Here is a 57,671-nt window from a genome sequence, read left to right on the forward strand (position 1 = left end):
GGTTCGCGACCTCGCCCCGCACGCAGTCACCCGAAATTTCTTCCGAGTACCCCAGCGGGAGCTTTCGCGGTTGGGTTGGCCGGGGGGCGGGTGGTATTCCGGCCCCACCCCTTCTCGTTTGAATCAGCGTGCCGCGGTGAAGAACTTGTCCATGCACCGCTCGGCGAACGCCGCCACGGTCAGTGACGGATTGACCAGCGCGGCGGACCCCGGCAGCAGCGACCCGTCCACGACGAACAGATTGTCGTACCCGTGCACCGCGCCATCGGTGGTGCAGGCCTTGCCCATCACCATGCCGCCCAGACCGTGGTAGCTGGAGTAGCTGCCCATCCCGATCTGCCGCGGCCACACCGGAACACCGTTGGCGGCGAACCCGTTTCGATCATCGGCCAACTGCTTGAACTTCCCCGCCATCCACTGCGAACGCAGATCCGCCTCGTTGCCCTCGGGGAAGGGGTAGTTCAGTTCGGCGCGACCCAGCGCGGCGTTGTAATCGATGGAACCGCGGTGCTGCGGGTCGGTGATGATCAGGTGGGTGGTGAGACTGTTCAAGTCGACCCCGCCGATCGGCGGCACGGCCTGCCACGCCATCGAGATCGAGCCGCGCTCATGGGTGTCGTCGTAGACCAACGCGACACCGGGACCGCCGTGGGTCGAGCCGTACGGGCGACGGTTGTTGAGACGGTTGAACAGGAAGTCACCGTTGGTGCCGTAACCCTGGCCCACATGCTGGTTGAGATTGCGCAGGTGTCCCTTCGCCTTCGCCGACACCAGCAAGGCGGGGGTGTAGTACGAGCCCGCCGCCATGAACAGGTAATCGGCCACGACCTGCGTGGTGCTCAGCGTGGTGCCGAACTCGTCGAGCTGGCGCACCGAGACCGTGAATTGCTTTCCGGATTCCCGGATTTCGGTGACCTCGTGCAACGGCTTGACCGTGACCTTGCCGGTCTGTTCGGCCCAGGCCAGGTAGTTGCGGTCGACGCTGTTCTTGGCGCCGGAGTTGGTTCCGTTGTTCATCTCGGCGATCGAAATGGAGCGCACCCGTTCGCCGGCCAGTTCGGCCCGCACGATGTCCCAGTCGATACCGAAGTCGAAGAAATGCGGTTCCAGGCCCGCGTCGGCGATGTCACGCAGCCACGACTGCGCACCGAGGTAGCTCGGGTGCGCGAGGATGTCGGCTGGCAGGGGACCACCGCCCAGGTTCTTGCGGGCGCGCGCGTAGTAGACGTCGGCCATCTCGGTGTAGCTGAGCTCGCGGGGAAAGCTGGCTTCGAAGTCGCGGCGGCGCGGCTGGGCGAGGAACCCGCCGAAAACCAGGGAACCGCCACCGACACCGGCACCGTAGAGCGACACCAGCCCGTTGCCGCGCACGGCATCCAAAACCCCGGCATAACGGTCGATCTTCTGCACCTGCTGCATCGGCGACAACACCGGCGAATCGCTGAACCAGGCGGCGCGACGATCGGGCGCGGAACTGGAACAGAACGTGTCACCCGCCGCAGTGATCGGCCACCGACGACCCCGCTCGAGCACGATTGTCTTGATACCCGCCGTACCCAGCCGGTACGCGGCAACCGCCCCACCGAACCCACTGCCGATCACGACCGCGGTCTTCCCCTGATCCGCCTTCGCGGACCCGACCCCCAACGCGCCTGCCGCGATCCCTACTCCGGCTGCACGCAGCGCCGTCCTACGTGTGAAACGAACGTCCCTCATGGCGCGGACTGTACCAATCGGTCTCCTACCGAGCACCGTGAGTTCCACTGTGCGGGTAGACAACCACTGTCGCACCGACTTCACCAACGGTTTCCTGCCGAGCGCCGCGAGTTCCGGTGTGCGGGTGGACAACTGCTGCCGCACGGACTTCGCCAACCGGTTTCCTGCGAGCACCGCGAGTTCCGTTGTGCGGGTGGACAACCGGTGCCGCCCGGACTTCGTCGGCTGGAGGGTCTGGTCGATCGTGCGTGCCCGGCGTGAGGTGCCGGGCCCCGAACATTAGGAACAAAGAAGGTGTGACCCCCCCGGGGGGGCGCCCCGCGCCAGGGAGCATATGGCCCCGCCCCAACAACACGGGGGGGGGCGGACGAGGGGGCCCCCCGGCAATGCGTGGGGTGGCGGGTGTGTGCTTCGGGGCGCCGCCGGGGGGGGGCGCGGCCCCCCCACGAGTCGATCAGAGCAGGATCGGACCGCCCGGGGTGGCCTCGCGGGCGATGGCCGAGTAGGCCGCGGCCAGCAGTGACGGGTCGGGGCCTTCGAGGCGGCCGGGCTTGGCCAGGCCGTCCAGGACCACGAAACGCAGCACGCCGGAACGGGTTTTCTTGTCGGTCTGCATCGCGTCCATCAGGTGGGGGAGGGCGTCGCCGTCGTAGGTGACGGGCAGGCCGACGCTTTCCAGGATGGTGCGGTGGCGGTCGGCGGTGGCGTCGTCCAGGCGACCGGCAAGGCGGCCGAGTTCGGCGGCGAAGACCAGGCCGACCGAGACCGCGGCGCCGTGACGCCAGCGGTAGCGCTCGCGACGTTCCACGGCGTGACCGAGCGTGTGGCCGTAGTTGAGGATTTCGCGCAGGTCCGATTCTTTGAGGTCGGCGGCGACCACGTCGGCCTTGACCTGGATCGCGCGACGGATCAGCTCGGGCAGCACCTCACCGGTGGGGTCAAGGGCTGCCTCGGGATCGGCCTCGATGAGGTCCAGGATCACCGGGTCGGCGATGAAACCGGCCTTGATGATCTCGGCCATGCCCGCGATGATCTCGTTGCGCGGCACCGTTTCCAGGGTCGCCAGGTCGACCAGCACGGCGCTGGGCTCGTGGAAACTGCCCACGAGGTTCTTGCCCGCTTCGGTGTTGATGCCGGTCTTGCCGCCAACGGCCGCGTCGACCATGGCCAGCAGCGTGGTCGGCACGTGCACGATCCGCACGCCGCGCATCCAGGTGGCGGCCACGAAACCGGCCAGGTCGGTGGCCGCGCCGCCGCCCAGACTCACGATGGCGTCGTTGCGGGTCAGGCCGATCCGGCCCAACACCTCCCAGCAGTAACCGGCCACGGCCAGTTCCTTGCCGTCCTCCGCGTCGGGGATCTCGATGCGGTGCGCGTCGATCCCGGTGTCGGCCAGTGCTTTACGCACCGCCTCCGCGGTCTCGGCCAGCGGCGGCTGATGGAAGATCGCCACCGTCCGCACGGCATTACCCGCGTTGACTGCCTCGACGAGATCGCCGAGCAGCCCGCGGCCGATGATCACCGGGTAGGGGTCGGCGGTACGAACCTCAATGATGGACGGCTCCGTCACGTGCGCTGCTCCGATTCTTTCTGGTCGTTGCTATTACGTCGTCCGCTACGCCGCCGCGGCTGCCCGCGTCTTCGACGTTCGTTGGTGATGCCCCCACGCTCCGCATCGCCGGCCTGCCCGCCCCGCTGACCCGATTCCTGCGCCCCGGCCGCGTTGCCCGCCGGTCGATCCGACGCCGGACGCGTGCCAGTCGTATTGCCCGCCGCTTGATCCGACGTCGCACCGGAAGTCGCGGGCTGCTCGCCACCGGCCCCGCGTGCACGGCCCTCGGCGCCGGAGTTGCGGCCCTCGGCACCGGAATTGCGGCCCTCGGCACCGGAATTCCGGTTGGCTTCGCGGCCTCCAGCACTCGACCTGCGGTTGCGCGTGCGACCTTCAGAGCTGGTGCGCCGGTTGCCCGCCCCACCTCCGCCGTCGGCGACAGGGGCTCCAGCGTTCTTATCGCGGTTGCCCGCGGTGTCCGCGCCGCGACTTCCCACATCGGCGGTGCGATTGCTCTGATGGTTTCTCGCGCCGGAGCCTTGGTCGGTCGCCCGATCCTGGCCGTTGGACTCGCGTGCGTCAGCCTGCTGTGTGTCGCGCGCGGTTCCGTTGCCTGCGGTTCGGGTGCGTGCGCCTCCGCGGCGCGACCTCGGGCGCCGGGATCGCCGACTGCCCGCCGCGCGAGGCTCACCCTGGGCCGGCCCGTTGGCGGGTACCTCCGGGATGGCGTCGGATTGTGGTGTGGCCGTGCGGTTTTGTTCGTTGCGAGTGGCCCGGTTCTCGGACACGGTCGCTTCCTGCGGGGCACCCGCGCGGCGGGTCGCAGCGGCACGCGTGCGCGCACGGCGCCGGGTCTTGGATCGATTGCTACCGGTGCCGGGCTTGCTGTTCGCCGAACCCGAAGGGGCAGCAGCGTTTCCGGTGTTCGCGCGCACAGGTTCGAGGTCGGTGCGCACCGATTCCAGGCCGAGCTTGGTCAGAATCATCCGCACCACCCGACCGGGACTGCGCCCATCGGTGCGCACCCGCACGGTCGCGATCTCGCGGTAGAGCGGGCGACGCTCACGCATCAGATTCCGGTACTTCGCGGCCGGGTCGCCACTGTTGAGCAACGGACGCGTGCTGCTACCGCCGGTGCGCCGAACCCCTTCGGACACACTGATTTCCAGGTAGACAACCGTCACGTCACGCAACAGTTCTCGGGTCCGCGCCGACAGCACCGAACCGCCACCGAGCGAGACCACCCCGTCGTGCGAGAGCACAGCGTGGCGAACCACCTGCTCTTCGATCCGCCGGAACTCCGCCTCACCGTCGGTGGCGAAGATGTCGGGAATCGTGCGCCCGGTGTCGTCTTCGATACCCGCGTCGGTATCGAACAGCGCCACCCCGAGTTCGCGGGCCAGCTTGCGCCCGATCGTGGATTTCCCCGAGCCGGGCAGCCCGACCAGCACCACGCGCGCCGCCGGTGCGACGCGGTCAGCAGCTTCGGACTCGACAGCCGACATCACGTCGAGCTCGACGGTTGTCCCAGCGTCAGGGTTGTCGGTCGCCGACGCCGCGGGCCCCGCGGTAGTCGGAGCGCCCGGCTCGACCATCGCCGGTGAGGGGCTCGCACCGCCCTCCGGCGCGGACCCCTGCTGCCCCTGCTCGGTCACGGGATACGGCTGTCCGCGGGCACGTGTGGGCGGCTGCCGATCCGCTTGACGTAACTGGTGATGTTGTCGACGGTCTCGGCCAGCGAATCGCCACCGAACTTCTCCAGCGCGGCCTGCGCCAGCACCAACGCCACCATCGACTCCGCCACGACAGCGGCGGCGGGAACCGCACACACGTCGGACCGCTGATGAATGGCGACGGCTTCCTCGCCGGTGGACATGTCGACCGTGGACAGCGCACGCGGCACCGTCGAGATCGGCTTCATCGCCGCCCGCACGCGCAGCGCCTCACCGTTGGTCATGCCGCCTTCGAGACCACCCGCACGGTTGGTCGAGCGCAGCACCCCGTCGGGGCCGGGACGCATTTCGTCGTGCGCCAGGCTGCCGCGTCGGCGCGCGGTCTCGAACCCGTCGCCCACCTCGACACCCTTGATCGCCTGAATGCCCATGAGCGCGGCGGCCAGTCGCGAATCCAGCCGTTGCTCACCGCTGACGAACGAGCCGAGCCCGATCGGCAGACCGTCCACGATCACCTCGACGACACCACCGAGGGTGTCACCGTCCTTCTTGGCCGCCTCGATCTCCGCGATCATGGCCGCTTCGGCGTCGGCGTCGAACGCGCGCACCGGGCTGGCATCGATGGCATCGAGATCGGTCGCGCCGGGAGTTACACCGGTGGTGTTGGCCGCGGCACCGATCGACACCACATGCGAGATCACCTCGACACCGAAAGCCTGCCGCAGGAAGTTGCGCGCGAAGGTTCCGGCGGCAACGCGTGCCGCGGTCTCGCGGGCACTGGCCCGCTCGAGCACCGGGCGGGCGTCGTCGAAGCCGTACTTGAGCATCCCGGAGTAGTCGGCGTGCCCGGGGCGCGGACGGGTCAGCGGCGCATTGCGCGCCATCCCGGCCAGAGCTGTCTCGTCGATCGGATCGGCCGACATCACTTCGGTCCACTTCGGCCACTCGGAGTTGGCGATCTCGATCGCGACCGGTCCACCCATGGTGCGGCCGTGGCGAACCCCGCCGACCAGGGTGACCTTGTCGGCCTCGAACTTCATCCGGGCGCCGCGCCCGTAACCGAGCCGGCGGCGGGCGAGCTGTGCGGAGACATCGTCCGATGTCACCTCGACTCCGGCGACCATCCCTTCCAGGAGGGCGACGAGAGCGGGACCATGGGATTCTCCGGCAGTTATCCAGCGCAACACGCCGACCATCTTCCCATGTCGGCGACCATGGTCGGGAATGCGGGCCGACGTGACGAGCGGCACGTGGGCGGCGCGCGCGCCCGCGCGATGGCGGCCACCGCCCTGATCCCGCCGAACCGACCCCATCCGGGCCACCGACAAAACATGGTCGCCGGCCTCACCCCGGCGCGTCGCACCGGCATTCATGCCAGCGCCATCGCGGTCACCGTGGCCAGGCACATGGCCGGACCATGCGGCACCAACCGTCGAGTAGGCGCCGCCCGAACTCGAGCCGCACGCAGCCGATCACTACCCAACAGCAGCACAGCCACGCCCGCCGTCAGCACCGGCGCGGCAAGAGCGGCCCACACCCACGCAGGCGGCCCGGCGATCGCAGCGGCCGCCCCCAATGCCACCGCCAGCTTCACATCACCGGCCCCCAGTGCGGCAGGCGACAGCAGATGCGTCACCAGATACGGCATCGTCAACAACGCGGCCCCGATCACCGCGGTCGCCAACTCCCCGGTCCATAAGGCGAACAGGAACACCGCCACCGCACCCACCCCGGTCAGGGCGTTGGGCAGGCGACGGGCATGAATATCGATGACGCCCAACAACAAACACCAGGCGATGAGGCAACAGAACGCGGCAGTGGTCATGGCATCGATCGTGCTGCCTGGCAAACACCGAAAACCGCCCTCAGCACAGAATGTGGATAACTTCCGCACATGTGAACAAACCCGTATCCAGTTGCCCGCCGACACGAATGACCGACCTAACGGTGCCGACGTGTCGCGAGTTCAGCGGTAGCGTTGACCCATGTGTGCTGATTACCCGGCTCCCGATTACGCGGCCCGACGCGGTGCCCTGCGGAGCCTGCTCGTGGAAAACGGCGTGGACGCGCTGCTGGTCACCGACCTGGTCAACATCCGCTACCTCACCGGCTTCACCGGATCCAACGCCGTAGTGCTGGTGCACTCGTGGGACATGCGCGATGCCGAGGACCGCACCGTGATCGGCACCGACGGCCGCTACTCCGCCCAGGTCGCCGAACAAGTCCCCGACCTGCAGGCCGAGATCTGCCGCGCCACCGCCCGCCGCATCCTGGAGCTGGCCGGCGAATGGCAACTGGGTCGCGTGGGCTTCGAAAGCCACGTGGTGACCGTCGACCAGCACTCGCAGTTCCAGGACCTGCGCACCGGCTTGCAACTTGTCCCCACCTCAGGCTTGGTCGAGCAGCTGCGCATGGTCAAGGACCCCTACGAAGTCGCCCAGCTCGACGCCGCCTGCACCGCCGCCGACCAGGCCCTGGCCACCCTGCTCGAACGCGGCCTGCTGCGCCCCGGCCGCACCGAACGCCAGATCGCCCGCGACCTGGAATGGGCCATGTTCGAACACGGCGCCGAGGCGATCTCCTTCGAAACCATCGTGGCCACCGGCGCCAATTCCGCCATTCCGCATCACCGCCCGACCGGCGCGATCGTGACCTCCGGCGACTTCGTGAAGTTCGATTTCGGCGCCGTGGTCAACGGCTATCACTCCGACATGACTCGCACCCTGGTCATCGGTTCCCCCGCGGACTGGCAGCGCGAGATCTACGAACTGGTCGCGGCCTCGCAACGCGCGGGAACACAGGCGCTGAAACCGGGCGCGCAGACCAGCGCGGTCGACGCCGCGGCCCGGATGATCATCGAAGACGCCGGGTACGGCCCGCAGTTCGTGCACGGTCTCGGCCACGGCGTCGGGTTGCAGATCCATGAAGCACCCGGAGTGGCCAAAACCAGTACCGGTACACTTCTGGCTGGTGTGGCGGTGACCGTCGAACCTGGTGTTTACCTTCCCGGCCGCGGCGGGGTCCGGATCGAGGACACCCTCGTGGTGCGCGAAGCGGGCCCGGAACTGCTCACCCGCACCAGCAAGGATTTGATCGTCGTGCAGTGACATCGGCGCCGAATAACGCAGTAAACCCCCAGTACGCAGTAACGAACGAGGAGATCCGAGGACAGTGGCGGACACCAGCGACTTCAAGAACGGCCTTGTGCTGAAAATCGAAGGTCAGCTCCAGCAGATCATCGAGTTCCAGCACGTGAAGCCGGGCAAAGGCCCCGCCTTCGTGCGGACCAAGCTGAAGAACGTCGTGTCCGGCAAGGTCGTCGACAAGACCTTCAACGCGGGCGTCAAGGTCGAGACCGCGACTGTCGACCGTCGCGACATGACCTACCTGTACCACGATGGCACCGACTACATCTTCATGGACGGTGACACCTACGACCAGATCTCCATTCCGGAGGCCACGCTGGGCAACGGCGCGCGTTTCCTGCTGGAGAACATGGGCGTGCAGGTCGCCGTGCACGAGGACGCACCGCTGTTCATCGAGCTGCCGGTCACCATCGAGCTGCTGGTGCAGCACACCGACATCGGCCTGCAGGGCGACCGCTCCTCCGGCGGCACCAAGCCCGCGACCCTGGAAACCGGCGCCGAGGTGCAGGTCCCGTTGTTCATCAACACCGGTGACAAACTGAAAATCGACTCGCGCGACGGCAGCTACCTCGGCCGCGTCAACGGCTGATCGTGACGGACTCCTCGGCAGACAAGAAGGGCTCGTTCAAGAAGCTCGGCGCGCGCCACAAGGCGCGCCGCCGGGCCGTGGACCTGCTGTTCGAAGCGGAAGCGCGCGATGTCGACGTCTCCGTGCTGCTCACCGACCGCGCCGACCTGGCCCTGCGTGACCAGAGCGTGGCCCCCGTGCACGCCTACACCAACACCCTGGTCGAAGGCGTGGCCAACGACCTGGACCGCGTGGACGGCACCATCGAGGGCTACCTGCAGGACTGGACCCTGCAGCGCCTGCCCGCGGTGGACCGCGCCATCCTGCGGATCGCGGTGTGGGAACTGTTCCACGCCACCGACGTCCCCCCGGTCGTCGCGGTCGACGAGGCCGTGGAACTGGCCAAGGAACTGTCCACCGACGACTCCCCGTCGTTCGTGAACGGTGTGCTGGGCCAGGTCGTGCAGGTGGCACCCCAGGTCCGCGCCGCCGCGGCCGCCACGGCCGCGGTCAAGTCCGCGCGCGACGAGGACCAGTCCTGACCATGGCCCGCAAGTACCTGGTGATGGCGCACCGCACCCCGCAGTTCGACGCCTCGGTGATCGAACCGCACCGCACCTTCCTGCAGGACCTGCTGGCCAAGGGCCGACTCCAGGAAAGCGGCGGCTTCACCAACAGCCCCGGCGGCGCCTACGTCATCCTGGCCGAATCCCTGCCCACCGCAACAACAATCGCCCACTCCGACCCCCTCCACACCACCGGAGCCTCGGAACTGACGATCTACGAATGGGAAATCACCGTCTCGGCATGAATCCCGTTGCCCGACAGCCGCACATCCTGCCTGGATGCGCGGCTGTCGTCGTTTGTGAGCCCGGTTCAGCGTGCCCGTTCGCCATGGGCGGCACGGTGATTCGGTGCCGAGGGTAGTCCTGTCACCACCACATCGTCGACCGACTTCACCACCTGGGCGAGTTCGTCGATGACGTCGAGCTCGCCGGCGAGGAAGCTGACCTCACCGTTCAAGTCGTCCATCGATTCGGGCAGGGGTTTTCGATCGAAATCGGTGATCTCGATGCCGCATTCACGCGCGAACAGACTGCCCGCGGGGAAGTCGATCAGCCCGGCACGGTAGCCGACGAAGCCGTGAATCAGGCCGCGGCCCACCATGATCCAGCACAGTTGCGGTGACCAGAGTTGGATCAGTCGTCGCGAGTTGGCTTCCAAAGTGAGACGCAATGCCTGGGCGGTCGCATCCGCCCGACCGACGGGGTAGCCCTGTAGCCAGGCCAGCACGGGTGCGCCGCCGGGACGTGGTGCGGTGGTGTGACGCACCGGGCCGTCGGGTCCGGTCGCACCGTGCCCGACCACCGCCGACCAGGTGTGACCGGTCATGGGTTCGTGGACGACACCGAGAACGGGAGTTCCGTAGTGGCACAGGGCTATACCGATGCTGAAGACCTGCAGGCCGACAGCGAGATTGTTGGTGCCGTCGAGCGGATCCACGAACCAGCACCACTCCGGTTCGTCCCCGTCGACCTCGCCTGATTCCTCGGCGAGGACGCGATGGCGGGGAAACGCTCGGCGCAGATCGCGCAGGATCATCTTCTCGGCGCGGATATCCAGATCACTGACCAGGTCGCCGCTGGCGTCCTTGACCCGCATTCCCAGCGGTTGTGTCAGCCGGGAACGAATCAGACTCCCGGCGCGAACCGCGGTGTCACGCGCCGCCGCGGCGGCTTGCTCGAGGGTGAAGTCTATGAGCTCGCTGTGTCGCATCGTTCCTCCAAGTTGCTGGGCGGGCAATCAGTTCGGAGGCGCGCCAACACAGCCGTGGCCAGTTCGCGCGTCTGGCTGGAACTGTAGGGAGTGCGTTCGACACGATGATCAGGGGTTGCGGGCTCACCCAGGGACAGGTCGAGCGCGCCCGGAGTGTGTTCGCCCAACGCGATAGTCGCCGCGGCACCGTCCACGGCGGTGACGTGGAAGATGCCGTGCGGCAGGGTGTATGTCTCGCCGCCGCGAAATCCTTCGCGCGATCGGCTGCGGAAGTGGACCGAATACGGTGTCGCGCACACGGTGTCGCCCTCGGCATCGCTGCGGACTTCGAAGACCCGATGAGTGCCCGTGCCCGAATCGTCTGTTATCTCGATGATCTCGTTGACCACGGTGCCGTACAGAATGTGACTGATCAGGTTCCAGCTGTGGGCGTGTACCAGCGAGGTGGTCGGCGGGGCGGGTCGATCGCTGGTCCACACGTGCAGGCAGATGCCGAAGGACTCGTGCCGCCACACGGGAAAACAACTGAACCCCAACGGGTGTCGCACCGCGGTCACGTCGGTTTGCCCGCTGGTCACGCCGACCAGGTAGTCGTGCACCCACTCACGCACCTGGGCGGCGGCGGCCGAGGTGAGCAGCGAGCGAAGCCGGGTGTAGGTGTCCATCAGTACGGGTTTCGGGGTTGCAGCGCGCGGCGGACGATGTCGGCGACGTCGCGATCGGTGTAGGTGGCAGGCAATCCCAGCCCTACCGCGTCGAACAGTCGGCGGGTCTGATCCACGGTCGGTTCGTCCGCCAGTGGCAGATCCTCGGAGCGGCTCAGTGGCACCTGTTTGGCCTGTTTGAAACTGGCGACCAGTTCGCGGCTGAAGTCGCGATAGTAGGGCCGGTCTCGTTCGAACATCAGCGCGGGCGTGTTCGGATTGTCTTGCGTGACAATGACGCAGCTGGTCGACAGGTCCCAGCGAAATGTCGTCATGACATGGGACAAGCCCACGTCGATGGTGAGGAACGTGAATCGTTGCCGATACCAGCAGGCCGCGAGCACCGTCGCGTAGGCCTCCTTGCGGGTGCGTTCGGTGGTCCACTGCTCGCCGGTGCGATCCGCCGCGGGAGTGAGCGAGGACCGGAACTGCGCATAGGTTTTGCACAGTGCTTCGTTGGACGGGTCGAGGATCTCGATCTGCATCCGCAGCGGTCGTTGCTCGCGTCGCGCGTTCTCCACGCACGCGCGCAGCGTGACGGCGCGCAGGTAGGTTCCGGTGCCGCCCTTGAAATTCCACTGCCCGGTGTCGCGGCGGGCGACGGTGTGCGCGTGGCCGATCTCGGGTCCGTAGAGCAGATGGACTGCGGTTGCGTCGTTCACCGCCTTGGTCGCAATGCGACGATCGCGCAACAGCGTGGCTGCCAGCAAGGCGAGGACCAGCAATATCGCACCGTTGATGACGCCTGAATCCAGGAAGCCATCTTGGTTTGAATCCATGAAGCCGTTCTGGTTCGACATCGAGTCGATCACAGCGATCACGCCGATCACCATCGCAATGGTCAGCGCCAGTACGCCATCAAAGTTGGTGCGTAACCAATTCAGCAGCCGCGACATCCCGCCCCCTCGCATCTGTTATTCCAGAATAGGCCGTCGGTCCCGGTCTGTGGGCGGAGAAATCAAGATGTCACGCAGTGAGTAGCAGCGCGGCGACCGCGGCCGTGGTTGCCAGCAGGGCCAGCGCGAACCCGGTGCACACGAATCGGAGCATCGGAACGCGAACCTCGTGGGTGCGACAGAATTCGAGTCCGATCAGCGTCGCGAGTGAGGCCCACGGGGTAACGATGGGCCCGACATTCGTTCCGATGAGCAAGGCCAGCAGTTGTGTCCCGTTCTCGGCGGGAATGACGGATTCGCCTGCGGTATAGGCCGGTAGATTATTGGCGACATTGGACAGTCCGGCACCTGCGGCCGCGGCCCGAAACGCTCCGGCGGTTCCGTCGTCGGTGCCGATCAGACCGTGCATGATGTCGCTGAGTCCCCACCGGCTCAACGTCGGTACGACCAGGAACAATCCGACCACGAAGATCAGCAACTGGATCGGGATCAGCGACCACCGCAGCGCCGACGGCCGCAAGATCGCGAACGCGGCGACCGCGATGCAGGCCGCGACCACCGCCGCGATCCCGATCTGATCCCCGACGATCGGGATCGCGGCGATGAACAGCAGGCACGCCCCCGCGGTCGCGTACTGCAGTGCCCGCGCGCGCGGACCGTCGATGTGCACGGGCTGCGGCGGCAGATACCGGTCGCTGTCGCGGTGTCCGCGACGCCAGTACCACAGCCACAGGCACGCCGTGGTCACCACGATCGACGCGAGCTGGGGTGCCCACATTCTGGCCGCGAATTCGGTGGAGCCCATGGCTATTCGGTCGGCGGCCAGCAGATTCGTCAGGTTGGACACCGGCAGCAACAAGCTCGCGGTATTGGCCAGCCACAGGGTCGTCATAGCCAATGGCAGCGGCGGAATGCCGGTCGGCTTGGCCAGCGCGAGGACCACCGGGGTCAGCAGCACCGCGGTGGTGTCGAGGTTGAGCAGAACTGTCGTGGTCGAGGCGAAAACCACGCACAGGGCGAACAGCGCCACATAGTTGCCTCGCCCCACGATGGCCAGGCGGTGGGCGATGACATCGAAAACCTTTGCTTCCCTGGTCAGTTCGGCGAGCACGATCACGCTGCCGAGAAACAGCAACAGCGGCCCGACCCGGCGCAGGTTCTCCGCGGCCTCGGCTCGCGGCAGCAGGCCGGTCAGCACGAATCCGACTCCTGCCACCAGCAGGCTGATCCGGATCCAGTCGAGCACCGTCAGGTGCGGTCGTCGACGCCGCGCCAACCACTCCCGTGGAGTGAGCGCGCGTGGCGGGTCGACCTGTTCGGGCACGGACCCATGATCGCATCACGGGTTCTCCGTCGTTGACGCGGAAGATAACGACTTCGCTCGAGATGGTCTGGGGGCGCGCATACTTGGGGTGTGACGGACCTGGGGCGGGCGCGCGAGTTCTTCTTCATCAGCTATTCACCGGCCGACGAGCGGTGGGCCACGTGGGTGGCGTGGCAATTGGAGACAGCGGGTTTCCGCACGCTGATCCAAGCGTGGGATTTCGTGCCGGGGACCAACTTCATCGATTTCATGGATCGTGGCGTGCGCGATTCGGCCATTGTGATCGCGGTGCTGTCGGATAGCTACCTGACCTCGCATTACGGAACGATGGAGTGGCAGGCCGCACTTCGCACCGACGAGCAGAAACTACTGCCGGTGCGGGTCGCGGACTGTGCTCTTGAAGGGCTGCTCGCGACCCGCACGTACCTGGATCTCGTCGGAGTCGCCGGTGCCGAAACCGCCCGAAATATCTTGTTGGACAAGGTCGGCCACATGCGCGACGGCCGCGCGAAGCCACTGCACGCACCCGAGTATCCGTCGGAGGGTTTCGCGGCGATCCGTGACCGGGTCGGGTCGAACAGTGGGGGTCCCGCACAGCCCGTCGAGCATCGGCGGACCCCGGTGGTGGCACCGACATTTCCGGGTGCGGGCGGGACCCGCGAATCCAGAAACGGGATCTCGGTGCTGCACGTGGCAGGCCCACGATTCGGGCGCGGTCTGTTCGGACGCGACGAGCCCGCCGACCCGGCCGAGTTGCAATCGCGGATCTGGGCCGACGTGATCCACCTGTCCGATCACGGTGTGCCGCCGCCGGACCTGATCGTGGTATCGGGCGATCTCACCGAATCCGGGCACCCACGCGAGGTCGACGCCGCGCTGACCTTCCTGACCGGTTTGCGCATCCTGCTGGGGCTCGAGCCCGATCGGTTGATCGTGGTGCCCGGCAACCACGACGTCAACAAGAAGGCGTGCGAAAGCTACTTCCTGCGCTGCGAGTCCCGCGATCGGCTGCCGCAGCCGCCGTACTTCGAGAAACTCGAGCAATTCGCGCGGCTGTTCGGCGAGCTGTATCAGGGGCTGGACCACCTGGTCTTCGACGCCGGTCAGCCATGGACCCTGTTTCCCATCCCGGACCTACGGGTGGTTGTCGCCGGGCTGAACTCCACGATCGCCACGACGCATCGCCCGGAGGACGATTACGGCAGCGTGGGGCAAACCCAGGTCGCCTGGTTCTCCGAACAATTGCGCAGTTTCGAGGCGCGGGGTTGGCTGCGGATCGGCGTCATGCGCCACGACCCGTTGCCGGGGACGAGCGACTCCCGGACCGACCCGGCATTGTTGCGCGACGCGTCCACGGTGACACGGCTGCTCGGCAATCGCTTGAATCTTCTGGTGCACGGTCCTGGCCCTGGTGGCTTCCACTGGGCTTGGCTCGGCGAGGTACTTCCCGTCCTGCCCGCTGCGGCGCCCGGCAGCGCGGAGATCATTCATATCACCGCAGAAGGACTGTCGCGCTTCAACTTCCAGCGGGACGTGCCCTCCGTCGCTGATGGTGAGCTGCCGATGGTCTGGTCGAATGTCACCGCGGCACTGGCCTCGAAATCCGACGCCAAGGTGATCGAGGCGACTGCCGCCGAAGGCCCGTATCCCGACGACCCGGTGACCGATCCGGCACCGGTGGTCGACCCACACGGGCGGCTGCTGGCGCGGATCATCGAAGTGTGCGAGGCGCGCTATCCCGGTGCGCGCATCCGGCGCGTCGAGTCGGACCCGCCGCACCTGTTCGTCACCCATCAACGTGACGAGGTGGCCGTGCAGTGGCGGATCGGCGCGCATCCGGAGGAACTGAACAGGCAGGCGATCGAGGACTTCCTGGCCCACGATCCCGAATTCGGGTCCGAACTCGTCTACAGCGGAACAGCGCCGTCCCGAGCGTTGCGTGAGGAGGCTTCCGGCCAGGGCCTGCGGCTGCGCAGTTTTCTCGAGTTCCAGGGGATGCTGGATCTCACCGACTACTTGGCGCACCAGCTCGCGGCCCTGCGTTCGGACCGCCGCTATCCCCCCGATCTGTATGTGCCGCAACGATTCCGACTGCTCGAACAGAGCGAACACGCGATTCAGGACGACCTGGTCGCCGAGCTGACCACCATCGTGAAGGCCGATCACGGCTGGTTCGTGCTGCTGCTGGGCGACTTCGGCCGCGGCAAAACCTTCGCGTTGCGTGAACTGGCCCGCCGGATCAGCGAATCCAGTTCCTCGCTGATCCCGATCCTGATCGACCTTCGGGCACTGGACAAGACGCACTCGGTCGACGGACTGGTCGCGGCGCATCTGGCCAATCACGGTGAAGACCGCATCGACCTGAAAGCGTTGCGCTACATGCTCGGTGAGGGCCGGGTCGTGCTGCTGTTCGACGGCTTCGACGAGTTGGTGACCAGGATCAGCTATGAATTCGCGGCCGAACACCTGGAAACCTTGCTGCAGGCCGCCGTCGGCAAGGCGAAGATCATCGTCGCCAGTCGCACCCAACATTTCGAGTCCAGAGCACAGGTGTTGACCGCGTTGGGCGAACGCGTCGGACTTCTCGACGACCGGCGCATCATCAGCATCGAGGAGTTCGGGCCGACCCAGATCCACGCGTTTCTCACCAACCGCTACGGCGGCGACACGCACCGCGCCGATGCCCGAATGCAGCTGATCAAGGGAATCCAGGATCTGCTCAGCCTGGCCAAGAACCCGCGAATGCTGAGCTTCATCGCCGATCTGGATGAACGCAGACTGCGCGCGGCGGTCGGCACGACCAACACCATCGGCCCGGCGGCGCTGTATCGAGAGATCCTCGATTCGTGGTTGCGCTACGAAGTGGACCGCACCGCCACCGTCGCCGGTTCGCTGCCGGGGTTGAATCTGGCCGAATTATGGGCGGGAGTCACGGCTTTCGCGCTGCGGGTCTGGGAGACCGGCAGGCCGTATCTGCGCGCGGCCGAACTGTCCGAAGTCGCGCGCGATCTCGTCGAGATGGCCGGCCGCGAGCGAATGTCGGTCCAGCAGTCGGCGCACGCGATCGGATCGGGCAGTCTGCTGGTGCGCACCGACGACGACCTGTTCGGGTTCATCCACTCATCGGTCACCGAGTGGCTGGTCGCCGACTACATCGCGCGGCGGATCAGCGCCGGGGAGCCCGCACCACACCTGGCACAGGCGCCGCTGTCGCTGCTGGTCATCGACTTCCTGTGCGATCTGGCCGAACCTCGAGCCTTGCGTACGTGGGCCGAGTCGATCCTGGCCGACGCGTCCGCCGATACCAACTCCCGGACCAACGCGCTGCGGGTGACCACCCGGTTGCGCACCGCGCCGAGCTCGGATCTGCGTGGGGCGATGTTGGCAGGCGAGGACCTGTCCTATCGCGACCTGCAAGGTGTCGACCTCAGCGGTGCCGACCTGACCGGCGCACGGTTGATCGGCGCGAACCTCACCCACGCGGTGTTGCGCGGTGCGCGGCTGGTGGGCGCGCGACTGGACGACGCGCGCCTGGTCGGTGCCGATCTCACCGATGCCGACCTGTCCAAAGCTCGGCTGGTCCGCACGGATCTGACCGGGACTCGCGGCGGAGGCAGCCGCTGGCAGCGCGCGGCCCTGCTCGACGTGATCGGCAGTCCTGGCGGCACGGATCTGCGTGGCGCGGCTCGCGTGCCAGGTTCGCCGGTTCATACCGAATTCGCTCCTGCCGCACTGGGAGTGCGCCACGGATTCCACGCCAGTCGCGGCAGACTTCCGCAGCCGATCGCCTACAGCCCCGACGGTGCCTCGGTCGCGGTGGGCAGCGATGACGGCGGTGTGCTGATCTGCGACGCCGACACCGGTCGGCCGCTGCGCATGTTGCAGACACACCGCGCCCGCACGTTCGCCGTCGCCTATACCGAGCAGGTGCTGGTCACCGGTTCCGCCGATGGCACGGTCGGGATCTGGGACGCGGCGAGTGGCGAACTGCGCCGGATCTTGCGGGGCCACGAAAAGTGGTCGTGGCCAGTGCATGTGGACCCTACCGGTGAACTACTGGCCACCGGCGACGCGCACGGAGTACTTCGACTGTGGTCGTTGCCGACCGGCGAACTCCGTCACGAATGCCGACCGCCCGACAGTGCCAAGTGGGTGATCTACAGCCTTTCGCTGCACGAGCACACACTCGCGGCGGCCTACGGCAACGGCATGATCCGACTGTGGGACATCGAAACCGGTAGGCAGAAAGGTGAATTCACAGCCGACGGTGCGGTGTACCGGATCGCGTTCGATGCGACGGGCTCGCTGCTGGTGGTGGGCGGCATCGACGGCATGTTGACGCTGTGGGATCCATCGACCTGTGCGGCGATCGGGAAACTGACCGGCCATACCGGCCGCGTCTACACCCTGGCCTTCCATCCTTCGCGCAACGTGCTCGCCTCCGGGGACACCGACGGCATGTTGCGGGTGTGGGATATGGACACCGGTGAGCTGCTCTACGCGCCGACGGAGCACAGCGCGGCGATCTACTGGCTGTCGTTCGACCCGTCGGGTGAGCTGCTCGCCTCCGGTGACAGTGCCGGACTGGTCTGCCTGCGCAGCAGCGAAACCGGCGATCTGCGTCATCGACTCACCGCGCACACCGGCTCGATCTGGCCGTTCGTGTTCCGGCCCGACGGCACCCAGCTCGCTGTCACCGACGATCAGTTCACCACTCGCTTCTGGGACCCGGCCACCGGCGCGTGCAAGAACCTGCTCGCAGGTCACGGCCGCCGAACCTCCGCCGTCGGATTCAGTGCCGACGCGACGTTGCTGTCCACCCGCGGCAACGACGGCGTGGTCCGGCTGTGGGACACGGTCACCGGCCGACTGGTGCGCACCGTGCAGGGCAGCGAGGATCACCTGCTCACCTTCGAATCCGCGCTGTTCAGCACGGTGCGTCCGCGTCAGCTGGCCACGGTCGGCAACGACGGCAGACTGAGCCTGTTCAACATCGACACCGATTCCTATGAGCGCCATATCAGTATCGAGTCCGCCCCGATCTGGGCCATCGCCTTCGCTCCGTCGGGCGAATTGATCGCGACCGCGAACGACGACGACACCGTCACCATCTGGAACCGGGCCACCGGTGCCCAGTACGGGCACTACCGCGAGCACCGCGGCCGGGTGCGGTCCATCGCGTTCAGCGCCGACGGTGTGCTCATGGCCTCGGGCTGTGACGACTCGGCGGTGCGGATCTGGAACGTGGAATCCGGGCAGTGCCTGCAGACCCTGCGCGGTCACCGAGACCGGGTGTACTCGGTGGCCATTCACGAGAACCGAGTGGCCAGCGTTTCATGGGACGGCAGCGCGCGGATCTGGGATGTCACCACCGGCCAGCCGCTGCACGAGATGAGTCGGCACACCGGAAAACTGTGGGCGGCGGCCATCGAACCTCGACGGGGGATCCTCGCCACCGCGGGCGACGACCTGGTGATCCGGTTGTGGGACATGGCAACCGGTCGACACCTGCACACCCTAGAAGGTCATCGGCGACGCGTGTCGACCCTGGGATTCGATCCGACCGGGGAACTGTTGGCCAGCGGCAGCGAGGACGGCAACGTTGTGCTGTGGTCCGGTGTAGCGAGCCCGACCGCGCCACCCACGATCCGCGCTGTGTTGCTCGGACTCCCGGAGGGGTGGGCGGCGTTGACCCCCGACGGGCGCTACAAATACGAGGGCAATGTGTCGGGGCAGTTCTGGCACGTCATCGGCACCACGCGCTTCGAACCCGGTGAACTGGACCAGCATCTCGCGCAGGTCGTGCGCGTTGCGGTGGACGCGCCGCTGTGAACCCGACGGCCTCCGCCGGTGGGTGTACGAGGAAACCGGCGGAGGCGCTACCGGCGCTGGGTGGGCGCGGTGTCGGGTGTGCTCGGGGCACGTTGACGAATACTGCTGCCTCGAGTGGGGTTGAGGTCAAGGGGTTCAGCGGGCGGCGTGGACCAGGGGGGCCAGGAAGCCGGTGAGTTGGGTCTTGGAGGGTTGGCCGAGGCGGCGGCCCAGGTAGTCGTCGGCGTTGGCGGCCGCTCGGCAGCGGTCCTGGTCGGTGTTGGCGGGGTCGGCGGAATAGCGTTCGCCGAGCATGGTCGCCTTGGCTACTTCGCGGCCGGTGTGCAGTTCGTAGACCGCGACCTCGTAGGTCGCGCGGAACAGGTTGACGGTGCGTCCTATCGGCAGGCCGGGGGTGGGGCCGTACTGGCAGGTTTGGACCAGGTCGCGCAGTTCCAGCTGTTTCATGCAGGCGATGAGCTGCGCTGTCGACGGGTCGCTGGGGTTCCATGCGGTGGGGTCGTCGGGGTGGACCATGGTGGTGAGTTGGCCGGACAGGTAGATCGGGCGGGCGCCGCCGCCGCGTTCGTAGGGTGCGGCGTTGGGGAACGGTTTCTTGTCCGGGCCGCACATTCGGTCGTAGTCCGACATCTGGAACTGGGCGGCCTGCACCGCCTTGATCGCGAAGAACCCGGCTCCGAACAGTGCGATGAACAGTATCAACGCGACACCGGGTCCGATCCGCAGTCCGCGTCTGGGTGTGGTTCGCTGCCGGACGGGGCGGTTGTGCCACTTCTCGATCAGCGACGGACCGTTTCGGTGGCGCAGTGCCTGCCATCGTTGCGTCAGGGTCGGTCGAGGCTCGCGGTCGCGCTCGGCCCATTCGGTCCAATGCCCTGGGTTCTGGTGCGGCGCTTCGGGTTCGGGGGCGGGGGGTGCGATGGTGGCAGTGCCGCTGGGAGTTGATGCGGCGGTTCGGGATTCGGTGTCGGCGGAAGACCGGGTGGAGGCAACGCCGAGTGCGGCACCTGTCGCGAGCGCGGCAGCTGCGCCGAGTGTTGAGCTTCTGCTGTCCGCGGGGCGAGGGTCTGGTGCGGGGCCAGGGTCTGGTGCGGGGCCCGGCGTGGGATTCGCGGTAGGTGAGGGGCCCGGGACGAGAGATGGGCTCGCGACGGCGGATGGGCTCGCGACGGGGGAGTCGGTCGCGACGGGTGCGGGGGTCGCGGCAGATGGAGAATCCGGGCCGTCCGAAGGGCCCTCACCAGCTTCGCGGCTCGTGTCAGTCGGGGCACCGGCGAAAGACTTCGCGACCTCGGGCTCAGGGTTCTCGTTCCCGTGCTCCACATCGGCTGTGCGCGTTGTGGATTCGCCGTCGAAGTCACCGTCTCTGACACCAGCGCTCGCGCCTGATCCATCCCCAACAGTCGATTTGCTCAGTGAGACAGAATCTTCGGAGGTGTCCTCATGCGGTGGATCGCCCTCTTCGACAGGGTCGGGTGCGCCAGCTGGGGCGAGAGTTTCGTCGGCAGCAGAAGATTCGGCCGACACCTCTTCGACAGTCGACACTTCCTCGACAGCCGATTCACCACTCGACGCTCCCACGGTCCCCGCCCCGTCATCTGCGGGTTCGGCGAGCGGAGCGATCTCCGAGGTCTCCGGTCCGGCCTGCGGATTGTCGAGCGGATCCCCACTCGACCCGACCGCTCCGAGAGATGCCGCCGAAATATCTGATTCATCAGCAGAATCGCTACTGCCAGCAGGTGTTTCAGCGTCCTCTTCGTAAGAGCTGGACGGCGTCGAACTCACAGTGCGAACAGGTGCGGGCGATCGATTCGCGAGCCTATCGATCGCAGCAAGGAATGCCGGGGTAGCAGCCTGGGCAACCGGCAACGAACCAGACTGCCCCGCAACAGGACTCGCCGGAACAGCCGATTCATCAGAACCAGATCCCGCCCCACTCCCGAGTTCGAAGGCAGGCGGCGAAGCCGGTCGCGAGGTAGCAGCCGGATCAAGCGTGGCCGGAAACCCCTGCGCCATCAGCTCATCCGATGCCGGCAACAGATGCCCCAGGTTCAGGGCGGCAAAAACCCGCGTGACATCTTCGATACTGAGCCGAACGGTACGCCCGCTCTCGGCCTGAAAATAGTCGTGCAGCGCCGACGCATCATCGCGGTCCACCAATACCGCCCGATACCCGTCAGCGATCCGAGTCTCCTCGATGGTGATCTCGGCACCCGGCTGCGGAACCAGCGCGATCACCGCGTTCACCCAGCCGAAGATCCCGGCCTGCTGCAGCAGACTCTTCGCCGCGAACACCTGCCGACGCACCTGGACGAACGGGTTCGGCACCCGCACAGCGTGATAGAGCGCGGCCGGTTCACCGTCGATGGTCCACGGCCCGTTCGGCGGCGTGGCCAACGTGCCCTCTTGGCGGGCGGTGAACCCCTTCACCTCCACGATGGTCACGCTCTGCGGCGTGCACACCAGCGCGTCGACCTCGACCGACCCGCCCCGACTCTCCGGCACATGGCAGCGGAACACCGCCACGCCACCCGCTTTGAACGCCTGGTCACGCACGGCAGTGCCGACGATCTGTTCTGCGCCTTCGAGTTCGCTCTCGTCCGCGACAACGACGATCACCACGACCCCCTGTGCACCCGACTGCGGACTTCTACCAGGATACGGCCTCCACTAGCCGTACCGAAACCGAATCCTGTTGCTGAGCAACATCTTCGGCAATCCGAATTACCGATCTCACCACGGCGCCCCCGGATTTCGTTCCACCGCCGGTTGTTCGCCGACCGGCCGATCCCAGGTCACCGGCGGTGCGGTGACCTGACCTGCGACAAGGACCAGGCCGGACCGGCGGTCCACGGCCATGAATCCGAACGGTCGGTCGATAGTGACCGTGGTGAGCGTCGCCCATTCCATCACCGGCACAGACCCGGCCACCATCGACACAGCGCTGACGGCGGCGGCCTCGAAGCCCAACGCGTCGAACCGAGCGACAATATTCTGGCCTGCTGCCGAGATCGCCAGGGGGAATGGGGACAGTCCGGGAAAGTGTCCCTCGCTAGCCTTCAGCGCGGCGGTGAGGCCGAACAGATCCGCGTGGTCGGTGAGGTCGTGGCCGCTTTCGACCTCGAACGGCGGCAGCGTCAAGGACACGTAGTTGCCGTTGGAGGTCTGTACTCGAGTCACTTCCACGCAGGGCGCGGTCACGCCGAAGGGCAGGTGGCTGTATGCGGGAATTGTGCCGTCCAGCGCCGCGATACCGGCTTCCAGCGCATCGATCGGACCGTGATCGCTGATCAACAAATGGACGTCGAGTTGGCCTGTCCCGGTCACGATCACGCGGGTGACCGCATCGTCGAGATACGCCACACTGCCGTCCGCGTATTCGGTCCGGGTCAGGCCAGGACCTCGGTGCCCCCGCCACGGTCCGGATTGTGGAGCGAATATCGTCTCCCTGAACGCCTCCGACCACCGGGTGCGAACCAGCAGCGCGGTCGCCAGCGCGCATAAGGTATCCGGATCGATGGGCACCGGAAATTTCTCGATCAACCCATCGGTGCGTTCTCGTGCCCACGCGTCCAGCATCGCCGAATCACCGAGCTCACCAACGGTTCCGGTGGGCATGGTGTCGACCCACTCTCGGCGCAACGGCACCCCCGCCCGAACCCACACCCCGAGCGCCGTGGACACCTCTGTCGAAGCATCCAGCGAACGCAACATTTCGAGCCCGAACAGCTGCGCCAACTCGGCCGGAACGTCCACCGCGGCAGCGAGTTCGTCGCGTGCCCGTCCGGCGGCGGCGCTGGCGAGTATCGCCAGCAACGGCCACAACCCCGCCCCCGAGACCACCGCATCCCCGCCCTCGAACGTCGCGCACCACCGCCCCGTCAACGCATTCGACGACCGCACGTGCGGCATAAGTGAACTCCCCATCCCCGAATCCTACGACCACCCACCGACAATCCGCCATGTCGGTGAATCCGCCGATCCACTCAACGGCCTGTCGCCCCCGGCTCGCCGATTCGGACCAACAAACTGATTGCGCGACACCGACATCCGCCACCCTCAGTGCTGTCAGTTCACCGCACACCACGCGGACGGAACTGCACACTGATGCGAGGGCCCACCGGCCGAGCAGTTTTGGGAACCGCGTGCTCCCAGCTGCGCTGACACGCCCCACCCATCACCAACAGATCCCCGTGCCCCGCCGTGAACCGCACACTCGCACCCCCGCCCCGCGGCCGCAACATCAACGACCGCGGCGCCCCCACCGACACGATCGCAACCATCGTGTCGTGTGTCGCTCCACGCCCGATCGTGTCACCGTGCCAGGCGACACTGTCGCGCCCATCGCGATAAAAACACAGCCCCGCCGTCCGAAAAGGTTCCCCGAGCTCGCTCTCGTAATACCCCGTCAAAGCAGCCCGCGCCTCGACCAGAATCCGATCAGGCAACGGGTCGTTCTCCCCGAAAAACGACACCAACCGCGGCACATCGACCACCCGGTCATACATCGGCCGCCGCTCCGCATGCCACGGCACCCGCTCCGCCAACCGATCGAACACCTCACTGGCCCCGCTCAACCAGCCCGGCAGCACATCGACCCACGAGGTCGCATCGAGTTGTGTACGCCGAACCGCCCCGATCGACCCAAGGGCAATCGCCTCACCATCGAACAGTGAACCTTGCAGGGGCAGCGACATGCGAGCCATTCTAGCGCACGTTCGAATGTATGTTCGATGCCGACCTGTGGGTGGCGGGCCATTCCGGCGGTGACGCCAGGACTTGCCTGCCATCGCCGCGGCTGTAGCCCGCCGCCAACAGCAAGTCTCGTCAGTGCGTGGTCTCCGTTCGACATGGTGAAGTAGCGAGGTGGAGAAATCGTTAGACCTCGATGGACACTTCGCCAAGTGGGGTCGTACCAAGACGTGGGCGCCGTTGGACCCGGAGAACCTGACCGAACGCGAGTACCTGCTGCAGTTCGCGGCGCGCCCGGGCATGTTCATCGGTTTCGCCACCGTCCGTGGGGTGACGTGCTTCCTGAACGGGTATGACTACGCGGCACGGCGGTCTGGAGGTCGAGGACTGGATGGCTTTCGCGAGTGGCTTCTCACCAACCACCTTCGTCGCGAGAGCAACCTTGTTTGGTGGGCTGTGATCACGCAGATTGCACTGCCCGAGCGAGACGCCGACACAGGCCTCGATCCCGAACAGGAAATCAGGGTCCTCGAGGTGATGTTCGACCTGCTCGATCGATTCCTTGCGGAACGGGAAAGTGCCGCGTGAATATTCACGCGTAGCGTCCTGTTCGCGGTGGGGGATTGAAGCCTGTGTGGCACAGCCGTTTTCGTGGTCGGTGTCAGTACACCCGGAAGCTTGTGACGCTCGGGGAGTGGGGGAGGTCGGAGGTGAGGGTGAATTCGACCTGGCCGGGGCCGGTGACTAGGCGGAGGTTGCCTACTACCGGGGCCGACCAGAAGAAGGGTTGCCAGGCGCCGAGGGTGGTGGTGGCTTGGCCGGTGGCGCCGGTTTCGAGGTTGCGCCAGTGGACCGTGGGGGACAGGGTGCACCAGGGGGCGGGGATGTTGAAGACCTTCAGCCAGCCTTTGAGCTGGAGGTCTACCGTGCCGGGGACGTCGCCGTCGGGGTAGACGTTGCCTACGCCCCAGACGTCGCCGGCGCAGCCGGGGCCGTGGGCGCCGGTGGTGGTCATGGGGAGTTCGACGGGGAGGTAGTTCGAGGCCGCGGCGGGGGCGCTGGTGGCGATGAGAGCGGCTACTACCGCGCCGGCGGTGAGGGAAATCTTGGCAAGTTTCCGGGGGGACATTTTCAGCCTTTCAACGGCGATTGCTGCGAGGGCGATGGCGTGAGATGGCTTTCGTATTCATTGTTCCATCGGCTAACGGGTTGCCGTCGTTACCGTGCTGCCTGGCGCGGCGAGGCGGGCGTTTAGAATCGGTCATGACGCCCTGGCAGCTGTTCTCCCAGTTGGGATTTGAAGGTCGACGGCAGGTTCACCTTTCGCTGTGTGAGGATGCCCTGCTGACCTGGACCGATTACGTCAAGGGCAAACCCCGCGCGCTTCGCTACCGCGACTCGGTCGTCGGGATCCGGCACCGCGTCGATGTCGAGCTTCCCGCCGATGCCCTCGGCGCAGCTCGGGTCGGCGTGGATCTCGCGGACGTCGGCACCCGTTATCTCGAGCCCATGACCGCCATGCAGGATGACGATCTGGCCTTCCCGGACTCGGTCGCGTTCGCCTATTACGCGATCTACAACTGCTTCCGCAAGTACGTCCGCGGCGACGATATTCCAGATCAACTGATCGTCAACCAGGCACTGTCGGCGCACGATGACAGTGAGGTAGTGGCACGCCTGATGCGCGCGATCGACGAAATCTAGCAACGCTAGACAGCGTGATGAGCGAGTGTTACCGTTGCTCAAGGTTCTAGCGCCGCTAGAATTTGGGAAGGGAAGCTCGAAATGCTCATCATGACCGGCCAGATCATCGCCGTCGCAGCAGTTCTCGCCAATGCCGTGGTCTATGGCACCGACGTCTGCGCGGCGGTGATCATGCGATCCGTCTACCGCAAACTCGACGACGCGACCGTGACCGTCAGTGCGGGATGGGGTCACTACTACGGCGACAAACGCATGCCGATCGTCGGCGCGGGCGGGGTGGTCGCCGCGGTGCTCACCCTGGTGATCGCACTGGCCGCAGGGCAACTCGGTGCCGCTGTCGCCACGGGAATCGCGGTGGCGGCGTTGTTCACCTGGCTCGCGCTCTACGTCCGCATCGCCAAGCCGATCAACACCCAGCAGACCGCCGCCGCACTCAGCGGCATCATTCCCGCCGATGCCCGTGCGCTGCAAGACAAGTGGGACAGCATCCTGAAATACCGGGTCACCCTGCAGCTCATCGCCATCGCCGGCCTGTGCGTCGCGCTGATCCTGTTCTGAATCCACTTAGGAGACGTCGACATGACCTTCACCAGCAACGAACAGCAATTCCTCGCCGAAGCCGGAATCGGCCGTCTGGCAACGGTATCGCCCGACGGCGTCGTGCAGAACAACCCGACCAACTACCGGGTCAACGCCGACGGCACGATCGACATCGGTGGCATGCGCATGCGAGCCAGCCGCAAGTTCCGCAATGTCGAGGCAGGCGGCCGAGTGTCGTTCGTCATCGACCAGCAGATTTCGTTGGAGCCGTACGTGATTCGCGGCATCGAGGTACGTGGCACGGCCGTCGCGCTCGACGACGAACAGCCACCGTTCCCACACCAGGAACGCGCGATCATCCGCATCCACCCCGAACGGATCATCTCCTGGGGCATCGACGGCGAATCCTTCGACTTCACCAGTCGCGGCGTCGAGTAGTCAGTACAGCTCGGTGAGATGTTCGCGGCCGTGGGGCGGTTCGTAGTTTTCCGGCCAGAAATCGGTCACGCGGGTGATCCGACCGGCGTCGTCGACATCGAGCCAGACGATCGCGTCCTGATGTTCGTCTCCGGCCCGGGCATCGATCCAAGCGGCGGCGCAATTGTCCTGGGCCACAATGCGACGCACCGCCAGATGCCAGTCGCCGGGATACTCCTGGTTGAACCGCAGATACCGGTCGCGGCCGATGATTCGCTCACGCGACTGCGGCATCTCATACACCACGTCATCAGTGAGAAGTTCGGCGAGCGCCGTCCAGTCACGCGCTTCGAGGGCGCGAAAGTAGGTCTGTGCGATGCCCTTGGTGTCGGTCACCGCTCGACCATAACCGCCCGCGCCTTCGCACCGCTTGCGGCGGTCTGTCGCACGTGCACCGTAATCGTTTGCACCGGAGCAGGACTCGTTCCCCTTCCAACTTATAACGCACCCAGGGGCTTGCGGCAAGGCCCCGGTGGTCCTGCAGAATCGCTGGGCAACGCAGGGACCGGCCACCTTTGGGAGTGACAGATGCAAGAGATGAACGCCGACGTGATCGTTGTCGGGGCTGGGCCTGCCGGGTTGATGCTGGCGGGGGAGTTGGGGCGGGGCGGGGTGCGGGCGGTGGTGCTCGAGCGGCGGGAGAAGCCGGGAACCGCACAGAAGGCCAGCGGGTTGGGTGGGCGGATTTTGGATGTGTTGCGGTATCGGGGACTGCTCGATCGGATGACCGAAGCCAGTGGTGATCCGAGTCCGAAACCGATTTTCCCGTTCGGCGGGGTGTATCTGGACTTCACCGGTCTGGACGAAAATCCGTTGCACGCCATGGCGATTCCGCAGGCGCGCGTCGAAGAACTGCTCGCAGAGGATGCCGTCGAACTCGGGGCGCAGATCTTTCGCGGGCACGAGGTGGTCGCGGTGACCCAGGATGACGAGGCGGTGGTCGCGGAGGTGAACGGGCCGGACGGGACCTATCGTGTGCGAGCCCGCTACCTGGTCGGTTGCGACGGTGGGCGCAGTCGGATTCGTGAGCTGGCGGGGATCGGATTCCCTGGCAGCACCTATCCGGAGGTGAACCGGCTGGCCGCGGTCGCGGTGCACGAGTCGGTGACCGTGCTCGACGACGGCGGAATCGACGTGCCGGGGTTCGGGCGGATCGCGCCGGGCTTCACGCACACCGACAACGGCATATTCGCGCTGGGCGCGGTCAGCCCCGAAACACGGGTGATGTTCTTCCAGACCACCGAGGAAGAAGACGCCGAATACGACAGCGACGAGCCGCTGACCATGGCCGAACTGGGTGACAGCGTGCGGCGCGTGCTCGGTTCCGAGGTGCCGCTCGGCGAACCAACTCGGCTGTCGCGCTACCAGTTTCAGGACCGCCAGGCCGAAAACTACCGCTGCGGAAGGGTTTTCCTAGCAGGCGACGCGGCTCACCTGCTGCCAGCGACAGGTGCCGCGATGAACCTCGGCATGACCGACTCGGTGAACCTGGCTTGGAAATTGGCCGCCGACATCCGCGGTGGGGCACCAGCGAACCTGCTGGACACCTATCACGACGAACGCCATTTCGCCGGCGGTCGCGCACTGCTGCAAACCCGCGCCCAAGCGGCACTTCGCCAGGGCCAGGACCCCGCGGCACAGGCTTTGCGCGCGGTATTTCAAGAACTGCTCACCGACGAGCCCGCACTTCGCCGCATGGGAGCCCTCGTCGCGGGAACGGACCTGCGCTACCCGATGCCCGGAACCCATTCGCTCACCGGCACTTTCGCGCCGGACATGCCCCTGCACACCGACCAAGGCGCCACCAGCGTCGCCGAACTCATGCACGCCGCGCGCCCCATCTTCCTCGATCTGGCAGACCGCCCCGACCTGCGCGAGATCGTCGAACAGTGGGCACCGCGCGTCGAAATCCACACGGCCAAGACCGGTGACCGCCCGGCCGACGCCATGCTGATCCGCCCCGATGGCCACATCGCTTGGGCCGCAACGCTGGACGAGCAGACCGACACCTCGACCGAGTTGCGCGCAGCGCTGACCCAATGGTTCGGCGCGTAGCGATAGGGCGCACAAACGAGCGGTGGGTCTCCGACGTCCGGCGCACAGATGACCTGAAACGCGAATCCGCCCAGCATGATTCGGACAGCGAATCCGCGTTGAAATCGTCACGGCCCTGTGGATTAATCGTGGGATGAATGCGATCTCGACAACCGACCAGCCGACGAAGCGCACGCTGCCCGGCTGGTCGGTGCCGATGGTCTTCATCGTCGCCGCGACCTCGCAATATGTGGGCGCGGCACTGGGCGTGTTCCTGTTCGACACCACCGAACCCTCCACCGTCGCCTGGTTGCGAGCCGCCGCGGCGGGCGTGGCGCTGCTGGCATGGCGGCGCCCATGGCGAACCCGCTGGACGCGACGGGGGATCGTGACGGCAGCCGGTTTCGGCATCGTCACCGTCGGGATGAACATCGTGTTCTACGAGGCGATCGCCCGCATCCCCCTGGGCACCGCCGTCGCGATCGAATTCCTCGGCCCGGTCGCCGTCGCGACGCTGGGATCACGTCAGGCCAGGGATTTGCTCGCGGTCGCGTTGGTGGCGATCGGCGTGGTGATGCTCGCGGGCGTGCAACTGGACGCCGAGCCGGTCGGCGTAGCTTTCGCCCTCGCCGCAGCCGTGCTGTGGGCGGCCTACATCCTGGTCGGCAAACGAGTAGCCGACACCGGCGACGGCCAGGACTCCCTCGCCGTCGGCATGGCCGCCGCAGCCGCCCTGCTCGCCCCCTTCGTCCTGATCCCACAACTGGCCATCGACGCAGCAGTGTTCGCCGACCCCCGCACCTGGCTGTTCGGCCTCGGCGTCGGCATCCTGTCCAGCGCCGTCCCCTACGCCCTGGACCAGGTCGTACTCACCGCGGTAGGCCGAGCCCGCTTCGCCCTCCTACTCGCCCTGCTCCCCGCAACCGCCACCATCGTCGGCGCCATAGCCCTCGCGCAACGCCCCACAACCCTGGAACTCGCAGGCATCGCCCTGGTCATGCTGGCCCTGACCATCAGCGCGATCCCCACCCGCCAGTCCGCACCGGAACCACCCGTGCCGCTGTAAACGGCCAGCGATCAGACCACGACGAAAAGCCCCGCCGCCACGGCCAAAGCTGCCAGCGCGGCCACGTCGACCTGCGCCACCCGCCGGGTTCTGGAATTCAGATTCCCCCACCCGACCGCGACCGACAACGCGACAAACGAACCCGTGCTGAGCACCCCGGCCGTCATCGTCACCGCCCTCGTCGACGACACGAACGCCCCGACGATCAACCCGACGCCGACCAGCGTCAACAGCACCGCACGATGGCGCAACAGAAGTTCCAGGTCACGGTCGCGCACCTTCGTCCCGTAGACGACCGCCGCCCGACGAGGTGCCAGCGCGACCACACCGGGCACCAGATGCACCAGACCGACCGCGACGACCAGCATCGTGGCAACGACTTCTCCGAACATGGCACTCCTCCGTTCCCCCGATGCGGTCAGCAGGGGTCGTGCAAGCATGGTGGGTATGGGTGCGCCGCCACTTCCGAAAACGTGCCGTATCTCGGCCACGGTGTGGTTGTGGGCCGGTCACGCCGTCTATTGCGGCCCGTCGCTGCGCCTGGACCGCCACTGCGGCTCCGTGCTGTGCCTGGCAGTCGGCCTCGACGCCCCGTTCACTGTGCGCGCCGACGCGATCGGAGCTCGCACAGTCCGCAGCGCCCTCATCCCAGCCCGTACCCCGCACCAGATCGTGGCGGACACGCGAATGCTGTTCTGCTATATCGATCCTGGCTCGCCCAAATCCGCTGCCTGCCTGCCTCGAATGACCGAAACGTCCGAAGGGTTCGGTTTCGCCCACGCGGAGGAACCCGCGCTGATCCGCGCAGCCGACAACAACGACCCCGCCGAAATCCTGCACCTCGCGTGCGGTCCCTCCCCCCGACCCGTCGACCCCCGAGTAGCCGCCGCGACAGCGATCCTGTGCGCCGACCCGGCCCGCCCGGTCACCGCGGATCAACTGGCCGCAGCAGTCCACCTGTCGAAATCCCGTCTGCTGCACCTGTTCTCCACCCACGCGGGCACCACCTTCCGCCGCTACCGAGTCTGGGCCCGCATGCTCGCCGTAGGCCGAGCGATCTCCGAAGGCGCCGACCTGACCACCGCCGCCACCCGAGCCGGCTTTGCCAGCCCCTCCCACTTCAGCGACACCTTCCACGCCATGTTCGGCCTCACCGCCACCGCCCTGCTCAACGCGGGCACCCACATCGTGATCGCGGAAGGCGACGTCATGCGGTGAAGCCCCCGCAGTGAATGCCGTCACGCACCCGAGGGGTCGAACACACCCCACCGACGACGAAATACCGGCCCTCACAGCACTTTCGGCGCACAAGTGATCGCCGACGCATCGCCAACCCCACCGCCAAGCCCGTGGCCGCGCTCACAGGCACCCCTACCTGGTCAAAGGCGTCGCGTGGCGCTGATAAGCTGACGGGCGAGTTAGACATCCTTTAACGGACCGTCCGGTGAGGCGGGGAAGGAGGTCGGCATGGCTGTGCCCGAACGGGCGGCCAAAACCGGCGCGAGTGAAACATCGCAACGGCACACCCCGGAGTGGGTGGACGCCGGACGCGAGCTGTTGTCCCCGTCGGACGTGCAACGCACGGTAGCGCGGATGGCGCATCAGATCATCGAGAAGACCGCCCTGGATTCCGGCGACGCCGACGCACCGCGGGTGGTTCTGATGGGAATCCCGACGCGCGGCACCACCCTGGCGAACCGGCTGGCGGACAAGATCGAGGAATTCTCCGGCGTGCGGCCCGCGCTGGGCTCGCTCGACATCACCCTGTACCGCGATGACCTGCGCAGTCGCCCGCATCGCCCGCTCGAGCGCACCTCGGTGCCCGACGGTGGCATCGAGAACTCGCTGGTCGTGCTCGTGGACGACGTGCTGTTCTCCGGTCGCACCGTGCGCAGCGCCCTCGACGGGCTGCGCGACCTCGGCCGCCCCCGCGCCGTGCAGTTGGCGGTGCTGATCGACCGCGGCCACCGCGAACTGCCGATCCGCGCCGACTACGTGGGCAAGAACGTGCCGACGTCGCGCGCCGAGGACATTTCCGTGTTGATGACCGAGCACGACGGTCGCGATGGGGTCTACCTGCATCAGGAGGGTCAAGAGCTGTGAGGGAGCGAAGCGACCGAACCAAGAACACAGCCATCCAATGGTTCATGCCGGAGCCGAGCGTCAGCGAGGTGGAGGCATGAAGCATTTGTTGACCGTCGATGACCTGGATCGCGGGACCGCCACCGAACTGCTCGACGAAGCCGAACGCTTCGAACAGGCCCTGCTGGGCCGCGAGGTCAAAAAGCTGCCGACCCTGCGCGGCCGCACCGTGATGACCATGTTCTACGAGAACTCCACCCGCACCCGCGTGTCCTTCGAGACCGCGGGCAAGTGGATGAGCGCCGACGTGATCAACGTCAGCGCGTCGAGTTCGTCTGTGTCCAAAGGGGAATCGCTGCGCGACACCGCGCTGACCCTCCACGCCGCGGGTGCCGACGCGTTGATCGTGCGCCACCCGGCCTCGGGTGCGGCGCATCAGATCGCGCGCTGGATGGAGCAGTGGGCTCGCGAGCAGAACCGCACCGCCCCCTCGATCATCAACGCGGGCGACGGCACCCACCAGCACCCCACCCAGGCCCTGCTCGACGCGCTCACCTTGCGTCAGCGTCTCGGCGATGTCGAGGGCAAGCGGGTGGTGCTGGTCGGCGACATCCTGCACAGCCGGGTCGCTCGCTCCAATGTCTCCCTGCTCAATACCCTTGGCGCGGAAGTGGTTCTGGTCGCGCCGCGCACGTTGCTGCCGGTCGGCGTGGAGACCTGGCCCGCGCGGGTGTCGACCTCGCTGGACGCGGAACTGCCCGGTGCCGACGCGGTGATGATGCTGCGCGTGCAGGCGGAGCGGATGAACGGCGGGTTCTTCCCGTCTGCGCGTGAGTATTCGATCAACTACGGACTGTCCGAGCGCAGGCTCGGACTGCTCGACGACGACGCGGTCGTGTTGCACCCCGGCCCGATGCTGCGCGGCATGGAAATCGCCCCGGCGGTCGCGGATTCGCCGCAATCGGCTGTGCTGCAGCAGGTTTCGAACGGTGTGCACATGCGGATGGCCGTGTTGTTCCGGCTGCTCGTCGGTCAGGAGGAAACGGTATGAGTGAGCTGCTGATCAAGAACGTCAAGCCGTATGGCGAAGGCGAACCCGTCGACGTCCTGGTGCGCGACACGATCATCGCCGAAATCGGTACCGGGATCACGGTTTCCGATGACGCCGAGGTGATCGAGGGCAACGGCCAGATCCTGCTGCCCGGCTTCGTAGACCTGCACACGCACCTGCGCGAACCCGGCCGCGAAGACACCGAGACCATCGAAACCGGTTCCGCCGCAGCGGCACTGGGTGGTTACACCGCGGTGTTCGCGATGGCCAACACCAGCCCGGTCGCCGACTCGGTCGTCATCACCGACCACGTGTGGCGTCGCGGCCAGGAAGTTGGCCTCGTCGACGTGTTCCCGGTTGGTGCTGTCACCGTCGGTCTGCAGGGCAAGCAGCTCGCCGAGATGGGCACGATGGCCGCCGGTATCGGCCAGGTCAGGATGTTCTCCGACGACGGCCACTGCGTCGACGACCCGCTGATCATGCGCCGCGCCCTCGAATACGCGAACTCCCTGGGCGTGCTCATCGCCCAGCACGCCGAAGAGCCGCGGCTGACCAAGGGCGCGATCGCGCACGAAGGCCCCAACGCCGCGCGCCTGGGCCTGCAGGGTTGGCCGCGCGCCGCCGAGGAGTCGATCGTCGCGCGTGACGCCCTGCTCGCGCGCGACGCCGGTGCCCGCGTGCACATCTGTCACGCCTCCACCGCGGGCACGGTCGAACTGGTGAAATGGGCGAAGTCCCAAGGCATCTCGATCACCGCCGAGGTCACCCCGCACCACCTACTCCTCGACGACTCGCGCCTGGAAACCTACGACGCGGTCAACAAGGTGAACCCGCCGCTGCGCGAGTCCTCCGACGTGACCGCCCTGCGCCAGGCACTGGCCGACGGCATCATCGACTGTGTCGCCACCGACCACGCCCCGCACGCCGAACAGGACAAGTGCTGCGAATTCGCGGCCGCCCGCCCCGGCATGCTCGGCCTGGAGACCGCCCTGTCGATCATCGTGCAGACGATGGTGCAGCCGGGTCTGCTCGACTGGCGCGGTGTCGCGAAGGTGATGAGCGAGAAGCCCGCCGCGATCGTCGGCCTCGACGACCACGGCCGCCCGATCGCGGTCGGTGAACCGGCCAACCTGACGCTGATCGACCCCGACGCCGAGTGGACGGTGCGCGGCGCCGAGCTGGCGAGTATCTCGAACAACACCCCGTTCGAGGACATGACTTTCCCGGCCGAGGTCACAGCCACCGTGCTGCGCGGCCGGGTAACTGCCCGCGAGGGCAAGGCGGTCGGGATCTAGGGAGGCCAGGACGTGGAAAGAACGCTGTGGGTAGTCGGGCTGCTGGCATTTTTCGTGGTGTGCCTGTGGCTGATGTACCGGGCTTGGCAGAAGAAAGCCATGCGACAGCAGGCACGCATCGGCGAACTGCCGACGGTGCCGGCCGAACTGGGCGCACAACTACTGGAACCGACCACCGGCATGTATCTGGGCAGCACCATCGCGCCCAGCTGGCAGGACCGGATCGCGGTCGGTGACCTGGGATTCCGGGCGACCGCCGAACTCACGCGGTTCGAACGCGGAATTCTGCTCGAACGCGACGGCGCCACGGTGATCTGGATTCCGCAGGAATCCGTGACAGCCGTGCGTACCGAGCGCGGACACGCGGGCAAAGTGATGACAGACAATGGTGTGCTGGTAATTCGCTGGACACTGCCGACGGGGACCGAGATCGATACCGGTTTCCGAGGCGACGACAAGACGGTGTACCCGGCATGGACTGCGGATGCGACCAGGGTGACGACGGGAGACGATGAATGAGCACAGCAAAGGCAGCCTTGGTGCTCGAGGACGGCCGCGTATTCCGCGGAACCGCCTTCGGCGCGCAGGGCCAGACACTCGGTGAGGCCGTGTTCTGCACGGCGATGACCGGGTACCAGGAAACCCTCACCGACCCCAGCTACGCCCGCCAGATCGTGGTGGCCACCGCGCCGCAGATCGGCAACACCGGCTGGAACGACGAGGACGACGAGTCCGGCAAGATCTGGGTCGCCGGGTACGCCGTGCGCGACCCCTCGCGAGTCAGCTCCAATTGGCGCGCGACCACCACGCTGCAAGAAGAACTCGACAAGCAGAGTGTCGTCGGCATCGCCGGGATTGACACCCGCGCGGTGGTCCGCCACCTGCGCAGCCGCGGTTCGATGAAGGCGGGCATCTTCTCCGGTGCCGCGCTGGCCACCGACGAGGAACTCCTCGCCCGGGTCAACGGCCAGGCCTCGATGCTGGGCGCCGACCTGGCCGAGGAGGTCAGCACCGACGCGATGTACACGATCGAACCGGTGGGCGACCACAAGTTCACCGTCGTCGCGGTCGACCTGGGCATCAAGACCAACACCCCGCGCATGTTCGCCGAGCGCGGCGTGCGCACCCACGTGGTCCCGTCCAACACCTCGATCGACGACATCCTCGCCCTGAACCCCAACGGCGTGTTCCTGTCGAACGGTCCCGGCGACCCCGCCACCCAGACCGGCGCGATCGCGCTCACCCAGGGCGTCCTCGAGCGCGGGATCCCACTGTTCGGCATCTGCTTCGGCAACCAGATCCTGGGCCGGGCACTGGGCCGCAGCACCTACAAGATGAAGTTCGGCCACCGCGGCATCAACATCCCGGTGATCGAAGAGGGCACGGGCCGGGTCTCCATTACCGCCCAGAACCACGGCTTCGCCCTCGAAGGCGAGCGCGGCGAGGTGTTCGACACCCCGTTCGGCAAGGCCGAGGTCTCCCACATCTGCGCCAACGACGGCACCGTCGAAGGGGTCCGGCTGATCGACGGCCGCGCCTTCTCGGTGCAGTACCACCCCGAGGCCGCCGCAGGCCCGCACGACGCCGCATACCTGTTCGACCGTTTCGCCGGTCTCATGGAAGGAGCCTGATGCCTCGCCGCGAGGATCTGAAGCACATTCTGGTGATCGGCTCTGGCCCGATCGTGATCGGCCAGGCGTGCGAATTCGACTACTCCGGCACCCAGGCGTGCCGGGTGCTGCGGTCCGAGGGACTGCGCGTTTCGCTGGTGAACTCCAACCCGGCGACCATCATGACCGACCCGGAATTCGCCGACGCCACCTACGTCGAGCCGATCACCCCGGAGTTCGTCGAGAAGGTCATCGAGAAGGAACGCCCCGACGCCATCCTGGCCACCCTGGGTGGGCAGACCGCGCTCAACACCGCGGTCGCGCTGCACGAGAACGGTGTGCTGGCCAAGTACAACGTCGAGCTGATCGGCGCCGACTTCGACGCCATCCAGCGCGGTGAGGACCGGCAGAAGTTCAAGGACATCGTCGCCAAGGTCGGCGGTGAAAGTGCCCGCAGCGCAGTCTGTTACACCATGGACGAAGTGCGCGCCACCGTCGCCGAACTCGGGTACCCGGTCGTGGTTCGCCCGTCGTTCACCATGGGTGGACTGGGCTCGGGCATGGCCTACAACGAGGCCGACCTGGACCGCATCGCCGGTGGTGGCCTCGCCGCCTCGCCGACCGCGAACGTGCTCATCGAGGAGTCCATCCTCGGCTGGAAGGAGTTCGAACTCGAGCTCATGCGCGACCGCAACGACAACGTGGTCATCGTCTGCTCGATCGAGAACGTCGACCCGATGGGCGTGCACACCGGTGACTCGGTCACCGTCGCCCCCGCGATGACGCTGACCGACCGCGAGTACCAGAAGATGCGCGACCTCGGCATCGACATTCTGCGTGAGGTCGGCGTCGACACCGGCGGCTGCAACATCCAGTTCGCGGTGGACCCCAAGGACGGTCGTCTGATCGTCATCGAGATGAACCCGCGTGTGTCGCGTTCGTCGGCGCTGGCGTCGAAGGCCACCGGTTTCCCGATCGCCAAGATCGCCGCGAAGCTGGCCATCGGTTACACCCTCGACGAGATCGTCAACGACATCACCGGCGAGACCCCGGCGTCGTTCGAGCCGACCTTGGACTACGTCGTCGTCAAGGCGCCGCGGTTCGCGTTCGAGAAGTTCCCCGGCGCCGATGCCACGCTGACCACCACCATGAAGTCGGTGGGTGAGGCGATGTCGATGGGCCGCAACTTCTCCGAGGCGCTGGGCAAGGTGCTGCGCTCGCTCGAGACCAAGGCCGCCAGCTTCTGGACCGTCGACGACGGCCAGTGGGCTCCGGCGGATCCCAGCGATCCGGCGTCGGTGCGCGAGGCGATCGAAGCGATTCTCGCTGACCTGCGCGTGCCGACCGAGGGTCGCATCTACCAGGTCGAGCGTGCGCTGCGTTATGGCGCGAGCATCGAAGAGGTCGCCCTCGCGTCCGGTGTGGACCCGTGGTTCGTCGCCGAGGTGCTCGGCCTGGTCGAGCTGCGTCAGGAAGTCCTCGACGCGCCCGTCCTCGACGAGGATCTGCTGCGTCGCGCCAAGCACTACGGTCTGTCGGACCGTCAGCTGGCGGCGCTGCGTCCCGAGCTCGCGGGCGAAGCGGGCGTGCGCTCGCTGCGTCACCGTCTGCAGGTGCGCCCGGTCTACAAGACCGTCGACACCTGCGCCGCGGAGTTCGAGGCCAAGACCCCGTACCACTACAGCACCTACGAGCTGGACCCCGGTGCGGAGTCCGAGGTCGCGCCGCAGCTCGAGCGCGAGAAGGTCATCATCCTGGGCTCGGGTCCGAACCGCATCGGTCAGGGCATCGAGTTCGACTACTCGTGTGTGCATGCGGCACAGACCCTTTCGGCCGCCGGGTACGAGACCGTGATGGTCAACTGCAACCCCGAGACCGTGTCGACCGACTACGACACCGCCGATCGTCTCTACTTCGAGCCGCTCACCTTCGAGGACGTCCTCGAGGTGTACAACGCCGAAGCCGAGTCGGGCACCGTCGCCGGTGTGATCGTGCAGCTCGGCGGCCAGACCCCGCTGGGTCTGGCGCAGCGGCTCACCGACGCCGGCGTGCCGGTGGTCGGTACCTCCGCGGCCGCGATCGACCTGGCCGAGGACCGTGGCGAATTCGGTGACGTGCTCGTCGCCGCCGGCCTGCCCGCACCCAAGTACGGCACCGCCACCACGGTGGCGCAGGCCAAGAAGATCGCCAACGAGATCGGCTACCCGGTCCTGGTCCGCCCGTCCTACGTGCTGGGCGGGCGCGGCATGGAGATCGTCTACGACGAGGCCTCGCTCGAGGGCTACATCTCCCGCGCCACCGAACTCAACCCGGACCACCCGGTCCTGGTCGACCGCTTCCTCGAAGATGCCATCGAGATCGACGTCGACGCCCTGTGCGACGGCGAAGAGGTCTACCTCGGCGGCGTGATGGAACACATCGAGGAAGCAGGCATCCACTCCGGTGACTCCGCCTGCGCGCTGCCCCCGATCACCTTGGGCCGCAGCGACATCGAAGCCGTGCGCCGCTCCACCATCGCGCTGGCCAAGGGCATCGGCGTCAAGGGCCTGCTCAATGTGCAATACGCCCTCAAGGATGACGTGCTCTACGTCCTGGAAGCCAATCCCCGTGCCAGCCGGACGGTTCCGTTCGTCTCCAAGGCCACCGCGGTACCTCTCGCGAAGGCCTGCGCTCGCGTCATGCTCGGCGCCACCATCGCCGACCTGCGCAAGGAAGGCATGCTGCCGCCCGAGGGCGACGGCGGCCACGTGCCCCTCGACGCGCCGGTCGCGGTGAAGGAAGCCGTGCTGCCCTTCCACCGGTTCCGTCGCGCCGACGGCTCCGGCGTGGACTCACTGCTCTCCCCGGAGATGAAGTCCACCGGCGAGGTCATGGGCATCGACGCCGACTTCGGCACCGCCTTCGCCAAGAGCCAGGCCGCCGCCTACGGCTCGCTGCCGACCGAGGGCACCGTGTTCGTCTCGATCGCCAACCGCGACAAGCGCGCCATGGTGTTCCCGATCAAGCGCCTGCACGACCTGGGCTTCCGCATCCTCGCCACCGAGGGCACCGCGGAAACCCTGCGCCGCAACGGCATTCCGTGCGAACAGGTGCGCAAGCACTCCGACCCGGACGCCACCGATCCGGCCACCGGCATGCCGGAGGCCTCCATCGTGGAGCAGATCCGCGACGGCGAGATCGACATCGTGTTCAACACCCCCTACGGCAACTCGGGCCCGCGCGTGGACGGCTACGAGATCCGCACCGCCGCGGTGGGCGCGAACATCCCGTGCATCACCACCGTGCAAGGCGCGGCGGCGGCGGTGCAGGGCATCGAGGCCAGCATCAACGGTGGCATCGGGGTGCGTTCGCTGCAGGAACTGCACTCCAAGCTGCGTGGCTGACCACCATGACGACAACCAGGAGCAGGATCGATGACGACGTTCGGTAGCCGACTGCAGCACGCCATGCGCGAATTCGGCCCGGTCTGCGTCGGCATCGATCCCCATCCGGCGCTCTTACGGGCGTGGGGCCTGACCGAAGACGTCGACGGGCTCGAGGCGTTCGCCGAGATCTGCGTCGAAGCCTTCGACGGTCGCGTCGCGTTGGTGAAGCCGCAGGTCGCGTTCTTCGAAACCTACGGTTCCGGCGGCATCGCGGTGCTCGAACGCACCATCTCGGTGCTGCGCGCCTCGGGCACCCTGGTGCTGTCCGACGCCAAGCGCGGCGACATCGGCTCCACCATGGACGCCTACGCCCACGCCTGGCTCGGCAACGGACCCCTGGGCTCCGACGCCGTGACGGTCTCGCCCTACCTCGGTTTCGGCTCCCTCGACCCGGCCCTGAGCCTGGCGCAGGCCAACCACCGCGGCGTGTTCGTCCTCGCGGCCACCTCGAATCCCGAAGGGGCACAACTACAACGGATCACCGCCCCCGACGGCCGCACGATCGCGCAAACCATGGTCGACGACGCCGCCGCCCGCAACGCCGGCGACGGCTTCGGCTCCGTGGGCGTAGTCGTCGGCGCGACACTCACCCAGGCACCGGACCTCTCGGCCCTCAACGGTCCCATCCTGATGCCCGGCGTGGGCGCCCAGGGCGGGGGAGCGGACTCCATCCGCGCCCTGGTCCCCGAGGCGAACTTGGCCGCAGTGGTGCCCAATGTCTCCCGTGAGGTCCTCAACGCGGGCCCGTCGGTGACAGCACTGTGTGACAAAACAGCCCAACTGCAGGAAGAGTTCGCCTTCCTGCAGCGCTGAGACAACGATCACGAGCCGGGGTAGCGACACGCTGCCCCGGCTTTGTCGTGCCCGCACGGCCCCGATTCCGCCCCCGTCATCGGGGCGCGATTCTGGACGAGTTCCGCGCCCGATTTTCGCGACACGCTGTACGAAATCCAGCGACACGCGGGGATTTTCACGGAATCCGCTGGTCGCGTGGCACCGGGTTTGCCAGGGGGACGCCCGCCCGTGTCGCTACCTGGTGGCTATCATCACCCATATCGGTAAAACCGCAGGTGGGGGTGCATTTTCTGATTTCGACGGTACGATCGTGGCAGCGGAATACGGCGTCACCGCATCGAGCCCGCGCGCGCCATACGGCATCCGTAATCCGGCCCTGACCTGGGGGTCGGGTTCGCAATCGGCGCGCACCGTGGGTACGGTCGCACAGACCGTCCGGGTAACCGGCGGTAGATCTGGCAATGAACGATGAGACGGAGGAACCCGTGGCCCTTCCCCAGCTGACTGATGAGCAGCGCGCCGCTGCTCTGGAGAAGGCGGCTGCCGCTCGCCGCGCTCGGGCAGAGCTCAAGGAGCGCCTGAAGCGCGGTGGCACGAACCTGAAGCAGGTTCTCACCGACGCCGAGTCCGATGAGATTCTCGGCAAGATGAAGGTTTCCGCGCTGCTCGAAGCTCTGCCCAAGGTCGGCAAAGTCAAGGCGGCCGAGATCATGACCGAGCTGGAGATCGCGCCTACGCGTCGTCTCCGTGGGCTCGGTGCCCGTCAGCGCGCTGCGCTGCTGGCCCGCTTCGACTTCGACGCCTAAGAACTGGTGGACAAAAACACGCGGAAGGGCCGACTGGTAGTACTGGTCGGCCCCTCGGCCGTGGGCAAATCCACGGTCGTGAAGTGCGTGCGGGAACGCCTGCCCGAATTGGTGTTCAGCGTGTCGGCCACGACCCGGGACCCTCGTCCCGGTGAAGTGCACGGCCGCGATTACCGTTTTGTTTCCCGAGCGGAGTTCGACGCCATGATCGCGGCGGACGAACTGCTCGAATGGGCAGACATCCATGGGGGGTTGCAGCGATCGGGCACCCCCGCCGCCCCGGTGCGCGAAGCGCTGGCGGCCGGACTTTCAGTACTGATCGAAGTCGACCTGGCCGGCGCACGGTCGGTCCGGCAGGCGATGCCCGAGGCACTTCTGGTGTTTCTCGCGCCGCCCAGCTGGGAAGAACTGGTCTCACGGCTGCGTTCGCGCGGCACGGAGACCCCCGAGGTGATCGAGCGCAGGCTCGAGACCGCCAGGGTCGAATTGGCCGCGCGTGACGAGTTCGACACGGTCATCGTGAACAGCGAGGTAACGACCGCTTGTGCGGAGTTGGTATCGTTGTTCGTTAGCACAAATTCGAGTTCTTGACCCACTAACCCGCAGGAGCCACTCCTAGTGAGTACAGACATCACCGTAGTGCCCGCGTACGACACCCCGATCGGCCTGACCAACCCGCCGATCGATGAGCTGCTCGAGCGCACATCCTCGAAGTACGCCCTGGTGATCTACGCGGCCAAGCGCGCCCGTCAGATCAACGATTACTACAACCAGCTCGGCGACGGCATCCTCGAGTACGTCGGCCCGCTCGTCGAGCCGGGTCTGCAGGAGAAGCCGCTGTCGGTCGCCATGCGCGAGATCCACGCCGACCTGCTCGAACACACCGAGGGCGAGTGACGGCGATCGCTAGCTCGGAGGCGTAGAAGACCATGCGGATCGTCGTCGGGGTCGGCGGGGGCATCGCCGCCTACAAGGCGTGTGCCCTCGTCCGCCGGTTCACCGAGACCGGACATCAGGTGCGCGTCGTGCCCACCGAATCGGCTTTGCAGTTCGTGGGCAAAGCGACCTTCGAGGCGTTGTCCGGGCAGCCGGTGCACACCACGGTGTTCGCCGACGTGCCCGAGGTGCCGCATGTGCGGATCGGCCAGGAAGCCGATCTGGTCGTCATCGCCCCCGCCACCGCGGATCTGATGGCGCGCGCCGCACAGGGGCGCGCCGACGATCTGCTCACCGCCACCTTGCTGACGGCTCGATGTCCGGTGCTGTTCGCGCCCGCGATGCACACCGAGATGTGGGAGCATCCGGCAACGGTGGCCAATGTCGCGACGTTGCGCGCGCACGGCGCCAATGTCATGGAACCCGCGTCGGGCCGGCTCACCGGTGCCGATACGGGTCCGGGACGGTTGCCCGAGCCCGAGGAGATCTTCGGACTTGCCTCGCTGCTGCTCGAACGTGCCGACGCGCTGCCCCGCGACCTGACCGGTCGCCGCGTGGTGATCACCGCGGGTGGAACGAGGGAACCCCTCGATCCGGTGCGATTCCTCGGCAACCGCAGCTCCGGTAAACAGGGTTACGCCCTGGCCAGGGTCGCCGCTCAGCGTGGTGCCCAGGTGACGCTGATCGCGGGCAACACCATCGAGCTCGCGCCGCCCGCCGCGGTCGAACTGGTCCACATCACCACCGCCGACCAGCTCAAAACCGCGGTCGACAAGCACGCGCTCGGTGCCGATGCCGTGATCATGGCCGCCGCGGTCGCCGATTTCCGGCCGACCACCGTGGCCGCCGCCAAGATCAAGAAGGGCGCCGCGGACGAGCCCGACTCGATCCCGCTGACCAAGAACGAGGACATCCTCGCCGGACTGGTCGATGCCCGCACCGAAGGCAGGCTCGCAGGCACCGCGATCGTCGGTTTCGCCGCCGAGACCGGTGACGACAACGGCGATGTGCTCACCCACGCGCGGTCGAAACTGGCCCGCAAGGGATGCGATCTGCTGGTGGTCAACGCGGTCGGTGAGGGCAAGGCGTTCGAGGTCGACACCAACGACGGCTGGTTGCTCGGCGCGGACGGCACCGAGGTCGCGCTGGATCACGGTTCGAAGGCGTTGCTGGCCAGCCGGGTACTCGACGCGCTGGTCCCGCTGCTGCGCTGACCGGGTGTCGCGCGTGAAATGCGTTGCGCGACAAGGTCGGCCGCGCAGTCTACCGGTGGCGTGTGCGATCGCGGCGCGGCTTGGTACTTACTCGCCACCATGTCGGTGGTTTGGAATAGTCTTGATGAGAAGGGTTGCGCGGTAACACCGAGAAGTTACCGTCACAAGCCGAACGAGTAACCCGTTGAGGGAGAGGGAATAACTGTGCGTACGACAGGTAGTCGGCTATTCACCAGTGAGTCCGTGACCGAGGGTCATCCGGACAAGATCTGTGACGCGATCAGCGATTCCATCCTCGACGCACTGCTCGCGGAGGACCCGAGCAGCCGGGTCGCGGTGGAAACCATGGTCACCACGGGGCAGGTCCATGTCGCGGGCGAGGTCACCACCTCCGCCTACGCCGACATCCCGCGCATCGTGCGCGAAAAGGTCCTCGAGATCGGATACGACTCCTCCGCAAAGGGTTTCGACGGCAACTCCTGCGGTGTCAACATCGCGATCGGCGCCCAGTCGCCCGATATCGCCCAGGGTGTCGACACCTCGCACGAGGCGCGCGTCGGCGGTTCCGACGACGCAATCGAGCGTCAGGGCGCCGGCGACCAGGGTCTGATGTTCGGTTACGCGACCATCGACACGCCCGAGCTGATGCCGCTGCCGATCGCGTTGGCGCACCGTCTGTCGCGCAAGCTCACCGAGGTCCGCAAGTCCGGCGTGCTGCCGTACCTGCGCCCCGACGGCAAGACCCAGGTCACCATCGAATACGACGGTGACCGCCCGGTTCGCCTCGACACCGTCGTGATCTCGACCCAGCACGCCGCCGATATCGACCTGGACAACCTGCTTGCTCCCGATATCCGTGAAAAGGTCGTCGAGGCCGTGATCGGCGATCTGAACATGCCGAGCCTGGACACCGCCGACTTCCGGCTGCTGGTCAACCCGACGGGCAAGTTCGTGCTCGGTGGCCCGATGGGCGACGCCGGCCTGACCGGTCGCAAGATCATCGTCGACACCTACGGCGGCATGGCCCGGCACGGCGGCGGCGCGTTCTCGGGCAAGGATCCGTCCAAGGTCGACCGCTCGGCCGCCTACGCCATGCGCTGGGTCGCCAAGAACGTCGTGGCCGCGGGCCTGGCGGATCGCGTCGAGGTGCAGGTCGCGTACGCGATCGGCAAGGCGGCGCCGGTGGGTCTGTTCGTGGAGACCTTCGGCACCGAGAAGGTCGACCCGGCCAAGATCTCCACCGCCATCTCCGAGGTGTTCGACCTGCGTCCGGGCGCGATCATCCGCGACCTGGACCTGCTGCGCCCGATCTACGCGCCCACCGCGGCCTACGGTCACTTCGGTCGCACCGATATCGACCTGCCCTGGGAGCACACGGACCGCGCCGACAAGCTGCGCGCGGCCGTCGGCCTGTAATACCCACGGACCGCGTGAGCGGCGACGAACACTCGACAACAGCGGGACACCCGATCGCCAGGGTGCTCCCGCTGTTGTCGCCTGCCCACCTCGACCGCGATTTCGACTATCTGGTTCCGGCTGAACTCGAGGAGATCGCGCAGCCGGGGGTGCGGGTGCGGGTGCGGTTCGCCGGGCGGCTGGTGGATGGGTATCTGCTGGAACGGCTTCCGCGCACCGACCACAACGGCAAGATGATGCCGCTGGAGCGGGTCGTTTCTGCTGAACGTGTGCTGACTCCGGAAGTTCTGCGGTTGGCTACCGCTGTGGCCGCCCGCTATGCCGGAACGCGTGCCGACGTGCTGCGCCTGGCGATTCCGCCGCGTCACGCCCGCACCGAAACGGGTGGGGTCAAGAAGGTGAAGTCGGCCGTGGCCGATGCGGCGACCGGAACTGTTGGTGGCGAAGAGGTTTCGTCGTCGGGGGATCCGGCGCCCGACTCGCACGAATCATCCGGTGCTGCGGAATCGACCGTCGATGCCTCGGCGTGGGGACGCTACGTGCACGGGATGGCGTTCGTCGACGCGCTGGCGCAGGGTAAAGGTGCGCGGGCCGCGTGGCAGGCGCTGCCGGGGGAGGACTGGGCGACGCGGCTGGCCGAGTTGGCGGCGACGGTGGTGGCCAGTGGGCGCAGTGCGGTATTGATGGTGCCGGATCAGCGGGATCTGGATCGGTTGCTTACCGAATGTGTTGCGCTGGTGGGGGATTCGGCGGTCGGGTTGTCGGCCGGCCTGGGGCCCGCGGCGCGGTACCGGCGGTGGTTGGCGGTGCTGCGGGGCCAGGCGCGGATCGTGGTCGGCACGCGGGCCGCGGTGTTCGCGCCTGCCCAGGACCTCGGGTTGATCGCGATCTGGGACGACGGGGACGACACCTATGCCGAGCAGCGGTCACCGTATCCGCACGCGCGCGAAGTGGCGATGTTGCGCGCGCACGAGACCGGGGCGGCATTCATGGCCGCTGGTTTCGCGCGGACCGCGGAAGTGCAGGCGGTGGTCGAATCCGGTTGGGCACGTGACCTTCTCGCGGAACGCCAGGTGTTGCGTGAGGTGACGCCGCGGATCAGCGCGCCCGGTGACAGTGACTTCGCGCTGGAACGTGATGCGCTGGCGCGGTCGGTGCGAATGCCCGGTGTCGCGTTCGCGGCCGCCCGCTCGGCGCTCAAGGAGAACACGGCGGTGCTGGTGCAGGTGCCGCGCCGGGGGTACGTGCCGTCGCTGGCCTGCGCGAAATGTCGCACTCCCGCGCGTTGTCGACACTGCAACGGTCCACTGGCATTGCCGCAGTCGGCCAACGGTGAAGCGGCCAGCCCGCATTGCAAATGGTGCGGGATCGTCGAGGCCGCTTTCCGCTGCCAAGCCTGTGGTGCGCGCGCGCTTCGAGCCACGGTGATCGGGGCCGCGCGCACTGCCGAAGAACTCGGCCGCGCGTTCGCCGGGGTGCCGATTCGCACATCGGGGGGCGGGGAAATGCTCGACACCGTCGAACCGGGAGGTCAGGTCGTTGTCGCCACCGTCGGCGCGGAACCGCTCGTGCGCGGCGGCTACGGTGTCGCCCTGCTGCTGGACGGGTGGGCCCTGCTCGGACGCGCCGACCTGCGCGCGAGCGAGGACACCCTGCGGCGCTGGATGGGTGCCGCCGCACTGGTCCGGCCGCGCGGACAGGTGATCGTGATGGCCGAACCCTCCCTGCCCACGGTGCAGGCGTTGGTTCGCTGGGACCCGGTCAACCACGCCGCCGCCGAACTGGAAGCCCGCGCCGAAGTCGGCTTCCCGCCCGCGGTTCGCCTGGCCGCCGTCGACGGCACAACGGCCTCGATCGCCGAATTGCTCGACGCCACAACACTTCCCGAGGGGACTGAACTGCTCGGCCCGGTGCCGTTGCCGCCCACTGCCCGCAAACCGTTCTCGGGAGCGGATTCCCCCGTCGAGGTCGAGCGGATGTTGCTGCGGGTGGGTCGGTCGGGTGGCGCACCGCTGGCTCGGGCATTGGCCGCCGGGCAAGCGGTGCGCAGTTCACATCGGTCCGACGCGCCGTTGCGAGTGCAGATCGATCCGGTGGATATCGGGTGATGGGCGGCCGACCGGGGTCACTCCACGTCTATAGTCAGTTACATGACTGAATCGGATGCGCAGGTCAGACCCGCGATCGGGAAGCGGGAACGGCTGGTCCAGGCGGCGACGCGGGTGTTCTACCAGCAGGGCATCGAGAAGACCACGATCGCGGACATCGCCCGCGAGGCCGACGTGCCGGTCGGCAACGTCTACTACTACTTCAAAACCAAGGACCAGTTCATCGCCGCCGTCATCGACCTCCACGCCCAGGTCCTGGCGGGCGCGGTAGCCGAACTCGCCGACCTGCCGGGCCCCGCCGACAAACTGAAGGCGATGGTGCGCAGCTGGGTCGAACAGCGCGAGATGGCAGCACGATTCGGCTGCCCGACCGGATCCCTCGCGGCCGAACTCGACAAGCGCGAGGATGCCTTCGGCGGCGAACCGGCGCGGGTGATGGGCCTACTCGTGGAGTGGGCCCACCAACAGTTCACCGACCTGGGACGCGCGGACGCCGCGGAACTAGCCATCGCCTTCGTCGCCGCATATCAGGGAATCTCATTGCTCACCAACACCTTCCGCGACCCACAACTGATGGTCACCGAGGGAGCTCGACTGGAGCGCTGGATCGACGAGCTGAGCCAGAAATAGGGGAGCGTCCTGCCGGGCACGCCGTTGGGCTCGACAGGACGCTGGGTCAGGTGGCTCGGGTCAGGAAGCGACAGCGACGCACGCGCTGATGGCGGTCATCAACTCGTCGATGTTGTCGTGCAGGGCGCGGGTGGCAATGGGGTCGAGCATGGTGGCCAGGCTGGGCATGCCGAGGTCGAAATCGGCATCGAAGCTCACCACGGCGTCGCGCCCGTCTATGGCCACCTGCCAACGGCCTTCGAACGCGACCAGGTCGCCGGCAACCTGGACGAACGAGTAGGTACGGGCGTCGGCGTCGAACAGGTCGCGTTCTGTCCAGCGCAGCGAACCATCGCGGAACTTGACTTCCCAATCGCTGGTCGCGGCGCCGCCGTCGGCATCCCATGTCACCTCGACCTGTTGCACGCCGTCGGCGATGTCGGGGTAGCTGTCGAGGTCTGTGAGGTGCGCGAAAACCGTGTCGGCGTCGGTGTTTTCGATGCGTCGGCTCAGCGAAACGTTAGGCATGGCAGAACTCCTGTGTTCAGACGTGCGAGAGCAGGGCGGTGAGGGCATTGTCTAGCGCGGCCAGGACGGTGCGTTCCTGGTCATCGGTGAGAACGACGGGCGGAGTGAGCCGCACGACCGCGCTCGCGCCGAGTGAGTGATTGACGATCACCCCGTGGGCGAGCAGGTCGGTGACCAGTTCAGCGGCCAGATCGGGCCGCAGGAACTCGATGCCGATGAGTAGCCCGCGACCACGTACGTCACGGACTGTGCGACCCACATACGGCGCGCATAGTTCGCGCACCGCGGCGAGCATGCGGTCGCCCAGTTCGGCCGCGCGGGCGGCGGTATCACCGGCGATGAGGGCACCGACGGTGGCAACGACAGCCGCCGAGGCCAGCGGTGAACCACCGAACGTCGACGAATGCAGCGTCGGGTCGTCGGCGAAGGGCCGAAACGCTGCGGCCGTGGCGAGCACCGCGGATACCGGCACCACTCCACCGGACAGTGCCTTGCCGACCAAAAGTACGTCGGGGCACTCGATTTCGGGTTGATGGGCCCACATCGTGCCGGTGCGACCGAGCCCGGTCTGGATTTCGTCCACGATCAGGAATGTGTCGGAAGCCCGGCACAACCGCTGGACGGCGGCGAGATAGCCGGGCGGCGGAATGACGACACCGCCCTCACCCTGGATCGGCTCCAGGATGACGGCGCCGCGTCCTTCGGCCGCGACGAGCTCGGCTTCGAGAGCCCCGATGTCGCCGTAGGGCACCGCTGTCGCGGGCAGCAACGGCTGAAAACGCTGCTGGTACTCCGACTTCGGCGTAACCGCAAGTGCCCCGGTGGTCTTGCCGTGGTACCCGCCGAGCATGGTGATCAGCCGGTCCTGGCCGTGGGCACGGGCAATCTCGAGTCCGAGCTCGGTGGCCTCGGCCCCGGAATTGAGGAACGCGACCGAGTCCAGCCCTTCTGGAGCGATCGAGACCAATGCCCTCGCCGCCTCGGCGACTTGGGGCTCCAGCAACAGTCGCGTGGCCAGGGGATGGCGTCGTACCTGTTCGACTACTGCGGACACCACCGGTTCGGGACAGTGCCCGAGCAGGAACACCGCATACCCTCCGCAGTCGATGAACGAACGACCATCGGAGGTCTCGACGATCGCACCGTGTGAGGCCACTTCGACTGGCGCACTGACGAACTCGGCCAAGGCCGCACGCCCACGACCCAGATGTGCCCGGTAGAGCGCGACGATCTCGGCGCGGTTCAGGTCTGGGCCGCTCATGCTGCGACCGTCTCGGGTAGCCAGTAGGCGCGCACTGTGGCGGTCAGTAGATCGCGCGCGGTGTCCGGACTGGGCTGGATGCCGACGAACGGGCCGACGCCCAGACTGGATTCGAACGGTGCATCGGTGAACAGCGACGCCATGGCGAGCAGATTGTCGAACTTCTTGCGCGCCTTGGCATCGAGCACATCGCCGAGCATCGGCAGGATCAACCGTTGTACTGCCTCGATCTGGAAGTAGCGCGGGGTGTCGAGCTCGGTGCCTTCGGCGCGGTAGAGCTCGCGGCACAGGTCCACGATGGCGCCGGTCTCGATGGCGTGGTCACCGGCGGTGAGCCAGTACTCCGAGCCGTCGAGGTCGGCCGTGGCCAGCCGGGCCAGTGCGGCGGCGACCACGTCTTGGGCGAGGAAGTCGACCTGGGCGGTGTCGCTGAATGGTACGAACGGCAGCGCGCCCTTGACGTAGGCGCCGAGGAAGGTATGCAAACCCTGGTGCCGCACGATCCGCCCGGTGGCCGAATCTCCCATGAGCAGCGACGGCCGAGCGATCACATACGGCAGGCCGGACGTGCGCACCGGTTGAAATCGACCATCGCCGCCACGTGGATGACCCGGTCGACCTCGTCGGCGATGCGCCCGTAATCGTCACCGAGACCGAGGTCGGGCTTGCGGATGTCGCCGCTGAGCCAGGTGACGCCAGGACGCGCTGCCCCGGTCTTGCTGTGGCCGAGCGCGTAGATGCGGTAACCGGGCAGTAGTTCGACCAGTGCGCCGCCGATAACGCCGGATGCGCCGGTGATCAGGAAGGTGGACTCACGGTTGATGCTCATTTTTCCTCCACTCCGGGGGCGGGGAACGAACGAATTCGTCTGCACCCGGTAGTAGTTCTGCGGACCCGAGGTGCGGAGGCATCACGTCGTTGTGACCTCCGCGAAATCCAAAGTAACGCAAGGGATTTCGATTTCCGATGAAGCTCACATGAACTCGGGGAGGCGATCGGGCCATTTCCCGGTGTAATCGAGCGCAGTATGCGCCTCGGCGAGGAAAGCTGGAAAAGCCCACGTCAACGGCGCCCGGCACGAGACTTGTCGGGCGTCGTCGACGCGGGTGAAAGGTGGTCAGGCCGTGATGGATTCACGCTCTGTTCGGATATCTGTCACCTTCGGCAGTGACTCGCCTTCGATGTCGACGTGGGGCAGAATTCGGTCGAGTGCGGCAGGTAACCACCATGCCCAGCGACCCAGTAGCGCCATCACGGCGGGGATCAGGGTCATGCGCACGATCAGTGCGTCGAACAGCACGCCGATGCCCATCGCGAAGCCGATCGGGCCGATCATGATGTTGTGGCTGAACAGGAATCCGGCGAAGACCGCGATCATGATCACCGCCGCCGCGCCGACCACCCGGACGCTGTGTGAGTACCCGGTGCGCACCGCGGCCAGCGCGCCATCGCTGCCGGTGACGTAGGCCTCGCGCATCCGCGACACCAGGAACACCTGATAGTCCATCGCCAGGCCGAACAGCACGCCGATCAGCAGGATCGGCAGGAACGCCAGGATCGGTGCCGGGTGGTGCACATTGAGCACGGATCCGAGCCAACCCCACTGGTAGACCGCGGTGGTCGCGCCCAGTGCGGCGGCCAGTGACAGCAGGAAGCCCAGCGCCGCGGTGAGCGGGACGAGCAGGGAACGGAACGCCAGCATGAGCAGTGTCAGTGCCAGGCCGACCACCACGATCAGAAACGGTGCCAGCGCGGCGGACAGCTTGCGCGCCACGTCGATCGCGATCACCGTTTCGCCGGTCAGGTGCAGGGTGGCGCCGTGCGAGGCGTGCAGGTCGGTGCCGCCGCGCCGGATCGACTTCACCAGGGTCGCGGTGTCTTGGGAGCTCGGCTCGGTGGTCGGGACGATGACGAACTGGGCGGTGTCCGCGGCGGCGTTGACTTCCGGCGGCAGCGTCATGGCGACGCCGCGGAGCCCGGTGATCTGCTCGATCGCTGCCTGGGTCTGGGCCTGGATGCGGTCCGGTTCGCCCTGCACCACCGCGACCAAGGGCCCGTTCAAGCCGGGGGTATAGGCCTTTGCGAGCAGATCGTAGGACTGCCGCGCGACGGTATCGGTCGGCTCCTGTCCCGCGTTGGGCAGGCCGAGTCGCAGTCCGAGCGCGGGCAGTGCGAGGATCGCGAGCACGCCGACTCCGGTGAGCAACGTGAGGATCGGCCGCTTGGTCACCGCTTCGCCCCACCGGTTGGGCCGTTGTGCCGCCTCGACAGCGGCGAGCCCGCGACCACGCGGAATCAGTCGTTCGCCGGCAAGGCCGAGCATCGCGGGTAACAGCGTAATCGCCAGCAGCACAACAACTCCGACACTGGCGGCCGCCGAAAGACCCATGCCGGTGAGGAAGGGGATGCGCGCAATAGCCAAGCCGCACAGGGCAATCAAGACGGTGGCGCCCGCGAAGACAACGGCACTTCCCGCCGTCCCGATGGACCGGGCCGCAGACTCGCGCACGCCCATCCCCTCGGCCAGTTGCTGTCGATGCCGCGACACGATGAACAGCGTGTAGTCGATGCCGACGGCAAGGCCGAGCATCAGTGACAGTGCCAGCGTGGCCGACGAGGCGTCGAACAGAGTCGATGCCGCCACCACCGCGCCGGTGCCGATACCGACTCCGACCAGCGCGAGCAGCAACGGCAACCCGGCGGCAAGCAGTGAGCCGAAGGTGAGGACCAGCACCGCCATCGCGATCGCCACACCGACTGCCTCGGACGGCCCGACGAAGGAGGCCTCGGTGTAGAACGGGCCGCCGGTGAGCATGGGCCGAAGTCCCTGCGCGCTCAACCGGTCGCGCACGGCCTCCACCGAGTGCTTCGCCGTCGGATGCACCGGGGTGGTGAAGGTGATGTCGACGAAGGTGACGTCACCCTTTTCGGAGACCGCGAACACGGCCGGAGTAACGGACTCGATGCCCGGCGTGCCGCTCAGCGTCGCGACTTCGGCGTCGATCTGGGTCAGCGGAAGCGGCCGGCCCTCGGGAGCCCGCACGACGAGCCGGGCAGGGGCCTCGCCCGCGGTGGTCGGTGCGCCCCTGCCGAAGCTGTCCTTCAACACGATCTGGGCGCGGTCGGATTCGGTGCCGGGAATGTCGAACTGATCGGAAACCTTGGCGCCCAAGGTGATTCCGACCAGCGTGACAGCAGTGGCGATGAGTGTCCAGACAGCGACCACCCACCACGGATTGCGAAAACAGCGATCGCCGAGGCGATAGAGAACCCGCGCCATGGTTACCCCTCCAGGGTATTTATCCTACAGATGTCTGATTACCGACACCTGTAGGATAGGCCGGGTCGCCCGGCGGGCGTCAACGTGTCACGCGACACAGCGATCCATGGATGTGAAGGTGGAACAGTGATTCGAACGCAGCCGATCGGGCGGAAACCGGCCTCCGACGATCCGCGGGTACTGCGCAGTCGTGGCCTTCTGCAGGACGCGATCCTCGAACTAGGGCTCGAAGGCCCGGTCGACGGGATCGCGATCTCCGACATCACCGGGCGCGCGGGCGTGAGTCGTAGCACCTTCTACGACCACTACACCGACAAGGAGACGCTGCTGGCCGATGCGATCGAACGCCACGCCCTGCACGCGGGAATCTCATTGCGCGAGGGAGGATTCGGCGACGGCCTCCCGGATCAACCGCCGCAATTCCTGATCGGCTACGTCCAGCACATCGCCGACCACGCCCAGCTCTACCGCAACGTGCTGGGCGCGCACGGATCGGCCGCGGTGCACGCGCGACTGGCGCGCCGCATCGCGACCATCCTCGCCGACGGCATCGCCCTACTCGGCGAACACGCACCGGCTACCGCTGCAGTGCCGATCGAGGTCGACGCGGCCGCGCTGGCGGGCGCCGTGCTCGCGGTGCTCACGCACTGGCTCGAACGGTTGCCCGACACGCCACCGGCAGTGGTCGCCGCATGGATCTGGGAGATTCTCACCCGCGAATGAGACGTGCTCCCAGAAGCGTCTGCACCTCGGCGGCGGCGCGTTCGCCCGAGGTGATCGCGCCGTCCATGTACCCGTTCCACACGGTGGCGGATTCCGCTCCCGCCCAATGGATTCGACCGATCGGAACGCGCACGGTGTCGCGGTACGCGGTCCACGACCCGGGCGGCAGGTAACCGCCGTAGCAGCCTCGTGACCACTGCTCCTGGCTCCAGTCCTTCTCCACGAACTGTTCGGGATCCGCGGCCGCGGGACCGAAATGGCGGGTGAAGCAGGCGAGCACCTCGGCCCGGCGTTGTGCGGCGGGGAGCTGCCCCAGCCGCCGCGCGTGGCCCGCTTCGAGGAAACCGAGCAGCACGCCCTTGCTGCCGTCGGGTGGCGAATTGTCGTAGCACAGCTTCACCGGGCCGACATCGCTGGTCGCCTGCCCGTTCAGTCCGTCGCGGCGCCAGAACGGTTCGGAGTACACGGCCATGCGCTTCACGACCGAGCCCTGAATGTAGCGCTGCGCCAACTGATCTCGGTGGCCGGGCAGCGGCGGGTCATAGCTGATCCGGCTGGTCAGGGTCGGTGGGATGGCCACGATGACCGCCTGGGCGCGCGCGGTGACACGGTCGGAGATCACGGTGACGCCGTGGTCGGTGGTCGCGATCCGCCGGACCGGGGTGGACAGTTGCACCGCGCTGCCCAGGTCCTGCGCCATGCGTTGCGCGATGCGCTGTGAACCGCCGACGACGCGCCACTGCTGGGCGCCGTCGACGGTGGAGATCAGCCGGTTGATGCCACCGCCGGAGTGCAGATAGAACAGGAAGTGCAGCAGCGAGATGTCGGCGGGTTCGGCCGCGAACACGGCCTGACAGACCAGCGTGCACACGTCGCGGGCGCCGGTCGTGCGGACATTGCGGCGCAGCCAACTGTCGAAAGTCTGTGCGTCCCATAAGGATGCGCGTGCCGCGGTCCACGGAGCGTCCAACGGCACCGTCCTGGCCATGCGGTCCAGCCGCAGCTGGGCCTGGGCGACATCGGCCAGCACCATTGGACGCAGCGGCGGGATCGTGCCGCGGTAGCGCTTGGTGCGGCCACCGAATTCGACCTGGGCCCAACCGTCGTTGAAGGTGTCGTGCGTGCTCAGGCCCAGTTCATCGATGAGGGCGAGCACGCGCTCCTGTGTGGGGCCGACCCACTGGCCGCCGACCTCCACGACGTTGCCGTCGCCGATGGACTCGTTCAGCGTGCGCCCCCCGACGCGGTCGCGCGCTTCGAGGATCACGACCTGATGACCGTTCGCGGCGAGTTCTCGCGCGGCCGCCAATCCGGCCAGCCCGGCCCCAACTACGACAACGTCATAAACCTCGGAATCCGTCACGTCGACCTCCGGTCAACCTCGACTGAACGCTTGTCCAGTTCAAGCCTAGGCGTCGGGGTGGATCGCCGGAGCCGAATGCGCGAGGAGTCGGCGCGTCCGAACGCGTGTCGCCTGTTCACTCGGCCGGCTGCCAGCCCGTGCACACCAGGTCGATACTGGTGATCCTGTCGTTGTCGGTGGTCAGGTAGGCGCGCTGTTCGGCCAGGCGCGGGGTGCCGTTGGCCGGGTGCATGCGGACTCGCCAGTGCATCGCGAGCTTGTCGCCCACGCGGTCGCGGCCGGAGTCGACCACGGCGAAGTCGTCGGGGCCGCCGAACCAGCCGCGGAAGCGGTCGATGGTGGGGGTGGGGCCGGTTTCGGTGAAGGGGCCGGGTGGGATGAGGCCGCGCAGGGTGACGTCGGGGGCGAGGTAGGTGGACATGGTGGTGAAGTCGCGGTCGATCAGGGCGGCGAGGAAGCGGTCGGCCACCGTGGTGGTGGCCTGCGGGGTGGGGGTCGAAGTAGTCATGGGGAAAGTCTCGGCGTAGTGCGGGCGCGGAACATCGGGTGATCACCCGATCTTTGTGGGCTGATCCTCGTCGGGGAGTAGGCCGTGGCGCATCGCGAAAACCGCCGCCGAACCTCGGCTGTGCACGCCGATCTTGGTGTAGATGTGCTCGACGTGGCTGCCCGCGGTGCGCGGGCTGATGCCCAGGGTCTGGCCGATTTCGCGGGTGGAGCGGCCGCGCACCAGCAGGGCGAGCACGTCGAGTTCGCGGGCGGTGAGGCCGGCGATCTGGGCGCGTTTGCGGGGTCGACGGCCCTGGGCTGCCGCTAGGACCGCGGCCACGGCGTCGCCGTCGAGTCGACCCGCTGTCACTTCGGCGCGCAGGATCGCGGCTCGTTCGTCGGCGTCGACGGCGGGTCGGTGCGGGCGATCTTCGCCGAGGGCGCGAAACATCTGCGCGGCGGCCAGAATTCGCGCGGCGGGCGGCAGCATCGAGCCGGTGAGCCCGCGCGGATACCCGGATCCGTCCAGGCGTTCGTAGACCATCGAGGCGGGTCCGGCGAGTGCGGCCAGGTGGGGGCTGCGGGCCAGCACGCGTTCGGTGAGGTAGGGGACCATGCGAACTCGTTCGCGTTCGGACGCGGTCAAAGGTCCGGGCTTGTTCCAGATGCCGGTCGACACGCCGATCGTGCCCAGCCGACACACCAACGCGGCCCGCCGCACCGTCTCTGCCTGGTCGGCGGGCAGGCCGTATTCGCGGGCCGCGGCGGCTGCCAGGTCGGCGACCGCGCGCGAATGACCGAGGAACCAGGTCGCTTTCGAGTCGGAGTAGTCGGCGAACACGGTGAGCACGTCGGTGAGTTCGGCCTCCGGGATCGGCCTGTCCAGTGCCGCACAGCCGTCGATCACCTGCTGCCAAGCATCGACCTGGTCCAGCCCTTCCAACAGTTCTCCATCGACGCACAGCGCGACCAGATCGGGATCGAACTCGGTTCCGCTGCGCGACTGCAACATTCGCACCGCCGCGTCGGTACCGCCCACGCGCGCATGGACTTCCGCGTCATCGGCGATATGGACCACGCGCATCACCGCGGTGATCTGGTCACCACGCAACCCGCCGGGCACCCCGTGGCCGTCCCACCGTTCGAACGCCTGCGGCAGCGCCGTTTGCACGGCAGTGGGCAGGTCGAGGCGTTCGGCGATATCGGCGGCGGTGCGGCAGTGGGTGAGAAACGAGTCCATCGTGTCGCGCACGCCGCCCGCGAGAAACCGGCCGGTCATCGACAGGCGCCGCAGCGGTGACGCGCCCGGCGCGAGGTGGCCGAGCAGGAAACCCATCATCGGCAACCCGGTTTTATCGATGTCGTAGCTGTCGGCGCGGATGCGCAGATCGTCACCGAACCAGCGGGCCATCTCGGGGGAGTCGGACACGCAACCGACCCACGCCAGCAGCGAAACATAGTACGCCGCAGCACGATCCGCCTCCGACAGGCCGGCCGCCTCCGCGAGCCGGACCGCGAGAACGGTCTGCCGCAGGACGTGTTCCTGCGGCTGACCCAAACCCAGGTCGGTGGCCAGCGACAGCGAGGCGATGAGTTCGGCCAGGCGCAGCGGTGCGGCGAGTTCGGTCATGGTGCATCAAAGATACTCCTTGCGCTCGATGCATTGCCGATATATCGTCGATAGTGTCAAGAACAACGAGAGAGCCGTAGGAGGCTGTCATGCAGAACCAAGAACAACGAGAATTCGGACACTTCCGGCGCGGTCGCGGACCGGGCCCCAGAGAATTCGGTCACGACCGCCAGCAATTCCGGCACGGCGGGCGACACGGGCACGGCCCCGAGTTCGGACCGGGCTTCGGTCCCGGATTCGGGCCGGGTTTCGGTCCCGGATTCGGTCGCGGACGCGGCCGCGGCGGGCGGGGCAGGCGGGGCGATGTGCGGGCCGCGGTGCTGCTGTTGCTGGTCGACCGACCCATGCACGGGTATGAGCTGATCCAGCAGATCCGCGACCGCAGCGACGACGTCTGGCGTCCCAGCCCGGGATCCATCTACCCGGCATTGGCCCAGCTGGAGGACGAGGGGCTGGTGCTCATCGAGAAGATCGCCGGTCGCAAGACCGCGCAGCTCACCGACGAGGGCAAGGCCTACGTCGAGACCCATCGCGAGGACCTGGGCGACCCGTGGGCACAGGTCCGGCAGGACGTCGGCGCCCAGGCGCTGGACCTGCGCGAGCTGGTCGGACAGGTGATGGGCGCGGTCGGCCAGGTGGCCCAGGTCGGCACACCGCAACAGGCGGCGAAGGCGGCCGACGTGCTCGCCGAGACCCGTCGGGCGCTGTATCGAATCCTCGCCGAAGACGATGTTGTTTCCGAGGGCGACGCAACCCCCGAGAAATGATGGCGCGGTGAAGGCCCTACCCGACGTGCGGATGTCAGACCCATGGGGTAAATGTTTGGGATATGGAACAACTGGATACGTTGTGGGGTTGGGGAACATCACGAATGCGCGCGGCGGTGGCGGTCACGGCACTGGCCTGCACGGCGGTGATCGGTGTGTCGTTCGCGCCGATCGCCACCGCTGAACCGGCGGGTTTTCGACCCGCCGTCATCCCGATGGAGGCGGGTCCGGCACAGTCCGATCACCTGGATGCCGCCCATTACATCAACACCCACCCGAACTCGGTTCCGGTGGGGCTCAACAACTTCGGCTGTACGCCCAGCGCGCAGCATCCGCGGCCGATCGTGCTGGTGCACGGCACCGATTCGAGCGCGTACTCCGACTGGGCTGGCATCGGCCCGCAACTGGTCGCGGCGGGCTACTGCGTTTTCGCGTTGAACTACGGCGGGGCGCCCGGCGCCGACACCTACGGCACCGAGGACATGCGGATCAGTTTCGCGCAGCTGTCGGCCTTCGTCGACGACGTGCTCGCCGCGACCAAGGCCACCAAGGTCGACCTGGTCGGGTTCTCGCAGGGCGCGAC

52 protein-coding genes and 1 pseudogene (1 of these 53 only partly in view) are annotated in these 57,671 nt (G+C 67.1%); 30 read left to right on the forward strand and 23 right to left on the reverse strand.

Features of this window, described 5'->3' with window-relative positions; translation table 11 throughout:
• Nucleotides 1-123: 123 nt before the first annotated feature.
• Nucleotides 124-1,716, reverse strand: coding sequence for a GMC oxidoreductase (locus ACFWU5_RS13185; RefSeq protein ID WP_379267314.1), 1,593 nt, complete (start codon nt 1,714-1,716; stop codon nt 124-126).
• Nucleotides 1,717-1,753: 37 nt separating this feature from the next.
• Between ACFWU5_RS13185 and ACFWU5_RS13190 the strand changes: the two genes are divergently transcribed.
• Complete coding sequence (locus tag ACFWU5_RS13190) at nt 1,754-1,999, forward strand: hypothetical protein (RefSeq protein ID WP_379267315.1); 246 nt, start codon at nt 1,754-1,756, stop codon at nt 1,997-1,999.
• Nucleotides 2,000-2,170: 171 nt separating this feature from the next.
• Here the strand turns inward: ACFWU5_RS13190 and aroB are convergent, their stop codons facing one another.
• The 4 genes and pseudogenes from aroB to ACFWU5_RS13210 form a co-directional block, all read right to left on the reverse strand.
• Complete coding sequence (gene aroB, locus ACFWU5_RS13195; protein ID WP_379267316.1) at nt 2,171-3,286, reverse strand: 3-dehydroquinate synthase; 1,116 nt, start codon at nt 3,284-3,286, stop codon at nt 2,171-2,173.
• Nucleotides 3,287-4,086: 800 nt separating this feature from the next.
• A pseudogene (locus tag ACFWU5_RS13200) lies at nt 4,087-4,773 on the reverse strand (shikimate kinase); the annotation flags it as partial.
• A 146-nt stretch (nt 4,774-4,919) separates the two neighbouring features.
• A complete protein-coding gene (gene aroC / locus ACFWU5_RS13205; protein WP_379242504.1) occupies nt 4,920-6,128 on the reverse strand; it encodes a chorismate synthase in 1,209 nt (402 codons plus the stop codon).
• Between the two features lie 182 nt (nt 6,129-6,310).
• Nucleotides 6,311-6,766: a prepilin peptidase gene (locus tag ACFWU5_RS13210; protein ID WP_379267317.1), complete on the reverse strand. Its 456-nt coding sequence runs from the start codon at nt 6,764-6,766 to the stop codon at nt 6,311-6,313.
• 160 nt (nt 6,767-6,926) lie between these two features.
• On the opposite strand from ACFWU5_RS13210, the gene ACFWU5_RS13215 reads away from it, so the two are divergent.
• From ACFWU5_RS13215 to ACFWU5_RS13230, 4 genes are all read left to right on the forward strand, one after another.
• A complete protein-coding gene (locus ACFWU5_RS13215) occupies nt 6,927-8,048 on the forward strand; it encodes a M24 family metallopeptidase (protein WP_379267318.1) in 1,122 nt (373 codons plus the stop codon).
• 64 nt (nt 8,049-8,112) lie between these two features.
• Nucleotides 8,113-8,676 (forward strand): elongation factor P, encoded by a 564-nt coding sequence (efp, locus tag ACFWU5_RS13220; protein ID WP_379242244.1) that lies wholly within the window; start codon nt 8,113-8,115, stop codon nt 8,674-8,676.
• A 2-nt stretch (nt 8,677-8,678) separates the two neighbouring features.
• A complete protein-coding gene (gene nusB / locus ACFWU5_RS13225; protein ID WP_379242243.1) occupies nt 8,679-9,197 on the forward strand; it encodes a transcription antitermination factor NusB in 519 nt (172 codons plus the stop codon).
• A gap of 2 nt (nt 9,198-9,199) precedes the next feature.
• On the forward strand, nt 9,200-9,466 hold the full coding sequence (locus ACFWU5_RS13230; RefSeq protein ID WP_379267319.1) for a YciI family protein: 267 nt from the start codon (nt 9,200-9,202) through the stop codon (nt 9,464-9,466).
• Nucleotides 9,467-9,531: 65 nt separating this feature from the next.
• Here the strand turns inward: ACFWU5_RS13230 and ACFWU5_RS13235 are convergent, their stop codons facing one another.
• From ACFWU5_RS13235 to ACFWU5_RS13250, 4 genes are all read right to left on the reverse strand, one after another.
• On the reverse strand, nt 9,532-10,431 hold the full coding sequence (locus ACFWU5_RS13235; RefSeq protein ID WP_379267320.1) for an inositol monophosphatase family protein: 900 nt from the start codon (nt 10,429-10,431) through the stop codon (nt 9,532-9,534).
• Nucleotides 10,410-11,096, reverse strand: coding sequence for a hypothetical protein (locus tag ACFWU5_RS13240; protein WP_379267321.1), 687 nt, complete (start codon nt 11,094-11,096; stop codon nt 10,410-10,412). Before ACFWU5_RS13240 ends, ACFWU5_RS13235 begins: the two co-directional genes overlap by 22 nt.
• The gene (locus ACFWU5_RS13245; protein WP_379267322.1) at nt 11,096-12,031 is read right to left on the reverse strand and encodes a hypothetical protein; all 936 of its coding nucleotides are present in this window, start codon (nt 12,029-12,031) and stop codon (nt 11,096-11,098) included. Before ACFWU5_RS13245 ends, ACFWU5_RS13240 begins: the two co-directional genes overlap by 1 nt.
• Before the next feature lie 70 nt (nt 12,032-12,101).
• The gene (locus ACFWU5_RS13250) at nt 12,102-13,355 is read right to left on the reverse strand and encodes an SLC13 family permease (protein WP_379267323.1); all 1,254 of its coding nucleotides are present in this window, start codon (nt 13,353-13,355) and stop codon (nt 12,102-12,104) included.
• Between the two features lie 90 nt (nt 13,356-13,445).
• Between ACFWU5_RS13250 and ACFWU5_RS13255 the strand changes: the two genes are divergently transcribed.
• Nucleotides 13,446-19,187: a TIR domain-containing protein gene (locus ACFWU5_RS13255; RefSeq protein WP_379267324.1), complete on the forward strand. Its 5,742-nt coding sequence runs from the start codon at nt 13,446-13,448 to the stop codon at nt 19,185-19,187.
• 135 nt (nt 19,188-19,322) lie between these two features.
• On the opposite strand, the gene ACFWU5_RS13260 is transcribed toward ACFWU5_RS13255, so the two are convergent.
• The 3 genes from ACFWU5_RS13260 to ACFWU5_RS13270 all read right to left on the reverse strand — a co-directional run bounded on the left by ACFWU5_RS13260 (nt 19,323) and on the right by ACFWU5_RS13270 (nt 23,884).
• Nucleotides 19,323-21,806, reverse strand: a complete 2,484-nt coding sequence (locus ACFWU5_RS13260; RefSeq protein WP_379267325.1) for an NERD domain-containing protein — start codon at nt 21,804-21,806, stop codon at nt 19,323-19,325.
• A 114-nt stretch (nt 21,807-21,920) separates the two neighbouring features.
• Nucleotides 21,921-23,114, reverse strand: coding sequence for a serpin family protein (locus ACFWU5_RS13265; RefSeq protein ID WP_379267326.1), 1,194 nt, complete (start codon nt 23,112-23,114; stop codon nt 21,921-21,923).
• Between the two features lie 146 nt (nt 23,115-23,260).
• Entirely contained in the window at nt 23,261-23,884 is a 624-nt protein-coding gene (locus tag ACFWU5_RS13270; protein ID WP_379267327.1) for an alpha-ketoglutarate-dependent dioxygenase AlkB, read from the reverse strand.
• 235 nt (nt 23,885-24,119) lie between these two features.
• Here ACFWU5_RS13270 and ACFWU5_RS13275 point away from each other — a divergent pair, with 235 nt between their 5' ends.
• Nucleotides 24,120-24,467 carry a hypothetical protein gene (locus ACFWU5_RS13275; RefSeq protein WP_379267328.1) on the forward strand — a complete coding sequence of 116 codons (348 nt, stop codon included), beginning with the start codon at nt 24,120-24,122 and terminating at the stop codon, nt 24,465-24,467.
• Between the two features lie 73 nt (nt 24,468-24,540).
• Here the strand turns inward: ACFWU5_RS13275 and ACFWU5_RS13280 are convergent, their stop codons facing one another.
• Nucleotides 24,541-25,008, reverse strand: a complete 468-nt coding sequence (locus tag ACFWU5_RS13280; RefSeq protein ID WP_379267329.1) for a hypothetical protein — start codon at nt 25,006-25,008, stop codon at nt 24,541-24,543.
• A 44-nt stretch (nt 25,009-25,052) separates the two neighbouring features.
• Here ACFWU5_RS13280 and ACFWU5_RS13285 point away from each other — a divergent pair, with 44 nt between their 5' ends.
• The 3 genes from ACFWU5_RS13285 to ACFWU5_RS13295 all read left to right on the forward strand — a co-directional run bounded on the left by ACFWU5_RS13285 (nt 25,053) and on the right by ACFWU5_RS13295 (nt 26,561).
• Complete coding sequence (locus ACFWU5_RS13285; protein ID WP_379267330.1) at nt 25,053-25,583, forward strand: hypothetical protein; 531 nt, start codon at nt 25,053-25,055, stop codon at nt 25,581-25,583.
• An 81-nt stretch (nt 25,584-25,664) separates the two neighbouring features.
• Nucleotides 25,665-26,141, forward strand: a complete 477-nt coding sequence (locus ACFWU5_RS13290) for a DUF1772 domain-containing protein (protein WP_379267331.1) — start codon at nt 25,665-25,667, stop codon at nt 26,139-26,141.
• Between the two features lie 21 nt (nt 26,142-26,162).
• Entirely contained in the window at nt 26,163-26,561 is a 399-nt protein-coding gene (locus ACFWU5_RS13295) for a PPOX class F420-dependent oxidoreductase (protein WP_379267332.1), read from the forward strand.
• Here the strand turns inward: ACFWU5_RS13295 and ACFWU5_RS13300 are convergent, their stop codons facing one another.
• Nucleotides 26,562-26,936 (reverse strand): nuclear transport factor 2 family protein, encoded by a 375-nt coding sequence (locus ACFWU5_RS13300; RefSeq protein ID WP_379267333.1) that lies wholly within the window; start codon nt 26,934-26,936, stop codon nt 26,562-26,564.
• Between the two features lie 192 nt (nt 26,937-27,128).
• Here ACFWU5_RS13300 and ACFWU5_RS13305 point away from each other — a divergent pair, with 192 nt between their 5' ends.
• Together ACFWU5_RS13305 and ACFWU5_RS13310 are read left to right on the forward strand one after the other, a co-directional pair.
• Nucleotides 27,129-28,655 (forward strand): FAD-dependent monooxygenase, encoded by a 1,527-nt coding sequence (locus ACFWU5_RS13305; protein WP_379267334.1) that lies wholly within the window; start codon nt 27,129-27,131, stop codon nt 28,653-28,655.
• A gap of 133 nt (nt 28,656-28,788) precedes the next feature.
• Nucleotides 28,789-29,700: a DMT family transporter gene (locus tag ACFWU5_RS13310; RefSeq protein ID WP_379267335.1), complete on the forward strand. Its 912-nt coding sequence runs from the start codon at nt 28,789-28,791 to the stop codon at nt 29,698-29,700.
• Nucleotides 29,701-29,711: 11 nt separating this feature from the next.
• On the opposite strand, the gene ACFWU5_RS13315 is transcribed toward ACFWU5_RS13310, so the two are convergent.
• Complete coding sequence (locus ACFWU5_RS13315; RefSeq protein WP_379242230.1) at nt 29,712-30,092, reverse strand: hypothetical protein; 381 nt, start codon at nt 30,090-30,092, stop codon at nt 29,712-29,714.
• A 55-nt stretch (nt 30,093-30,147) separates the two neighbouring features.
• Between ACFWU5_RS13315 and ACFWU5_RS13320 the strand changes: the two genes are divergently transcribed.
• The 15 genes from ACFWU5_RS13320 (at nt 30,148) to ACFWU5_RS13390 (ending at nt 47,068) form a co-directional block, all read left to right on the forward strand.
• A complete protein-coding gene (locus ACFWU5_RS13320) occupies nt 30,148-30,918 on the forward strand; it encodes a helix-turn-helix domain-containing protein (RefSeq protein ID WP_379267336.1) in 771 nt (256 codons plus the stop codon).
• Between the two features lie 249 nt (nt 30,919-31,167).
• Nucleotides 31,168-31,803, forward strand: coding sequence for a bifunctional pyr operon transcriptional regulator/uracil phosphoribosyltransferase PyrR (pyrR, locus tag ACFWU5_RS13325; protein ID WP_379242228.1), 636 nt, complete (start codon nt 31,168-31,170; stop codon nt 31,801-31,803).
• 76 nt (nt 31,804-31,879) lie between these two features.
• Entirely contained in the window at nt 31,880-32,833 is a 954-nt protein-coding gene (locus ACFWU5_RS13330) for an aspartate carbamoyltransferase catalytic subunit (protein ID WP_379242227.1), read from the forward strand.
• Nucleotides 32,830-34,128, forward strand: coding sequence for a dihydroorotase (locus ACFWU5_RS13335; protein ID WP_379267337.1), 1,299 nt, complete (start codon nt 32,830-32,832; stop codon nt 34,126-34,128). Before ACFWU5_RS13330 ends, ACFWU5_RS13335 begins: the two co-directional genes overlap by 4 nt.
• 12 nt (nt 34,129-34,140) lie before the next feature.
• Entirely contained in the window at nt 34,141-34,647 is a 507-nt protein-coding gene (locus ACFWU5_RS13340; RefSeq protein ID WP_379267338.1) for a transporter, read from the forward strand.
• A complete protein-coding gene (carA, locus tag ACFWU5_RS13345; RefSeq protein ID WP_379267339.1) occupies nt 34,644-35,759 on the forward strand; it encodes a glutamine-hydrolyzing carbamoyl-phosphate synthase small subunit in 1,116 nt (371 codons plus the stop codon). The genes ACFWU5_RS13340 and carA overlap by 4 nt, the downstream gene beginning before the upstream one ends.
• Nucleotides 35,759-39,121, forward strand: coding sequence for a carbamoyl-phosphate synthase large subunit (carB, locus tag ACFWU5_RS13350; protein WP_379267340.1), 3,363 nt, complete (start codon nt 35,759-35,761; stop codon nt 39,119-39,121). Before carA ends, carB begins: the two co-directional genes overlap by 1 nt.
• 30 nt (nt 39,122-39,151) lie before the next feature.
• The gene (pyrF, locus tag ACFWU5_RS13355; protein ID WP_379267341.1) at nt 39,152-39,976 is read left to right on the forward strand and encodes an orotidine-5'-phosphate decarboxylase; all 825 of its coding nucleotides are present in this window, start codon (nt 39,152-39,154) and stop codon (nt 39,974-39,976) included.
• 467 nt (nt 39,977-40,443) lie between these two features.
• Nucleotides 40,444-40,764, forward strand: a complete 321-nt coding sequence (gene mihF, locus ACFWU5_RS13360; RefSeq protein WP_379242502.1) for an integration host factor, actinobacterial type — start codon at nt 40,444-40,446, stop codon at nt 40,762-40,764.
• A gap of 6 nt (nt 40,765-40,770) precedes the next feature.
• Nucleotides 40,771-41,355, forward strand: coding sequence for a guanylate kinase (gene gmk / locus ACFWU5_RS13365; RefSeq protein ID WP_379242221.1), 585 nt, complete (start codon nt 40,771-40,773; stop codon nt 41,353-41,355).
• Between the two features lie 27 nt (nt 41,356-41,382).
• On the forward strand, nt 41,383-41,661 hold the full coding sequence (gene rpoZ, locus ACFWU5_RS13370) for a DNA-directed RNA polymerase subunit omega (RefSeq protein WP_379242220.1): 279 nt from the start codon (nt 41,383-41,385) through the stop codon (nt 41,659-41,661).
• 32 nt (nt 41,662-41,693) lie between these two features.
• Nucleotides 41,694-42,914 carry a bifunctional phosphopantothenoylcysteine decarboxylase/phosphopantothenate--cysteine ligase CoaBC gene (gene coaBC, locus ACFWU5_RS13375; RefSeq protein ID WP_379242219.1) on the forward strand — a complete coding sequence of 407 codons (1,221 nt, stop codon included), beginning with the start codon at nt 41,694-41,696 and terminating at the stop codon, nt 42,912-42,914.
• 204 nt (nt 42,915-43,118) lie between these two features.
• Entirely contained in the window at nt 43,119-44,330 is a 1,212-nt protein-coding gene (metK, locus tag ACFWU5_RS13380; RefSeq protein ID WP_379242218.1) for a methionine adenosyltransferase, read from the forward strand.
• Nucleotides 44,331-44,344: 14 nt separating this feature from the next.
• Nucleotides 44,345-46,438 carry a primosomal protein N' gene (locus ACFWU5_RS13385; protein WP_379267342.1) on the forward strand — a complete coding sequence of 698 codons (2,094 nt, stop codon included), beginning with the start codon at nt 44,345-44,347 and terminating at the stop codon, nt 46,436-46,438.
• Between the two features lie 42 nt (nt 46,439-46,480).
• Nucleotides 46,481-47,068, forward strand: a complete 588-nt coding sequence (locus ACFWU5_RS13390) for a TetR/AcrR family transcriptional regulator (RefSeq protein ID WP_379267343.1) — start codon at nt 46,481-46,483, stop codon at nt 47,066-47,068.
• 60 nt (nt 47,069-47,128) lie between these two features.
• Here the strand turns inward: ACFWU5_RS13390 and ACFWU5_RS13395 are convergent, their stop codons facing one another.
• The 5 genes from ACFWU5_RS13395 to ACFWU5_RS13415 form a co-directional block, all read right to left on the reverse strand.
• On the reverse strand, nt 47,129-47,575 hold the full coding sequence (locus ACFWU5_RS13395) for a type II toxin-antitoxin system RatA family toxin (protein ID WP_379267344.1): 447 nt from the start codon (nt 47,573-47,575) through the stop codon (nt 47,129-47,131).
• 16 nt (nt 47,576-47,591) lie between these two features.
• Entirely contained in the window at nt 47,592-48,836 is a 1,245-nt protein-coding gene (locus ACFWU5_RS13400; protein WP_379267345.1) for an aspartate aminotransferase family protein, read from the reverse strand.
• Nucleotides 48,833-49,411, reverse strand: a complete 579-nt coding sequence (locus ACFWU5_RS13405; RefSeq protein WP_379267346.1) for an SDR family oxidoreductase — start codon at nt 49,409-49,411, stop codon at nt 48,833-48,835. Before ACFWU5_RS13405 ends, ACFWU5_RS13400 begins: the two co-directional genes overlap by 4 nt.
• On the reverse strand, nt 49,384-49,665 hold the full coding sequence (locus ACFWU5_RS13410) for an SDR family oxidoreductase (protein ID WP_379267347.1): 282 nt from the start codon (nt 49,663-49,665) through the stop codon (nt 49,384-49,386). Before ACFWU5_RS13410 ends, ACFWU5_RS13405 begins: the two co-directional genes overlap by 28 nt.
• A gap of 288 nt (nt 49,666-49,953) precedes the next feature.
• Complete coding sequence (locus ACFWU5_RS13415; RefSeq protein ID WP_379267348.1) at nt 49,954-52,116, reverse strand: MMPL family transporter; 2,163 nt, start codon at nt 52,114-52,116, stop codon at nt 49,954-49,956.
• 126 nt (nt 52,117-52,242) lie between these two features.
• Between ACFWU5_RS13415 and ACFWU5_RS13420 the strand changes: the two genes are divergently transcribed.
• On the forward strand, nt 52,243-52,839 hold the full coding sequence (locus ACFWU5_RS13420; RefSeq protein WP_379267349.1) for a TetR/AcrR family transcriptional regulator: 597 nt from the start codon (nt 52,243-52,245) through the stop codon (nt 52,837-52,839).
• On the opposite strand, the gene ACFWU5_RS13425 is transcribed toward ACFWU5_RS13420, so the two are convergent.
• From ACFWU5_RS13425 to ACFWU5_RS13435, 3 genes are all read right to left on the reverse strand, one after another.
• Complete coding sequence (locus ACFWU5_RS13425) at nt 52,826-54,202, reverse strand: flavin monoamine oxidase family protein (RefSeq protein ID WP_379267350.1); 1,377 nt, start codon at nt 54,200-54,202, stop codon at nt 52,826-52,828. The two genes, ACFWU5_RS13420 and ACFWU5_RS13425, sit on opposite strands and share 14 nt — an antisense overlap.
• A gap of 115 nt (nt 54,203-54,317) precedes the next feature.
• Nucleotides 54,318-54,710: a nuclear transport factor 2 family protein gene (locus ACFWU5_RS13430; RefSeq protein ID WP_379267351.1), complete on the reverse strand. Its 393-nt coding sequence runs from the start codon at nt 54,708-54,710 to the stop codon at nt 54,318-54,320.
• Between the two features lie 42 nt (nt 54,711-54,752).
• A complete protein-coding gene (locus tag ACFWU5_RS13435) occupies nt 54,753-56,321 on the reverse strand; it encodes an HD domain-containing phosphohydrolase (protein WP_379267352.1) in 1,569 nt (522 codons plus the stop codon).
• Nucleotides 56,322-56,410: 89 nt separating this feature from the next.
• Between ACFWU5_RS13435 and ACFWU5_RS13440 the strand changes: the two genes are divergently transcribed.
• Both ACFWU5_RS13440 and ACFWU5_RS13445 read left to right on the forward strand, forming a co-directional pair.
• Nucleotides 56,411-57,088 (forward strand): helix-turn-helix transcriptional regulator, encoded by a 678-nt coding sequence (locus ACFWU5_RS13440; protein WP_379267353.1) that lies wholly within the window; start codon nt 56,411-56,413, stop codon nt 57,086-57,088.
• A 62-nt stretch (nt 57,089-57,150) separates the two neighbouring features.
• A protein-coding gene (locus ACFWU5_RS13445; RefSeq protein ID WP_379267354.1) for an esterase/lipase family protein crosses the window boundary here: on the forward strand, nt 57,151-57,671 show its 5' portion. It continues 499 nt past the right edge of the window; 521 of the gene's 1,020 nt are visible here — the first part of the coding sequence; the start codon lies at nt 57,151-57,153; the stop codon falls past the right edge of the window.

Origin of the sequence: Nocardia sp. NPDC058640 (genome assembly GCF_042716995.1) — a bacterium.
In the GTDB taxonomy this organism is placed as follows: Bacteria; Actinomycetota; Actinomycetes; order Mycobacteriales; family Mycobacteriaceae; genus Nocardia.

Coding starts and splice junctions, on each gene's coding strand:
- ACFWU5_RS13185 (WP_379267314.1), bottom strand. CDS start 1,716: ATGAGGGACGTTCGTTTCACACGTAGGACGGCGCTGCGTGCAGCCGGA.
- ACFWU5_RS13210 (WP_379267317.1), bottom strand. CDS start 6,766: ATGACCACTGCCGCGTTCTGTTGCCTCATCGCCTGGTGTTTGTTGTTG.
- ACFWU5_RS13215 (WP_379267318.1), top strand. CDS start 6,927: ATGTGTGCTGATTACCCGGCTCCCGATTACGCGGCCCGACGCGGTGCC.
- ACFWU5_RS13230 (WP_379267319.1), top strand. CDS start 9,200: ATGGCCCGCAAGTACCTGGTGATGGCGCACCGCACCCCGCAGTTCGAC.
- ACFWU5_RS13235 (WP_379267320.1), bottom strand. CDS start 10,431: ATGCGACACAGCGAGCTCATAGACTTCACCCTCGAGCAAGCCGCCGCG.
- ACFWU5_RS13240 (WP_379267321.1), bottom strand. CDS start 11,096: ATGGACACCTACACCCGGCTTCGCTCGCTGCTCACCTCGGCCGCCGCC.
- ACFWU5_RS13245 (WP_379267322.1), bottom strand. CDS start 12,031: ATGTCGCGGCTGCTGAATTGGTTACGCACCAACTTTGATGGCGTACTG.
- ACFWU5_RS13265 (WP_379267326.1), bottom strand. CDS start 23,114: ATGGGGAGTTCACTTATGCCGCACGTGCGGTCGTCGAATGCGTTGACG.
- ACFWU5_RS13270 (WP_379267327.1), bottom strand. CDS start 23,884: ATGTCGCTGCCCCTGCAAGGTTCACTGTTCGATGGTGAGGCGATTGCC.
- ACFWU5_RS13280 (WP_379267329.1), bottom strand. CDS start 25,008: ATGTCCCCCCGGAAACTTGCCAAGATTTCCCTCACCGCCGGCGCGGTA.
- ACFWU5_RS13285 (WP_379267330.1), top strand. CDS start 25,053: ATGGCTTTCGTATTCATTGTTCCATCGGCTAACGGGTTGCCGTCGTTA.
- ACFWU5_RS13290 (WP_379267331.1), top strand. CDS start 25,665: ATGCTCATCATGACCGGCCAGATCATCGCCGTCGCAGCAGTTCTCGCC.
- ACFWU5_RS13295 (WP_379267332.1), top strand. CDS start 26,163: ATGACCTTCACCAGCAACGAACAGCAATTCCTCGCCGAAGCCGGAATC.
- ACFWU5_RS13305 (WP_379267334.1), top strand. CDS start 27,129: ATGCAAGAGATGAACGCCGACGTGATCGTTGTCGGGGCTGGGCCTGCC.
- ACFWU5_RS13310 (WP_379267335.1), top strand. CDS start 28,789: ATGAATGCGATCTCGACAACCGACCAGCCGACGAAGCGCACGCTGCCC.
- ACFWU5_RS13315 (WP_379242230.1), bottom strand. CDS start 30,092: ATGTTCGGAGAAGTCGTTGCCACGATGCTGGTCGTCGCGGTCGGTCTG.
- ACFWU5_RS13320 (WP_379267336.1), top strand. CDS start 30,148: ATGGGTGCGCCGCCACTTCCGAAAACGTGCCGTATCTCGGCCACGGTG.
- pyrR (WP_379242228.1), top strand. CDS start 31,168: ATGGCTGTGCCCGAACGGGCGGCCAAAACCGGCGCGAGTGAAACATCG.
- ACFWU5_RS13330 (WP_379242227.1), top strand. CDS start 31,880: ATGAAGCATTTGTTGACCGTCGATGACCTGGATCGCGGGACCGCCACC.
- ACFWU5_RS13335 (WP_379267337.1), top strand. CDS start 32,830: ATGAGTGAGCTGCTGATCAAGAACGTCAAGCCGTATGGCGAAGGCGAA.
- carA (WP_379267339.1), top strand. CDS start 34,644: ATGAGCACAGCAAAGGCAGCCTTGGTGCTCGAGGACGGCCGCGTATTC.
- carB (WP_379267340.1), top strand. CDS start 35,759: ATGCCTCGCCGCGAGGATCTGAAGCACATTCTGGTGATCGGCTCTGGC.
- pyrF (WP_379267341.1), top strand. CDS start 39,152: ATGACGACGTTCGGTAGCCGACTGCAGCACGCCATGCGCGAATTCGGC.
- coaBC (WP_379242219.1), top strand. CDS start 41,694: ATGCGGATCGTCGTCGGGGTCGGCGGGGGCATCGCCGCCTACAAGGCG.
- ACFWU5_RS13390 (WP_379267343.1), top strand. CDS start 46,481: ATGACTGAATCGGATGCGCAGGTCAGACCCGCGATCGGGAAGCGGGAA.
- ACFWU5_RS13395 (WP_379267344.1), bottom strand. CDS start 47,575: ATGCCTAACGTTTCGCTGAGCCGACGCATCGAAAACACCGACGCCGAC.
- ACFWU5_RS13400 (WP_379267345.1), bottom strand. CDS start 48,836: ATGAGCGGCCCAGACCTGAACCGCGCCGAGATCGTCGCGCTCTACCGG.
- ACFWU5_RS13410 (WP_379267347.1), bottom strand. CDS start 49,665: ATGAGCATCAACCGTGAGTCCACCTTCCTGATCACCGGCGCATCCGGC.
- ACFWU5_RS13415 (WP_379267348.1), bottom strand. CDS start 52,116: ATGGCGCGGGTTCTCTATCGCCTCGGCGATCGCTGTTTTCGCAATCCG.
- ACFWU5_RS13430 (WP_379267351.1), bottom strand. CDS start 54,710: ATGACTACTTCGACCCCCACCCCGCAGGCCACCACCACGGTGGCCGAC.
- ACFWU5_RS13435 (WP_379267352.1), bottom strand. CDS start 56,321: ATGACCGAACTCGCCGCACCGCTGCGCCTGGCCGAACTCATCGCCTCG.
- ACFWU5_RS13440 (WP_379267353.1), top strand. CDS start 56,411: ATGCAGAACCAAGAACAACGAGAATTCGGACACTTCCGGCGCGGTCGC.